Here is a 55253-nt window from a genome sequence, read left to right as displayed (position 1 = left end):
CAGGGCCGACTGCTCCAGCTGCGGCAGGATCATCGGCATCCAGCCCCAGCCCTTGCCGTTGGTGCCGAACCCGCCGGCGTAGGGGTAGGCGCCCACCACGTCCACGTAGTTGTGCATCGCCAGGTTGATCTGCTTCAGGTTGTTGACGCATTGCATCCGGCGGGCTGCCTCGCGCGCCGCCTGCACGGCCGGGAGGAGGAGCGCGATCAGCACGGCGATGATGGCGATCACCACCAGCAGCTCGATGAGCGTGAAGCCGGGGCGGCGCGACGGCGCGCCGATAGCGCGCGGAGCGGACGATGAAGGCAACATGACGAACCTCCGCTGACGACGATCGGAAATGAGGAGAGGGAAGCGGCGAGGCGTCCGGGAGAACCCCATCGCGCCGGACCGCCCCCCCGCGGGCGGCCAGCCGCGACCTGGGAGCGGCGGCAAGCGTCCGCGAGGAGCGATGCGTGGTTATTAGTATCCGACGACCCATGGACACGCAAGCGGCCGGTTCAGGGAATTTTTATGTCGCCGATCCGAACGACGACGCCGGCCCGCTCGCCGCGCCACGGGGGCGAGCCCGCGACGACGCGCAACCCCCCGGCCCCCGGGATATTGGGGTTGAACGCGGGGGGCGTCGTGGTATAGTGCGGATGAGTCGATGGAGCCGGATCGCGCGTCGCGCTCTTTCGCATCATGGCGGGTCGGGCTTCGGCCGGGCGACGAATAGGAATGGAAGACGCCTCAACTGGATGAGGACGCCATGGACCGACGCATCCTCGTCGTGGAAGACAGCGAACTCTACCGCCAGCAGCTCGAACAACTGCTGGCCGGCCCCGGGCGGGACGTGATCGTCGTCAACGACGCCACCGCCGCGCTCGAGCTGCTGGTCGAGCGCCCCTTCTCCCTGGTCGTCACCGACCTGAACCTGCCCCGCGTCGGCGGCCTGGACCTGATCCGGGAGATCCGCGCCCGCGACCTCCCCGTCTCGGTCATGGTCGTCGGCGGCGACCCCAGCGTCGAGGCGGCCGTCGAGGCCATCCAGCTCGGCGCGGTCGACTTCGTCCTCAAGCCGATCGAGCGCGACCTCTTCCGCCACCAGGTCGAAAAGGCGCTGAAGGACCGCACGCTGACCGACGAGATCGCGGCCCTGAACGCCAGGCTGCGCCGCCGCCACGCCTATCACGACATGCTGGGGCGCAGCCGCCGGATGTCGGAGGTGTTCGCCAGGGTGGAGCGGGTGGCGTCCTCCCCCTGCACGGTCCTCATCACGGGGGAGACCGGCACCGGCAAGGAGCTGATCGCCAGGGCGCTGCACCAGAGCGACGTGACCCGCAAGCCGGGGGGGAGGCTCGTCGCCGTCAACTGCGCCGCGCTCCCCGAGAACCTCCTGGAGAGCGAGCTGTTCGGCCACGAGCGCGGCGCGTTCACCGGGGCCGACCGCCAGCACATCGGCCGGTTCGAGACGGCGGCCGGCGGCACCCTGTTCCTCGACGAGATCGGCGAGATGCCGATGGGGATGCAGGCCAAGCTCCTCCGCGTCCTCCAGGACGGCCGCTTCGAGCGCGTCGGCGGCCTCGAACCGATCCAGTCCGACTGCCGCGTCCTCGCCGCGACCAACGTGGACCTGGCCGAGGCGGTCGCCGACGGGAGGTTCCGCGGCGACCTGTATTACCGGCTCAACGTCGTCTCGATCGAGGCGCCCCCGCTCCGCGACCGGCTCGACGACGTGCCGATCCTGGTCCACCACTTCCTCCACAAGATGGAGGAACGGGGGCTCCCGGCCCGGACGATGTCCCGGGCCACGCTCTCGCGGCTGCTGCGCTACGACTGGCCCGGCAACGTCCGCGAGCTGGAGCACGCCATCGAGCTGATGGTCCTCACCACCCCCGGCCCGACCATCGAGCCGGAGAACCTCCCCCCGGAGATCGTCCCCCGCCGCGACGAGCCGTTCAGCCTGGAATTCGACCACGAGCGCCCGCTCCAGGAGCTGACCGACGAGCTGACCCGCCGCGTCGAGAAGGTGTACCTGGCCCGCGTCCTGGAGAAGTACAACGGTCGGATCGACCAGTGCGCCGCGCACTGCGGGCTCTCGCGCCGGAGCATCAGCGAGAAGCTGCGCCGCTACCAGATCGACAAGGCCGACTTCAAGCCGGCCAACCGTCGCTCCCGCAAGGCGCCCGCCGACTCGCCCTATGTCGCGGCGTTCGACGTCGCCTGACGCCCCCCGGTTCCTCGCATGGGCCGACCCCGGCCGGTGTCTCCCTGTTGAGAGCCCGGCCCGAGTCGCGTCCGAGGAGCCCAAGATGACGTCGCTAGCCCATCCCGCCGAGATCCAGGACGACGAGACCCTGCTGCGTCGATTCGTCGCCAGGCGCGAGGCCGACGCCTTCGCCGAGCTGGCCCGTCGCCACGCGGGGCTCGTCTACGGGACGTGCCTGCGCGTCACGGGCGACCGCCACGACGCCGAGGAGCTGACGCAGGAGAGCTTCCTCCGCCTGGCGAGCCGCGCGACCACGATCCGCGCCTCGGTCGCCGGCTGGCTGCACGCGACGGCCACCCGGCTTTCGCTCAACGCCGTCCGGGCGCGGGGTCGGCGTCGCGCCCACGAGCGAAAGGCCGTCCGAGAGGAGTTCGACGCCGCCCCCGATCCTTCCCCGTGGCGCGAGGTCGAGCCGGTCCTCGACGAAGCGGTCGACTCCCTGCCGGACGAACTCCGCGAGGCGATCGTCCTGCATTTCCTCCGATCGCTGCCGCAAGCCAAGGTCGCCGCCCGGTTGGGGGTCCACCAGTCGACCGTCTCCCGGCGCGTCTCCGAGGGCCTGCGCCGGCTCCACGAGCGGCTGACGGCTTCCGGCGTCTCGCTCGCCTCCGTCCCCCTGGCCGACGTGCTCGCCGCGGCGGCGAATCCCTCGGGAGTCCCGGATGTCTCCGCGGGCGTCGCCCGCGCGGCCCTCGCGGGGGCCGCCGGGGGAGCGATCGGCGGGGCCGGCGCCGCCTGGGCGAAGCTGAAGGGATTGGCCTTCGCGGCCACGGCCGGGGCGTCCCCCGCGTTCGTTGAGACCGTCGCGGGCATCATCCCGGGGGCGCTGACCGCGGCGGCCTGGGTCGCGTTCCTCGCCTGGTACCAACCCCGCTGGATGGACGACCTGTTCCCCGCCCGCGACGGCCGGAGCCACTACCACGACCCGTTCTATCCCTTCCGACGCTGGACCTGGGAGGTCATGCCCGCCGGCTGGAAGCGGAGGATGGGGATGGGCTTCGCGATCGCCGCGATGTTCTGGATCCAGGCGTGGGCGCTCGGCCAGCCCCGGCCGGGCGGCGGGGGCTTGCCGTTCGTCGGGGTGTGGATCGTTTACGGGCTACTGTCGTTCAGCACGGCGATCCGGATCGCGTGGAAGGCGGTCGGGGCGACGTCGACGATGAAGGCGGAGCCGACCCGCGCGACGGCCCCTTTCGAACCGGGCGAGTTCGAGCAGTCGCTCGGCATGGCCCTCGCCTTGCCGCTGGTCGTGCCGTGCCTGTCGGCGGTGATGCTCCGCGGGGACGACCGGCCGGCGGTCCTCGCGACGATGTTGGTCCCTCTGGTCCTGGGATCGATCTGGGTCTGGGTCGAGTTCGCGCGCAATCTGCGACGGTTCCGACGCGATCGGACGGCACCGATGGCCATCGAATGCCCGCCGGCGCGAGGGACGTGGCCGCGACGGATCTTGCTCGCGGTCATGCTCGGCCTCTCCTTGCTCATGGCGGTCGGCCCGCTGGCCGCCGCGGCGATCGCGAGCGGGAATCCCCAGTACGCCGGGTCTCCGCAAGGCTCGCGGCACCTGGAAGGAGCGCGAGGGATGCAGCCGGCGATGGCCCTGCTGTTCCTGGCGGCGACGATCCGGCCGCTGATGCTGGCGCGATCGTCCATGCCGCGACGGGCCTGGCTGGGCGCGGTCGCGTTCGCGGCGCTCCTGGCGATGATCGACGTGGCGGCCTGCCTCGCCTACCTCGGGTCGCTGATGTTGTCGGGATGATCGCCCAACGCCGCCGCCCCGCGACGTTCCAGCAACCGGGCGAGCCGCTCGCCGACGGATTCCCCCCAGACGCGGCAGCCGAGGGGGGAGAAATGGCCGTCGCCGAGCCTGCCGTTGAACAGGGGGCTCGGCGTGGTCGGCTCGCCCCGGTCGCGGAGGGCGGCCGTCTCGCGGTCGTGGGCCGCGATGAAGTCCTCCATCGGGTCGAAGTAGACGGCAGACTCGGGGAGGATGTCGGGGATGCGGCCGGGGTAGTGGGCCGTCCGACGCGTTCCCTCGATGTGCGCCGCCCACGGGGCGGGGACGACCAGCAGCGGGACGTTCCGCCCGGCGCAGAATGCGGCGATCTTGCCGATCCAGTAGCGGTTCTCCTCCCAGTCCGCCCGGCCTTCGAGCACCTCGAACAGGTCGCCGAAATCGTTGGCGAACAGGCTCAGGACCACGAATCGCGGCGGGAAGCGGTCGGCGTATTCCAGCAGCGTGAAATACTCCTGCTCCGGCGAGTAGCCCAGGTGCCCCGTGTTGAGCACCTCGACCGTCGTCCCGAGGCGATCGGCGAGGTCTCGCTTGAGGCATTCGGCGGGCGTCTGGTCGTCGCCCACGAACAGGCCCTGCATGTAGGAATCGCCCAGGACGACCCCCTTGAGGTCGGCCGACAGGTCGGGCTCCCCCCCGCGCAGGCCCCAGGAGTTCGTCGTCTGGACCGACTCGCGGACGATCGACGCGCCGGCGGCCTCGGCGAGCGCCAGCACTCCCGGCTCGTCGGGGATCGGGAAGTAGGCCAGGACGCCCCCGCTCGCCTTGAGGTTGCGGACCCAGATGGAGCGGAAGTTGGGCCGGAAGCGGTACGATCGGCCCGAGTCGTCGGGCTCGAAGACCGTCGATGGGAGCAGGAGCGCCTTGTCGAAGTTCCCCCACCGCAACAGGGCGTGTTCCGGGTCGAGCCCCGCCGCGCGGACAAGTGCTCGCAGCTTCGCGTCGTAGCCGTCGTAGGCCGCGCGAAGCTTGATCCGCGCCTGCTCCATGTCGAACCGCCGACGCCGACGCCATTCCTCGTCGACCCACGCGCGATCGTCCCCCGACCCGGTCAGCCGCGCGATCCCGCGGCCGACCTTCCCATAAGCCCACGCCGCCGCGTATCGCCCCGGCGCCGTCCCCGCGAGCATCCCGGCCAGCAACAGCGCCGTGACGCCCAGGATGGCCGTCTTGAAGACGCGAGCCAGCCTCTGGGATCGCTCGGCGGATCGGGAGGATGGAGGAGGATTGTCCCGGGAAGATGGCACGGACGCGGCTCTCGGTGGTGGTGGCGCGGCACTCGCGGGGAGCAGGCCGGGGTCCCGTCTCCGGTGGAGGCGACGGCCCTCGTTGACGCTCAGAAGTAGTCGGCGGCGCCCGTCTCGATGTCGACGTGGACGACTACCGGTCCATCGATCATCACGCCGCCGGACGAGCGATCGAACGCGACGCTCCACTTGATGATGTTCTTGCGCTTCTTGTATCCCGGGGCCAGGACGTTGGGCGACGCGCCCAGGCAGGTCCAACCCGCGCCGCCGTCCGCGGCGACGAGCCTCTCGGCGAGGCGGATGGCCTCGCGCTCGGCTTCGACCTTGCTGAAACGCATCATCGGCCTCCGGGTGACATCCTCGCATCCGACGCCCGCGCCGTGCCAGTGGTTCGTCCGCTCATCCGACCTTCCCGCCCTCCCGCGGACGCGCGAACCTCGCTCGCTCCCGTGCTGTCCGAGCGCCTGGCCCCCTGCCCCATGGCCGAGGACTCCCCATGCCCCCGCTCGTCATCCCGACGCCCCGGCTCGACCTGGTCCTCCAGACCCCGGATGAAGTGTTCGCGTGGGTCGAATCGTTGCCGCCCGATGTCCGCGCCGAGGTTTCGCCCGCGTGGGTGGATCGGGTGCGTTCGACGCCGGAAGGCGACCCGTGGTCGCTCGGCTACACCGTGAAGGAGCGGGCCGGCCAGGCCTCGGTCGGCGGCTGTGCGTTCAAGGGGCCGCCGGACTCCGACGGAATGGTCGAGCTGGCCTACGGCATCGACGAGGAATACCAGGGGCGGGGATACGCCACCGAGGCGGCCGCGGCCCTGGCAGAGTTCGCCTTTGCCGACGAGCGGGTCCGGATCGTGAGGGCCCACACGAAGCCGGAGAACGGACCGTCGGCCCGCGTGCTGGAGAAGTGCGGATTCACCAAGCTGGGCGAGGTCGTCGATCCCGAGGATGGGCTGGTGTGGCGATGGGAGCGGAGGCCGGAGGTCGCCGGCGATCCGACGGACGGCCCCGGACGGTAGCAGCCGATGTCGCGGAGACGAAGCTCGAGATCGGCGAAGACACGCGGTTCGCGGCCGCCGAGCAGGTCGAACACCATGTCCCGGTGGACGGGTACCAGCAAGAAAACCTCGCCAGCGATGAGCAGGCATACCCAGACGACCCCGCGGGGCAGTTCGTCGGCCGTCGTCTTGCGTCCCCAGCCGGCCACTCGCTCCACCGCCTGTCCTCGGGCGGCCTGGTCGATCGGCCGAGGCTCCGATGCCCAATGAGGCGCGGCGATCAGCCCGCGCCGATCTCGCCGACGAGCGAGGTCAGTTCCGCGACCCGCGCCGGGTCGATGTCGCCGTCGCGTCGGCCGTTCACGCAGGCCGCGCCGCGCACGGCGACGATGTCGGGGCGGAACGGGGAGATCTCGGCCAGCCGGTCGACGGTCAGGCCGCCGGCCAGGGCGATCGTCGCGTCGCGATCGCGGAAGCCCGCCAGCACGTCGAGGAAGTCCGGCGGCCAGGCGGCGGGCTTCGACTTGTCCCACGTGTCAAACAGGACGCCTCGGAAGGGGAAGGCCGCGCGCAGCAGCGCCGTGGGCGAGGGCGCGCCGGCCGCCTCCCAGTCCGTATAGGCGACGGCGATCCAGCGGACTCGGCCGGCGTCCAGGCGATCGGCCAGCGCCCGCCACTCGTCCTCCCAGTCTGGGCCGACGCCGGCCAGGCCGACCTTAAGGTAGTCGAATTCCGCCAGCGCCCCCGGTGGGACGCCGGGGGGATCGTCGCCCCGCCATTCGGTCAGCTCGCCGAGCGCCGCGCTGAGTTTCACGTCGGCGGGGACGACCTCGCGGACTTGCGCCCAGGCCCCGGAGCAGGCGCGGCCGAGGGGGCCGTGGGCGGGCTCCTTCACGTCGATGATCGACGCCCCGCCGGCCAGGGCGAGGCGGGCCTCGTCGGCCGATCTCACGCTGACGAGCAGGCGGGCCATGCCGTCTCCCCGGGGTTGTCGACGACCTCATAGGCCCGGATGCGATCGAGCCGGAACGACTTCTCGACGGAATCCAGGTGGCACAGGGCGACGAGGTAGGCGATCCCCCCGCGATGGGCGAAGCGCCGGGGCGTGACGCAGCGCGGGGCGGCGCCGCGCGAGCCGCCGGCGTAGGCCATGCGGATCGGCCAGCGCGACTCGACCGCCTCGTCGAGCCGTTCCCATCCGGCGGGGCGGAGGACGGCGCGCGAGCCGTCGCGGATCGGATAGGCGACGGGGTCGCACTCGGCCCAGGCGGGGCCGCCCAGGCGGGGCCACAGATCCATTAAGACCTCCGCGTCCCCCATCGCGCGGTGCCGGGCGCGGGGCCGGATCGAGAGGTGCTCGATCAGGAGGTCCAGCCGATGGCTCCGCAGGTCCGGCAGGGCGGAACGGGCCAGGGCCAGCGTGTCGAGGATCAGGCGGCCGGGGATCGCGATCCCCGCGCGGGCCGCTTCCATCCCCAGGAAGCCCGCGTCGAAGGCCGCGTTGTGGGCGATCAGCGGGGCCGTCGGGAAACGGTCGAGGAAGGCGGCGAATTCGGGGAGGACCTCGGCCGCTCGGGGGGCGTGGGCGAGGTCGACGTCGCGGAGGCCGTTGACGGCGGTGGCCGTCGGCCGCATCGGGCGGTCGGGCCGGATCAGCCGTTCGAACCGCTCCAGCTCCGCGCCGCCGTCGAACGCGATCGCGCCGATCTCGACGACGCGATCGCTCGCGACGTCCAGGCCGGTCGTCTCCAGGTCGATCGCGATGAAGATAGTTTCGGGCATGGGCTCGGGGGGCGCTGGGGTCGGGGCGGCGGGCTCCTCGGGATATGATACGCTCGACGGGGGCGGATCGCATACGCCGGAATGCATCCGAGGGGCCGAGGGGCGAATCGACCATGTTCATCGTCACGACCCGTTCGACCGTCCGGGCCGTCCTGGCGCTGGCCTGCCTCGCGGCCGTCGCCGGCTGCGCGAACGTCGAGGTGTGGCGACGCCCCCTCACCGTGGCCGAGCCTCCCCAACCCTGGCCCCGCCCGGACATGCCCGGGGAACTTGAGGTCGACGAGATCCTGGACCAGCTCCTCGCGCTACACAACCGCGCGCGGAAGGAGAAGCGCCGGCCGAGGCTGTCCGAGAGCCGACGCCTGAGCGAGGCGGCGCAGGCCCACGCCGAGGACATGGCCGAGCGGCGGAAGATGACCCACGCCGGGGCCGACGGGTCGACGATCGCCAATCGGGTCGTCGCGCGGGGCTACAAGTACCGGCGGTGCGGCGAGAACGTCGCGGTGGGGCACTACTCGCCGGAGCTGGTGATGCGCGGATGGCTCACCAGCGCGCCGCACCGGAAGAACATCCTGGGCGGCTACAACCAGATCGGCCTGGGCTACGCGACCGACAAAGACGGCACGCCGTACTGGTGCGTCACATTCGGACTCCCCGCGACCCGCTGATCGGCCGCCGCGCCGGCGATCGTCGGCTATGCTTGCTCGACGACCGCGAAGGAACGCGGAACACAGACCCCGCGCGCGTCGAACCGACGTGAGGACCGAGGACCATGAGTACCCGGAAGGTTTTCGCGATTCTGACGCTGGCGACGCTCGCCCTGGCCGCGTCCGGCTGCCACGGCGCGGGGCGTCGTCGCGCCTCCGTGGTCGAGGACCCGGCCATCGCCGGGCTCGACGCCGAGGACAAGGCGTTCCTGGCCGCCCCGGCCGATCGTGGCGTCACGGTCGTCGACCGGCACCCGATCCTGTACACCCCGCGCGAGTACTGGGACAACGCCGGCGACAACCGCCTCGTGAAGGCCGCCGCCGCGACGTTCGTGGGCGTGCCGGTCGGGATCGTCGGCGAGGTGCGCCAGATCATCGTCGGCCGACCCGCGGCCGTCGTCTCCCCGGCGACCGACATCGAGTATTGACGCGGACGCCCGCGCCCCGGCCGCGCCGGGGCGCGGGCGCGGCGGCGATCAGCGGTCGGGGATGACCTTGATCGAGTTGAACTGCTTGCCTTCCAGCGACTCCAGGAAGGCGCCGCCGCCGGTGGAGACGTGGCTCACCTTGTCGGCGTGGCCGAACTTCTCGACGGCCTCGGCCGACTCGCCGCCGCCGACGGCGGTGACGCCCTGGCCGTCGGCCAGCGCCTGGGCGACGGCCTTGGTCCCGGCGGCGAACGCCTCGACCTCGAACATCCCCATCGGGCCGTTCCAGACGACGGTGCCCGCCTCGCGGACGATCTTCGCGTACTGCTCGATCGTCCTGGGGCCGATGTCCATCCCGAACCAGCCCTCGGGGATGGCCGTGCTTTCGGTGGTCCTGGTCTGGGCGCCGGCCTCGGGCTTGTCGGCGATCAGGTGGTCGACCGGCAGGACGATCTTGTCGCCGGCCTCGTCCAGCAGCTTCCGCGCGACGTCCAGCTTGTCCAGCTCGACGCGGCTCTTGCCGATCTCAACCCCCTGGGCCTTCAGGAAGGTGTAGGTCATTGCGCCGCCGATCAGCAGCTTGTCGACCTGCTTGAGCAGGCTCTCGATGACGAGGATCTTGTCGGACACCTTGGCCCCGCCCATCACCGCGACGTAGGGGTGCTTGGGGTTCTTCAGCAGGGTGTCCAGGATGTTCAGCTCCTTCTCGACGAGGAAGCCGATGGCGCGCCTGTCGGCCGGGAACTGCTCGGGGACGGCGACCATGCTGGCCTCGTCGCGGTGGCAGGTGCCGAAGGCGTCGTTGACGTAGGCGTCGCCGAGGGAGGCGAGGGCCTTGGCGAACTCGGGATCGCCCTTCTTCTCGCCCTTGTTGAAGCGGACGTTCTCCAGGACGAGGACGCCCCCGGGCTGGAGCTCGGAGGCGAGCTTCCGGGCCGAGGGCCCGACGGTGTCGTCGGCCTTGACGACGGGCCTGCCGAGCAGCTCGCCGAGCCTGGCGGCCACCTTGTCCAGCTTGAACGGGGCGTCGGCCTCCGGGTCGCCCCCCTTGGGGCGGCCGAGGTGGCTGATGAGGATCAGCGAGCCGCCGCGGTCGAGCACGTCGTTGAGAGTCGGCAGGGCCGAGCGGATCCGGCGGTCGTCGGCGATCTCCCCGTCCTTGGCCTGGGGCACGTTGAAGTCGACCCGGACGAGGACCTTCTTCCCCTTCACGTCGAGGTCGCGGACGATCTGCTTGGGCATGGGCGTTTCCTGATGGGGGGATAAGGAAAAGGCCCGCTCCGTCGCGGACCCGGCGGGCCGGGGGGCGTCGAAGCGGGCCGTGTGGTCGGGGGCCGGCCTGGCGGCGGGCCCCGTCGTGGGTCGGTCGGTCGGTCGGTCGGCCGGCCGCTCGGATCAGAGGGCGGCCATCTTGGCGATCAGCTCGGCGGTGCGGCTGGAGTAGCCCCACTCGTTGTCGTACCACGAGAGGACCTTGACGAAGTTCCCTTCGAGGACGGTCGTCTGGTCGGGGACGAAGATCGAGGAGTGGGAATTGCCGATGATGTCGCTGGAGACGATCGGGTCGGGGTTGTACTGGAGGATCCCCTTGAGCGGGCCGTCGGCGGCGGCCTTGACCGCGGCGTTCAGCTCGTCCTTGGTGACCGTCTTCTTGAGGATGGCGGTCAGGTCGACGACCGAGCCGTCGGGGACCGGGACCCGCATGGCGAAGCCGGTCAGCTTGCCGTTCAGCTCGGGGATGACCTCGCCGACGGCCTTGGCGGCGCCCGTCTTCGTCGGGATCATGTTGATCGCCGCGGCGCGGGAGCGGTACATGTCGCTGTGGATCTGGTCGGCCACGCGCTGGTCGTTGGTGTAGGCGTGGATCGTCGTCATCAGGCCCTTCTCGATGCCGAAGGCGTCATTGATGACCTTCGCGAGCGGGGCCAGGCAGTTCGTGGTGCAGGAGGCGTTGGAGACGATCCGCGAGTCCTTGTTCAGGACCTGGTCGTTGACGCCCAGGACGACGGTGGCGTCCAGCTTGTCCTTGGCCGGGGCGCTGAGGATGACGCGCTCGGCGCCGGCGTCGATGTGCTTGTGGAGCTGCTCGCGGCTGGTGAAGAAGCCGGTCGACTCCAGGACGATCTGGGCGCCGAGCGACTTCCACGGCAGGTTGGCCGGGTCCTTCTCGGAGGTGATCGCGACGGTCTTGCCGTTGACGACCAGGCCCTTCTCGGCGGCCTCGACGGTCCCGTCGAACCCGCCGTGGACGCTGTCGTACTTCAGCAGGTACGCCAGGTGCTTGGGGTCGGCCAGGTCGTTGATCGCGACGACCTCGAACTGCTCGGGCCGCTGGGCCAGGATGCGGAAGACGAGGCGGCCGATGCGGCCGAAGCCATTGATACCGACGCGGACAGCCATCAAAAATCACTCCTGTACGCCCCACGGGCCGCTCCACGAGGGCGGCTTCTTTCGGGCGTCACAATCGGGCCCATGGAAGGGCGCGGCGACCCGGCGCGCCGCGAGGCCGCCGGGATGGGAGGCCGGGCCCGGGCATGCCCCGGACCCCGGGGGGGCCGATTGGCATCCCCCGGGCCCCTGATTCGACTACTCAATTCGACAGCATTTCGCGGCCTTTGACAAGTTGCTATTCCGCCGCTTCGGCCGCGACGGCGCGGCGGGCCGCCCCGTCGCCGGCCGCCGGCTCGCGCGCCGTGCGGACCCAGTCGGCCGGCTTCCGGCGCGTCCCGATCGTCAGCTTCCACAGCCCGTAGGCCGGCACGTAGGCCAGCACGCCCAGGTATCGCCACGGCACTCCGAAGGCGACGAACGGGCTGAGGGCGTACAGCCCCACGGTCGCGACCGAGAGCGCGCAGGCGCCGATCAGGATCCAGCCGAGCGGCCCGGCCGTCGGGTCGCCCAGCGCGACGAGGGCGGCGACGTTCAGGCCCGTCAGCAGGCCCAGCAGCGTCAGCAGCTTCATCGTCGGCGGGGTCTTCAGCTGCACCAGCGCGACGAGCCGTTCCCGGAGCCCCATCTCGCGGTCGCGGAGGACCTCGCCGAAGAGCCGGCGCTTCACGTCCTTGCGGCCGGCCTCCCAGCGTTGGCGCTGGGCGGCGGCGGCCCGGCCCCCCTTCTCCAGCATGGTCGCCTTGACGGCGGCGTCGGGGACGAACGCCACGTGCTCGCCGGCGCGGTGGACGGTCCAGGAGAACTCGTAGTCCTCCACCAGCCCGTAGGCCCGCCACGGCACGCGCCTGAGGCCGCGGGTGGTGAGGCACATGCCGTTGCCGTTCAGCGGCGACGGCACCCCCAGACGGCCCAGCCCGTAGGGGACGACGCCGTTGACCAGGCTGAAGGCGTAGGTCATCAGCCGCGTGCGCCACGAGGCGTCCGGGTTGGCGACGGTGTCGTAGCACTGGGCCCAGTCGTTCCCCTCGCGGAGCTTGGCGTCGAACTTCCGCAGCAGGTCCGGCGTCGCGAACGTGTCGGCGTCGATGATGACGAGGGCGTCGATCGCGTCGAACCGGCCGGACTCCTGGAGCCGCTCGATCAGGTACTCGATCGCGTAGCCCTTGCTGCGACGGTCGGGCGTGTTCCGGACGAGGACCTCGGCGCCGGCGGCCTCGGCCAGCGCGGCGGTCTCGTCGGTGCAATTGTCGGCGATGACCAGGACGCCGAACAGGCCGGCGGGATACTCCTGGGCGCGGCAGCTCTCGACGGTCCGGGCGATCCCCTCGCGCTCGTCGTGCGCCGGGATGACGATCAGGAAGCGGGTCTCGGGCTCGGGGGGCACGGCGGTCCGCCTCGACCCGGTCATGGCCGAGACCGCGGCGACGAGCAGCAGCGCCAGGAACGGCAGCGCGAGGAGGTTCAGGCCGATGACCAGGATCGCGAACAGGCCGGCGAGCGACATCGAGCGGCGTTCCCCCTGCGAGGCGTGGCGTGGCGTGCGGATCGAGCCGGGAAAGACCGCCCAAGTCTAGCCCGCCGAGGCCCGCCCCGGGAAGACCGGAGCGGGCGGGGGGTTGGGTCAGGCGACGCCCGCGGTGATCTCCGTCAGCGCGTCGAGGACGGTCGCCACGTCGTCGGCCGTGGTGAACGGCGACGGGGAGAGCCGCAGCAGGCCGTCGGGGAACGAGCCCAGGTTGCGGTGGATGTACGGGGCGCAGTGCAGCCCGGGGCGGACGGCGATGTCGAACGACACGTCCAGGATCCCGGCCAGCTCCTGGGGCGAGATCCCCTCGGGCGTGAACAGCGAGAGCGCCCCCGCGTGCCGCGCCGGGTCCCACAGGCCGGCCACGCGCCAGCCCTCGGACCGCTCGGCCCAGTCGACGACCTGCTGGAGCAGGCCGACCTCGTGCTCGCGGAGCGCGTCGAGCCCGCGCTCGGCCACCCAGGCGATCCCCTTCCCCAGCCCGGCCACGCCCAGCACGTTGGGCGAGCCGGCCTCCAGGAAGTAGGGGCGGAGGGTCGGCTGGAACTCGCTGGAGGAGTCGCCGCCGGTCCCCCCCTCGCGCCAGGCGCGGATCACGCCGTCGGCGCGGGGGCCGGCGTAGAGGGCGCCGGTGCCGGTGGGGCCGTAGAGCCCCTTGTGGCCGGGGATCGCCAGGAAGTCGATGGGGGTCGCCTTCAGGTCGATCGGCACGACCCCCGCGGACTGCGCGGCGTCGACCAGGAGCAGAGGGCCGGCCTCGCGGACGGCCTTCGCGATCGCCTCGATCGGCTGGACGGTCCCCAGGACGTTGCTGGCGTGGGTCATGGCGACGAGCTTGGTCTTCGGCGTGATCGCGGCGGCGACGTCCTCGGCCGCGACGTAGCCGTCGCGCGAGACGACCCGCGTGGCCGTGATCTTGCCGGCCTGCTCCAACGCCCGGACGGGGCGGCTGATGGAGTTGTGCTCCAGGTCGGTGATGACGACGTGGTCCCCGTCGTTGACGACCCCCTTGATCGCCATGTTGAGGGCGTCGGTGCAGTTGAGGGTGAACGCCCAGCGCTCGGGGGACTCGCCCCGGAAGAACTGGTTGAGGGCGTGGCGGACCTCGTCCAGCGTCTTCTCGGCCTGCATCGCCATGCGGTGCCCGGCGCGGCCGGGGTTGGCCAGCGAGGTCCGGGCGAAGCGGTCCATCTCCCGATAGACGGCCTCGGGCTTGGGGAAGCTGGTGGCGGCGTTGTCCAGGTAGATCATGGCGGGCTCCGGGGCCCCGGGTCGGGGGGCGGGCGTTCGTGCTGGGAGGGGGAGCGGGGGTCAGGCGCCCACGAACTGGGCGTAGAGGGTCTTGGCCTTGGCGATGTCGTTGGTCCCCTTGATGATCGCCCGGCCGTCGGGGAAGACGGTGAACTCGTAGCCGTCGGCGGCGAACCGCAGCATGAAGGCGTTGTGGCGGACCTCGCCCAGGGGCCGCAGCCGCTCGGCCATCTCGGGGAACTTCAGCGGCTCGGGGCGTCGGCTGGCGACCTGCACGGCGTTACGGCCGCAGAGGGCCGTGGTGTGCGAGCCCGCCTCGCCCTCCAGCCACTCGAACTTGCGGTGCTTGCAGCAGGGGCAATCCACCTTGCCGAGCAGGCCCGAGATCTTGAGCTGGCGGAACGTCCAGTCCCACAGGTCGACCATGATCAGGTCGCGGTTCAGGGCCTCCTTCTTGCCCGCCAGGACCTTGATCGCCTCGACCGCCTCGAACGACGCGATCACGGCGACCGCCGGGCCGAGCACGCCGGCGGTCTCGCAGGTCGGCGTCATGCCCGGCGGCGGCGCGGTCTCGATCACGCAGCGGAGGCACGGGGTCTCGCCGGGGATGATGGTCATCGACTGGCCCTCGGCCCCGATCACACCGCCGAAGATCCAGGGCTTGCCCAGCTTCACCGCCGCGTCGTTGATGAGGTAGCGGGTCTCGAAGTTGTCGGTGCCGTCCAGGATCAGGTCGGCGTCGCCCATCAGGTCCAGCGCGTTGGTGTGGTCAATGTCCGTGACGACGGCCTCGATCTCGATCGCGCTGTTGATCTTGCGGAGCTTCCGCGCGGCGGCCTCGGCCTTGGGGAGGTTGTCGGCCACGTCCTGCTCGTCGAACAGGATCTGGCGCTGGAGGTTGTGGGTCTCGATGAAGTCGCGGTCGATGACCCGGATGAAGCCGACCCCCGCGCGGGCGAGGTGGTTGGCCAGCACGGTCCCCAGCGCGCCGCAGCCGCAGAGCGTGACCCGGCTGTTCATCAGGGCGCGCTGGCCGTCCTCGCCGAGGGCGGGGAAGCGGACCTGGCGCGAGTAGCGGTCGAGCGGGTCGGGCGCGGGCGTCGAGGCGGGGGCGGGCATGTGGGGCTCCGGGGCGTGCTCGGGGCGGCTCGGCTCGTCGGGCTTCGTGCGTGCGTGCGGCTCGGTCGCGGGGCTCAGCCCCCGGCGACGGCCGGGATGATGCTGACCTCGTCCTTCTCGCCGACCGGGGTGTCCAGGTCGTCGAGGTAGCGGACGTCCTCGTTGTTGACGTAGACGTTGACGAACCGCCGGATCTCGGCGCCGTCGAACAGGCGCTCCTGGATCGCCGGGTGCTGGCGGCCGAGGTCGGCCAGGACCTCGCCAACGGTCGCGCCGGCGGCCTCGATCTTGTCGAGCCCCCCGGCCTGGGGGCGGAGCGGGGTGGGGATGCGGACGACTGGCATGGGTGGGTTCCTGGCTGCTGCCTACATATAAAGGATGCGGAGGCCGGCGTTTCTCGCCGGGCCCCCGCCCGTCGCTCAGTTCCACGCGGCGGCGAACGGGGCCTGGTCGAACGCCTCGGCCCCCTGGTCGACTAGCGACTCGAAGTCCTCCAGGGTCGGCTTGATGACGACCGGCCGGGGGAGGCGTTCGACGAGGGCTTCCTGGGTCTTCAGGCCGTTGCCGGTGACGCAGAGGACGGTGGACCCGTCGCGGTCGATCTTGCCTTCCTCGATGAGCTTCCGGGCGACGGCCAGCGTGACGCCGCCGGCGGTCTCGGCCCAGATGCCCTCGGTCTCGGCGAGCAGCCGCATGGCGTCGACGATGGCCTCGTCGGACACGTCCTCGCTCCAGCCGCCGGTCTCGCGGATCAGCTTGGAGGCGAACCAGCCGTCGGCCGGGTCGCCGATGGCCAGGCTCTTGGCGATCGTGTCCGGCTCGCGGATCGGCCTGACCTTGGCCGCGCCGGTCTTCACCGCGTTGGCGATCGGGTTGCAGCCCGCGGCCTGGGCGCCGAACATCTTGGTCGCGACGGGGCCGTCCAGCAGGCCCAGCGATTCCAGCTCCCGGAACGACTTGTGGAGCTTGCCGATCAGGCTGCCGCCGGCCATCGGGGCGACGACGTGGTCGGGCGCGCGCCAGCCGAGGTCCTCGGCGATCTCGAAGCCCATCGTCTTGGAGCCCTCGGCGTAGAACGGCCGGAGGTTCACGTTGACGAAGCCCCAGCCGTAGCGGAAGGCGATCTGCGAGCAGAGCCGGTTGACGTGGTCGTAGTTGCCGCTCACGGCCACGACCTTCGCGCCGTAGATCGTGGCGCCGAGGACCTTCCCCTGCTCCAGGTTCTCCGGGATCAGGACGTAGGCCTCCAGGCCCGCCGCCGCCGCGTTGGCCGCCACGCTGCCCGCGAGGTTCCCGGTCGAAGCGCAGCCGACGGTCTCGAAGCCGAGTTCGACGGCCTTGGAGAGCGCCACGGCGACGACGCGATCCTTGAACGACAGGCTGGGATGGATCACCGCGTCGTTCTTGATGTACAGCTCCGCGACGCCGAGCGCCTTCGCCAGGCGGTCGGCCCGGACCAGCGGGGTGCAGCCGACGTGCCGGCCGACGGTCGGCTCGCCGTCGACGGGGAGCAGCTCGCGATACCGCCACATCGTCCGGGGCCGCGCGGTGATCGTCTCGCGGGAGAACGTCCGGGCGACGGCCTCGTAGTCGTAGGCCACCTCGAGCGGCCCGAAGTCATCGGTGCAGAAGTTGAGCGCCTGGTCCTTGCCGTACAGCTTGCCGCAGAGACGACACTTCAAGCCCGTCACGAGTTCGCCTGACACCGGATCCACCCCCGACCGTGAGTGACGCGACCGAACACGGCGACCCGCGCGACGCGGCGTCGGCCCGTTCCGGGGCGCATCAGTCCAGGGTGTTCGAAGGCGATGAAATGGGTCGGGGACGGGCCTAATGCCGGCGCCGCCGCCGATGACCATCTTATCTGTCCCGTGCGCGCCGTGATGGGCGCCGGGCAGGAGTTAGCACCAGCATCCGCCTCGACGGCGGACCGGTTGCTGTGGCGTCATAGGGCCTTTCCCTCAGCCACTCTGGATAAGATGCGCGCCGAATTGTGAGATGCCACTGTAAGCACCCGTGCCGCCCGTCGTCAAGGGGCCAGGCGGCCGAATCGCCGGGACGCCCGTCGGCCGCCGCTCTTGAGGACTCCCCCGTGGACGAGCCCGAACCTGGCTTCGTTCGTCATCTCGCTCGCCACCCAAAAACGACGCAAGCGTCTCACGCCGCACGAGTTTCGCGAAAATCTACTTGGCTTCGTTCGTCGTTTTTCGAAGTGGTTTTTTCGTGGTCCGCGAGGAGGAGCCAACAGGATGAGGTCGTCGCTATCTATCCCCTCTCGCCTCGGGCAGAGGCATGGCCACGACTTCTCGACCCCGAATTCGGAGAGGAGCCGGCGGGGCGAGATTCCGCAACTCCCGTTGTCTCTACCAGTCGACGATACTCGCTCGGGGGGCTGACGGCCCCACACTCCCTCATCGACGGCTCCACGGACGAGCCCCCCTTCTCCCCTCGTGGGAGAAGGTGCCCCGGAGGGGCGGATGAGGGGGCGCGCCACCGGAATCCTTTCGCGACGTCCCCCTCTCCGGCCTTCGGCCACCTTCTCCCACGAGGGGAGAAGGGCGTGTTCGAGCGGCCGTCGCGGATAAAGCGTCGGGCTGTCAGCCCGGGGAAGAGGGGCGGCGCAACCCACTCTCGGACGAGCGGTCTTCGTTCGGGGACGCCCCTTTGTCCCCAGCCACCGAGTCCGAGTTGTCAAGGAACATGGTCATCGATCAACCCTCATGGTCCGCGGCGGGTGGGGCGGGATTTCAGGTTTCTCGATTTTCTTCCGGACACCACGCGCGGGCGGGGGGCGTCGGCGGGGGGTCGTCCCTTGTCCGGAGGGGCGTCGTGGCTTAAGATCGGTCGCGTGGGCCGCGACGATCCCGCCGGCCCTGGCGCCGGTCCTACTACTTATAGATAGACGGGGCCCGGCCTCCCGCGCCTAGCGGCGCGAGCCGCCCTCGCGAGCGATTCCCCCACCATGATCCCGATCCCCCAGCCGAAATTCACGCCGGGCACGCAGGTTCGCGTGGTCCAGTTCGTCCGCGTCGGGCACCGCCGCTGGAAGACGCACTTCGAAGGCGTCGTCGAGAAGGAAGGCGTCCGGCCGGTCGGCGGCATCGAGATGGGCGGCAAGGCGTCGGCCATCCGCCAGGACACCATCCGGATCCGCAAGGCCGACGGCGAGATCACCGTCGTCGCCCTCGACGAGAACACCGACATCGAAGTCCTGGCCCCGGCCCCGACGGCCGGCTGAGCCCGCGGGCCGCGAGCGAGAGGCGGGGACGGCGATGGTCGCCTACAACTACGTCTTCGTCGGGCTCCTGCTGCTGCTGGCGATCGGCTTCGCGCTGGCGCCCCTGGCGCTCGTGGCGCTGGTCGCCCCGCGGAAGAAGTCGCCGACCAAGGCCGAGGTCTACGAGTGCGGCGTCCGCACCCACGGCGAGACCTGGGTCCGGTTCCGCGTCCAGTACTACATCTACGCGATCATGTTCGTCGTCTTCGACGTCGAGACGGTCTTCCTCTACCCGTGGGCCGCGGCCTACGGATCGCTGGGGTGGTTCGCCCTCGTGGAGATGACGGCCTTCCTCGCCCTCCTGTTCGCCGGCCTGGCCTACGCCTGGGCCAAGGGCGTCCTGCGGTGGGCCTGAGCTGAGCCGCCGTCGAGGCGCGGAGCGGAAAGGGGCGGAGCAAGGTGGACGTCGGGACGGCCCTGATCGCCCAGTCGCATCGCGTCGACCTGAGCCTCTCCACGGCGATCGTCTGGGCGCTCTGGCTGTTCGTCGGCTTCGCGGGTGTCTTCCCGGGCATCGTCGCGTACATGGTCTGGCTGGAGAGGAAGGTAGCCGCCCGGTTCCAGGACCGGATCGGCCCCAACCGGGTCGGGCCGTTCGGCCTGCTCCAGCCGATCGCCGACGCGATCAAGCTGATCATCAAGGAGAGCATCGTCCCGCGCCCGGCCGACGGCCTGATCCACCTGATCGCGCCGGTGCTGGTGCTGGTCTCGGCGTTCCTGTCGCTGGCGGTGGTGCCGTTCGCGGTGGGGCTCGCGCCGATCGACCCGCCGTCGGGGCTGGTCTACCTGATCGCCGTCTCCAGCGTCGGCCCGCTGGGGATCTTCCTGGCCGGGTGGTCCAGCCGCAACAAGTACTCGCTGCTCGGCGCCATGCGGGCGGTGGCGCAACTGGTCTCCTACGAGATCCCCCAGGTGCTGTCGACGATCCCGGTGGCCCTCTGGGCCGGGAGCCTCAGCCTGGTGACGATCTTCGACCATCAGGCGACGTTCGGCTGGAACGCCTTCAACCCGCCGGGGTTCCTGGCGTTCGTGATCTTCCTGATCGCCGGCGCGGCGGAGGTCAACCGGACGCCGTTCGACATCCCGGAGGCGGAGTCCGAGATCATCGCCGGCTATCACACCGAATACTCGGGGATGCGGTTCGGCCTGTTCTTCCTGGCGGAATACCTGAGCGTCTTCGTGGTCGGCTGCGTGGCGACCGTGCTGTTCCTCGGCGGGGGCGCGCCGTTGCCGTTCTCGGCGTTCCCGCGGAACCTGATCGACGGCTCGCTCGGCGGCCTGGTCGCGGCGAACGCGATCCTGCTGACGGTGTTCCTGCTGAAAGTGCTGCTGTTCATCTTCGTGATGTTCTGGGTGCGGGCGACGCTCCCCCGGATGCGGATCGACCGGCTGATGAACTTCGCGTGGAAGTACCTGGTGCCGCTCTGCCTGCTGAACATCCTGCTGGCGGCGGCGTGGTTCGAGGTCGTCGTGCGGCCGGGGCGAGTCGTGGCGTCGCGCTGGGCGACGGGGATGATCGTGCTCGGGATGCTGACGGCGGGGGCCGTGCAGCTCGTCTTCCGGGTCAACCGAAGGCTGGCCGCCGCGGCGCCGATCGACGCCGACTGGCCGACGGTCGGATCGCGGGCGGCGAGGGCGGGCCGCTGAGGCGGCCGTTGCGGCGCGCTCGCCGCGAGGGAGGTTCGACGACGTGGCCAGGTTCCTGTTCCTCGCGATCGCCGCGCTCGGCCTGCTCGCCGCGCTGGGGACGGTCCTCGCCCGCGACCTGGTCCGCGCCGGGCTCCACCTGGTCGCGTTCTTCTTCTGCGTCGCCTGCCTGTTCGTGGTGCTGGAGGCGGAGTTCCTGGCGGCCGCGCAGGTCTTGATCTACATCGGCGCCGTGGCCATCCTGCTGATGTTCGGCATCATGCTCACGCGCAACGCCGCCGGCGGCGAGGCCGACCTCTCCGGCGGCTGGCGCGTCCCCGCCATCCTCGCCGGGCTGGCCGTCTTCGCGGCGCTGGCCTTCGGGATCAACAACACCGTCTCCCCCGCCGGCGCCGGGCCGTGGGCGCGGGTCGTCGAGCGACCGGCGCTGGAGCCGGCCGACGCCGCGTGGAAGGCCGAGCGCTCCCGCGCCATCGACGACATGCCGCGCGTCGTGGGCGAGCAGTTCATGACCCGATACGCCCTGGCCTTCGAGCTGGCCGGCCTGCTCCTCACCGCCGCCCTGGTGGGCGCGGTGGCCCTGGCCCGCGAGGACGAGGCGGCCGACTCGGTCGCCGAGCCGGAGCCCGGCGCCGAGGCGCGTCCCCCCGTCGCCACCTCGCCGCGACCCTCGACCACCACCGCGCCATGAACAACGATATCCCGCTGAGCTGGTTCCTGTACTTCTCGGCCGCGAGCTTCGCGATCGGCCTGACGGGCGTGCTCCTGCGCCGGAACGCCGTGGCGGTACTGATGGCGATCGAGATCATGCTGAACGCGGCGAACGTCAACCTGGTGGCCTTCTGGCGGTACGGCACCCCCGCGGCCGGCTCGGGCCCGATGCCCGGCGTGATCCTGGCCCTGCTGGTCATCACGGTGGCCGCGGCCGAGGTCGCCGTGGGCCTCGGCCTGATCCTGCTCTGCTACCGCCGCTGGCGCGCGGTGGACGTCGACCGCTACGACACCCTGTCGGGCTGACGCCCGCGCGGAAGGACTCATGCCCCCCAACGTCGTCCCGCTGGATCTCCGCGACTTCATCGGCGTCGCCCCGGCCGTCATCCTGGCCGTCTGGGGGCTGGTCGTCATCGGCCTGGACCTGGCCAGGTTCCGACGGCTGGAGCCCGAGGCCCGGCGCGTGGCCTGCGGGCGCGCGACCCTGGCGGGGGTCGGGCTGGCCCTGGGCTCGGCCGTGTTCCTGGCGTGGGTCGACTCGCTCGCGCTTACCGACTCCGGGCGGCTCGTCGCGCTGTTCGGCGAGTCGATGGGCGGCTACCTCGGCCGGACCGACGGGCTGATCTTCCTCGGTACGCTGGCGCGCGGGCTGGCCGTGGACGTCGTGAACGTCCTGCTCCTGGCGCTGCTGGCGATGGTCGTCTGGATGTCGACGGCGTACCGCTTCACCGACGACCTGGGAGAGTACTTCGCGCTGCTGCTCTGGGCGACCGTCGGCATGATGCTGCTGGCGGCCTCCGAGGAGCTGGCGATGCTGTTCATCGCCCTGGAGACGACCACGATCTGCCTGTACATCGCGACGGCCTTCGAGCGGTCGCGGCGGCGCTCGGCCGAGGCGGGGCTCAAGTATTTCATCTACGGATCGGTATCCTCCGCCCTGTTCCTGTACGGCCTGAGCCTGGTCTACGGGCTGGCGGGGTCGACGTACTTCGACGCGATCGGCCGCATGCTCCGCGCCGGGGATCCCGGCCTGGCGGGGAACCTGGCGGGGGCGTCGGCCCTCTTGCTGCTACTCGTCGGGTTCGGCTTCAAGGTCGCCGCCGTCCCGTTCCAGCAGTGGGCGCCCGACGTTTATGAAGGCGCCCCCGCGCCGGTCGCGGCGTGGATCGCGACCGGGTCGAAGGTGGCGAGCTTCCTGGCGATGCTCAAGGTCTTCGTCCACGCGCTGGGGCCGTGGTCGCGGCCGTCGGAGAGCGTGATGGGGCCGGGCTGGCTGGCGGTGGTGGCCGTCGTCGCGGCGGTGACGATGACCTACGGCAACCTCGCCGCGCTGGCGCAGAAGAACTACAAGCGGATGCTCGCGTATTCGTCGATCGCCCACGCCGGCTACCTGCTGGTGGGGCTCGCCGCGGCGAGCGTCTCGACCGAGGGGCCGGCGGCGGCCGGGGGGGTGGTCTACTACCTCGTCGTCTACGCGCTGGCGAACGTGGGGGCCTTCGCCGTGGCCGCGTGGCTGGCGCGCGACAAGGGGGCCGACGCCATCTCCGACCTGGATGGGCTGGGGGCCCGGTCGCCGTTCCTGGCGGCCTGCGTCGTGGTCTTGATGCTGTCGCTGATCGGCGTGCCTCCGTTCGCCGGGTTCTTCGGCAAGCTCTACGTCTTCATGGAGGCGATGCGGCAGGGCCCGTCCGGGACCCGAATCGTCCTGACGTGGCTGGTGGCGCTGGGGCTGCTCAACTCGGTCCTCTCGGCGTTCTACTACGTCCGCGTCCTGAAGGCGATGTACCTCCGGGAGCCGTCGGGCCGGCCGATCGGGCCGGCGCGGCCGGCGCTGGCCCTGCCGATCGTCGCGACGGCCGCGCTGGTGACGGCGCTGGGGGTGTTTCCCGGGCCGCTGGTGGAGCTGTCGCGATCGGTCGCGGTGCCGATGCTCACCGCCAGGCGGCTGGAGGCCCCCGCCGCCGACGACCTCCCGGCCCCGGGCGCCGAGTCCCCGCCGGGGGTCGCGTGGCGCCCGGAAACCCCGACGACCGACTGACCGAGCGAGGCGAGACCGCGGCGATGGCCATCATCAACACGTTCGCGAAGTGCCTGGAGAGCCCGTATCTCCTGGAGGATCCCACGGCGGCCGACCGCGTCGCCGAGCTGCTCGCCAAGGCGGCCGACCGGCTCGAAGGGGCGGCGAACCTCCGGGCGGGCGAAGGCGACCCGACGGACCTCCTGCTCCTCTGCCACGAGGCCATGTTCTGCGGCCTCCGCGCCCTGGTCTATGCGCGCGGATACCGCGAGATGGGCCTGCGCTGCCTGATGCTGGCCTGCGAGGCCCTCTATGTGAAGACTGGCGAACTCGACGCCGAGCACCTCCGCCGGTTCGAGCTGGCCCAGCGCCTCAAGCTCGCGCCCGCCGAGGCGCTGGAGTCGGCCTCGGCGTTCTCCAGGCGGGTCCTCGAACTGCTGGCGTGAGACGCGGCGAGCCGGCTCAGAAGAAGAGCTGGACGCGGGCGATGAACAGGTCGTTGTCGTCGCTCCAGTGGCCGACGTTGGTGAAGACGGGGTTGTTGAACTGGGTGCGCTCCCAGTTGAACATGAACTTGAGATACTGGTTGATGTGCCAGTTGAAGCCGAGGTCGACGACGTTCAGCCGGTTCGCCCAGAGGTTGGGGTCGGAGAGGCCGTTGGAGAAGACCTCGCCGCCGATGTCGAGGAGCTGATAGCGCCCGGTCAGCTCCCAGGCGCCGAGGCCGAACTTCTCGCGGCTGAGGTTGAACGGCTTCAGGGGCCGGACGACGCCCAGGCCGCTGCGGGTCTCGCCGGTGAGCAGGTAGCCGGCCTGCACGTAGAACGACTGGACGGGGAGGCGCGTGCGATACGCCGGCCGGTCGTTCAGGGCGTAATCCTGGAAGCCGCTCCCCCACTCGCCGATGAGCGCCAGCTGGCGGTAGTACCAGGCGGCGTGGAGGTCCCAGAAGGTCATCGGGCCGATCTCGCGGACGTTGTTGTTGAACGCGAGGAACGGGACGCCGGCCACCGCGTTGCCCGCGATCGGCACCACGGTCCGCAAGGTCTGGGGGACGGGCACGGTGTCGTTGGTGCCGCCGAAGACCGAGCCGCCGACGTTGAGGTGCTGGAACGCCGAGTCCTCGGCGTTGTTGAACGGCTTCCAGTTCACGAACGCCGAGACGAACTTGGAGTCGGTGTTGGCGACGAAGCCGTTGCGGCTGCCGTTGAAGATGCCCGCCATGTAGTCGAGCCGGCCGTTGAACAGCCGGCCGAACGCCATGGCGCCGATGTCGCGGTTCTGGCCGAAGTTGTTGAAGAAGATCGACCGCTCGGGCTGGATCAGGCCCTGGATCGGGTCGACGAGGAACTCGTACGTGAACGGGGTCTTCACGCGGCCGGCGCGGATTCGGAACGCCGGGTTGACGTCGAAGTCGAGGAAGATGTCGAGCGGCGTGAGGGCGTCAAAGCCGTGCGCGAACGAGACGAAGTAGCCGACGGGCTTGGTGACGCGGCCGCTGAACATCCACCACTGCCGCGGGATCAGGAAGCTGTCGCGCGCGGTGGCGTGGGTGGGCCCCTCGTAGCCGCGGTATTCCATCTGCGTGAGGTTGTGGAACTGGAGGATGTACTCGTCGTCGTCGCTGCGAAGCTCGAAGCCGGGCCCGAACTTGGCGTTGACCTTCTTGTTCTCCAGGACCGCGGGGGAGTCGTACCGGTCGTTCGCCGCGGGGTTGGGGGGGAGCGACTGGCCCGGGGCCGAGACGCCGCCGGTCGCCGAAGGGGCCTCCACGGCCGCCGGCGTGCCCACGTCGGGCGCCGCCGTGCCGGGCTGATTGTCGGCCACGCCCGGCGGCGCGGTCGCGCCGGCGACGCCCATGGCGTTCGGGCTCTCGGGGCCGGTCACCGCGCCAGCCTCGGCGCCCGGCTCGACGCCCGCGCCAGTCGGCGCGACCGCGGCGGGCGCGGCTTGCATCTGGGTCGACAGGCGCTGGACCATCTCCTCGAGTTGGCGGACGCGCTCCTCCAGGGCCGCCTCGCGGGGCGTCGCCGGGGGGATCGGGTCCGGCAACCGTGGGGCCGCGACCGCCGCCTCGATCGGCTCGACGGGCGGGGCGTCCTGGGCGGACGCGGCCGCCCCCAGGAGCAACGCCGCCGCGGCGAATCCCGCCGAGAGCCAGCGCGAGTTCCCTGATGCCTGACGCCGGGACATTTCGCGAGGACCTCCGACCGCGGCCGCGCTCGACCGGCATCCTGATTCCAGGAACTCGCCGATGACGCCTACGAGTAGTAGATCGTCCCTGTCCCGGGCGGACTGTAGCGATTACCGCGATTGTCCGGGCATTATCGCGAGTCGCCTCGCGCCGGCGCGTGATCGGCGCGCCTGGCGTGCTCGTCGCGGACGCGGCCGCCTTCAACCAGGTCGACGCCCATGGACGGGGGCGTGGCCACCGCGCCGCGAGGGACGCGCCGGAGGTCGCGGCCGATCGTCGTCCCCTCGGCTTCCGGCAGCCGAGGCCCGCCCGGTCGCCTGAGCCCCTCCCTGCCGGCGCAGCCGATGAGCGACGCGAGGCACGCGATGATCATCGCGCGGGCGAGGGGCCCGCGGCCTGGGGCGCATGGTCGAGACATGATCGCCGGCTCGCAACGACATCCGAGGGATCCACGGGGCCCGTCCTTGGAGGATCGACGTCGCGGAGGCCGCGGCTTGAGCCGTCGTCGGCCGTCGGACGGGGTCAGCCGGCTTCCAGGGACGAGGCGGCGACCATCAGCAGGAAGCCGGCGACGAGGGCCCCGGAGAGCTTCAGGCGGTCGTGCTGGTGGAAATGCAGCTCGGGCAGGACGTCCGAGAGCGAGATGCAGAGGAACGTCCCCGCGGAGAACGCCAGCGCGGCGGCCGTCATCGGCTCGGCCGTGTCGGGGGCCAGCCGGCCGATCCCCACGAAGAAGAGCGCCGCGCCCAGCGGGATCATCAGGGCGAACCCCAGGTTCACCAGGTGGGCGAGCTTCGCGGGGGCGCCGGCGCGGAGCATGAGGGAGACGATCGTCATGGCGTCGGCCGGCTTGTGCATGACGGTGGCCAGGAAGACCCCCCAGGCCATCCCGCCGACGCGGCCCTCGCCGTTGGCGTCGGCGACGACCGCGCTGGCCAGGGCGACGCCGCCGACCAGCGAGTGGACCGCCAGGCCGAAGGCGGCGGTCCCCCAGGAGAGCGCCGGCGCGACGTGCTCGCCTTCGACGTCGTGGCGATGGTGGTGGTCGTGGCCGTGGTGGTGATCGTGGGCGATCGGGGCGGGCTCGTGCTGGTGATAGGCGAAGAACCGCTCCAGCAGGAAGAGGGCGAGGAGCCCCACGGCGGCCCACTTCACCGTGTCGGGGCCGCCCATCTCGACGGCCTCGGGGAGCATGTGGAAGAACGCCGCGCCGAGCATGGTGCCGGCGGCGAAGCTGAGGTAGACCTGGAGCCTGGTATGGGACAGGACGAGCGCCAGCGGCGCCATCCCCCCCAGCAGACTGACGGCGACGATCAGGGCGCAATACGCCGAGAGAATGGCGGGGATGACCATCGCGGTCCGGGGTCTCGCGGGCGGGCTCGAATTAAGCGAAATCCCCGACCAGGGGCCGGGGATCGCGGGAAGTCGCCGAGTGGAGGGGCGGCCGGCTCACTTGACGCCGGGGCGCTTCGGGCCGGTCTGGCCGGGGGCCAGGCGGCGCGACTTGGTCTTCGGCAGGTTGTAGACGCCCTTCTCCGGGGTCCACTTCTCGTCCTCCTGGAGGAGGGCCAGGCGCTCCGGACGGGTCAGGACGTTGCGCTGACGGCCCAGGCCGCCCGCCTTCTTGAGGCTCTTATCCATCGACATTCGATCGGCTCCAACACTTCTTGCCGTCCCGTGCTCGCGCTCCCCGGGATATTTGAATCGCCGATTCTACTCGCCACGCCCGCCGGAAACAAGGCCGCGCGAGGCGGAGGCCGAGTTGCATTTCGCCAGGGAATCGGGATAATAATCCTTTCGTCCCAGACCGCGCCGAGCGTTTGTATAGTCGGGAGATCCTGAACGTGGCCGTACCGAAGAGACGCAAATCCAAGTCCGCCAAGGGGCATCGACGGAGTCACGACGCCCTGACCCCGATCAACCTCACGGTCTGCCCGATGTGCAAGCAGTCGGTGCCGACCCACAAGGTCCACGAGGAATGCCTCGCGGAGCACCTCAAGAACGGCACCCCCGGGCGCATGGCCCTGGCCTGAGCCGACGAAAACCGGGCCGGCCTCGCCGCCCCCGGGCCGAACGTTCGACGCGGATCCGCCGAGCCATGTCCCGATGGTTCGGCGTCTTCGCGCGCCCGGGGCGCGCGACGCCTCGTCCCCTCCACTCGCTTCATCCTCGGCCGGCCGGGCGGGGCGCGTGAAAAAGCCTCGCGCCGAGGATTCGGGCGCGAGGCTCGCGAGATTCAAGCCGATGGATCGCCGGGGCGATCAGATCGGGTACAGGGTCTTCAGGTTGGCGCGGGCCTGGGCGCTCCCCTTGGCGGCCTTGATGAGCGGGAAGGTCTGGACCTTGCCGTCGACCTCGAGGGTGAGCTGGCCGCCGCGGATGACCGAGGTGGCGACGCGGACCTGGGTGGTCGTGCCGTTCGGCAGCCAGACGCGGATCCACTGCAAGTTGGGCTTGAAGGTGCGACGGCTGATGCCGGTCGTCTTCTTGCCGACGCCGCCGAGGTACTTCGCCTTGCCGCGCTCGGTCTTGTGGTTGCCGAACGAGGTCTTCTTCCCGCTGACTTGGCACACGCGGCTCATCGTTCCAACTCCTGCCCGACGACGTCCCTGGGGGCGTCGTCTTGTCATGCGATATCGTTCGTGAACTATGTGGCTGCCGTCGCGTGTCCCGGGTCGGGCTGGCGAGTCGTCGGGCTCGTCGCGAGGCCCGCGGGGCGATCCCGGCGGCGATGCGCGTGGGATGATCGCGGGAAGAGTACCATTATCGCGACATCGCCGCCACTTTCAAGCCCGACATTGCCGCCGATCCGCGCGGTCCGGCTGGATATCCGGCGGGGCGCCCTCGCGGCCTGATCCCGTCGCGAGTGGGAAGATCGTTCTCAAGGCCGAGGGGACGTCCGCCCGCCCCGCCTTCGGCTTGTCCGGCCCGGTCGATCGGGCGTATCCTGCCGGCCTCGGGAGGAGCCGAAACCCAGGGATCGAGGGCCGTTCCATGCCGTCGCGACGAAGGGAATGCGCCGCGTTCGGCCTGGCGCTGGCGGCCTGCGTGGGGGGCTTCCTGCACGAGGCCCTTTTTGCCGGGCGCGTCCTGAGCCCCGCCGACGTGCTGCTCGTCCAGGCGAGCTTCCGCGCCCCGGACGCCCCTCCCCACGAGCCGGCGAATCGCCTGTTGATGGACCCGGTGCTCCAGTTCCAGCCCTGGCTGGCGTTCGAGCGAGCGGAGATCCGGGCCGCTCGGCTCCCGGCCTGGAACCCGTTCGCCGGCTGCGGAGCGCCGCACATCGCGAACGGGCAGAGCGCCGTGTTCGACCCGCTCAACTGGATCGTGTTCCTGGGGCCGTGGCCGGCCTCGCTGGGATGGGTCGCCGCCGCGCGGCTGTGGTTCGCCGGGATGGGTGCGTTCCTGCTGGCCCGGTCGTGGGGGCTGGGGATCTGGGGGCGGTGGTTCGCCGGGCTTTGCTTCCCGTTCTGCGGCTTCCTGATCGTCTGGCTGCTTTACCCGGTCACGCCGGCGGCGGCCTGGCTCCCGTGGCTGCTGCTCGCCACCGACCGCGCGATCCGAACGCCGGGCGTCCGCTCGGCCTCGCTGCTGGCGCTGGCGACGGGGGGCGTGCTGGTCGCCGGTCACGTCCAGACGAGCGCCCACGTGTTGCTCGCCACGGGCCTGCTCGCGCTCTGGCGGCTGGCGACGGAGGGCGCGCGGGCCCGAGCGGTCGCGGCGTGGGGGGTCGGGATCGCCCTGGGGATCGCGATCGCCTCGGCGCAGTTGGTCCCGCTGGGGGAGTACCTGACCAAAAGCCCGGTCTGGGGCGAGCGTCACCGCGAGCATCCGCCGTTCTGGAAGCCGACCCGTCCGAGGGTCCTGGAAGCGGCGTGCACCGCCCTGCCCTACCTCTACGGCAGCCAACGGGTAGGCCATCCCAACCTGGCGCGGGGGCTGGGGATCAACAACCTGAACGAGTCGGCCGGCGGGTTCGCGGGGCTGGCGACGCTCGCCTGGCTGGCCCCGCTCGCCGCCGCGACGACGCGGCGGAAGTCGGAGACGCGGCTCCTCCTGGCGCTGCTGGGGGTCGGCTTCCTCGCCGCGTTCAAGCTGCCTCCGGTCGACAACCTGCTGCGGGCGCTGCCGGTCCTGGGCGTGACCGACAACCGCCGGCTGACGCTTTGGGTGGCGTTCGCGCTGACCTTCCTGGGGGCGATCGGGATCGACGCCGCGGCGAGGGGCGCGCGGCTCTCGCGGCGATGGTCGCTCGCCTGGGCCGCGGCCGGGCTGGCGCTGCTCGCGGGGGCCGTCGCGGCGCCGGCCGTCGCGCCGGCGATGCGCGATCGGGCCGAGCGCCACTACCGCGACGCGGCCGTCCCGATCGACCCGGCCGAGGCGTCGCGGCGCGTCGAGCGCCAGGTCCGGGCGATGCTGGACTTCACGCCGCGCTACCTCGCGACCTCCGGCCTGGCGTTGCTGGCGATGGCCGCGACGGCCGGGCTGGCCGGGCGTCGCGGCTCGGTCGCGCGAGCCGTCCCGCCCCTGCTGCTGGCCGCCACGCTGGCCGACCTGTTCGCGTTCGGCGTCGGGCTGAACCCGGCCGTCGATCGCTCGGTCCAGGAATACGAGCCGCCGACGATCGCCCGCCTGCGCGAGATCCTGACGGACGGTCGGCGGGCGATCGGGGTGGGCGAGGAGTTGCCGCCGAACACGCTGATGCGGTTCGGGCTCGCCGACGCGAGGAACTACGACTCGATCGAGCTGACGCGGAGCCTCGACTACTTCGAGCCGCTCTACGAGGCGACGGACGAGGCCCGGAGCAGCCGACGGACGATCTCGTGGGCGACGGTGGCGCGGGCGCTGCCGAGGCTCCGCGAGGCGGCCGTGGGGGCCGTCGTGGCCGCGACGCCCCCCCCCGACCCGTCGCAGTTCGCGGCCGTGGAGCGGGTCGGCGACGCCTGGATCGCCCTGCTGGATTCGCCCCCCAGGGTCGAGCTGGAGGGCCCCGGGCGGGCGACGATCTCGCCGGCGTCGACCCCCTCGGCGATCCGCGTGGAGGTCGTCGCCGAGGCCCCGGCGCGGCTGGTGGTCCGCGAGACTTGGGACGCCGGGTGGTCGGCGACGGCGGGCGGAGAGGCCATCGACGTGGAGACGCGCGATGGCGTGTTCATGTCCATGCGTATGCCCGCCGGGATGCGTATCGTCGAGCTGACTTATCGCCCCGCGGCCGCCCGCGCGGGGCTCGCGGCGTCGGCGTGCGCCCTGGCGGCGACGCTACTCGGCTTGACATGGCGTCCCCGCTCGGGATTGATGGAAGGGGGCTTGGACGGAACCGAGCCCGCCGGTTAAGATCGACCCTGATTGATCTTGGCCGGACCCCTTCCGGCGCGTGGCTCTTGAGGATGAATCGCTGATGGTCCACTTCACGTGCGATCTCTGCGGCAAGGACATCACCTCCTCCGGCGAGGACCGCTTCGTGGTCAAGATGGAAGCCTATCCCGGCTTCGACCCGAACGAGATCAAGGAAGAAGACCTGGACGACCCGATGGAGGCCGTCGCGGACCTCGTCCATCGGGCCGACGAGTTCGCCGGCGAGGCGGCCGACGACGACGCCTGCCGCCGCAAGTCGTTCCGCTTCGACCTCTGCCCCTCCTGCCATCGTCGGTTCGTCCGCAACCCGCTGGGCAAGACCGGCGCGAGCGTGCTGAAGTTCAGCAAGAATTGACCGCCGGGGCCGATCGGGCGGCGCCGCCGCCGGGCGTCAGCCGCCGACCGGGATCGTCAGCAAGGGGCCGCCGACGCGCCCCCCCTCGGAGTCTTCGAGCGTCACGAGGATCTCGATGATGGCGAGGATGGACCGGCTGTTGACGTCGTCTCGCGGGATGTAGAACCAGTGGCCGCGATAGCGGACGGCGACCTCGGCGTCTCGCGGCTTGTGCCTGGAAGAGCGGACGAAGAAGTTGCCCGCGGTGACGCGCGTCCAGTCGAACGGCCGGCCGTCCGGCCCCGGGACGCCGGGGGCGATCCCGCCCTCGACGTGCTCGACGGGGACGCATACCCCCTTCGAGAGGAAGGTGAGGATCTGGAGGATCGACCGCATGTGGAGGTAGATCGTATCCTCCCCCTCGTCCAGCGGCCTGGGCGCTTCGAGGACGTTCTCCTTCAGGTCGGATTTCACGCGATAACCGCTCAACCCCGGGCGGAGGCGGAAGATCCTCGCGAATTCCAGGATCTCCGGGGAGTTCTCGAAGCCCGGCCGGAGCTTCAGCACCAGCCCCAGCTCGCGCTTCAGCAGCGTGAGTTGGCCGGCCCCCTGGTGGCGGAAGACGTAGCCCGCCTTGGCGGCCTCGAGCAGGTCGGCGCCGCCGAGGTCGGTCGCGGTGATGGGGTCGGAGGCGTTGGTCTCGTCCAGCTGGCCGCCGATCCTCAACTCCGCCCCCCCGCGCTGGAACAGGTCGGCCAGGATACGGATACCCCGGACGTACTCGTCGTTCGCGTCGGGGCCGCGGGGGACCATGACGGTCGCCTGCGGGGCGTTGGGGACGTCGTTAATCTCGTCGACGGTGGTCAGCAGCAATTGTTCGGGGTTCGCCCCGGCGTTCACCACGCTGAACAGATCCGCCGAGATCGGCGTGAGCAGGATCCGGGAGACGTCCTTCCCCTCGCGCGGCCGGAAGCTGAGGGTGGGGCTGTCGCGGGCGACCAGCTCGCCGTTGCCGAGGTTGGCGAAGCCCGGGAACTGGTTCCCCCGGCCGCCGAGAAATCCGGCCGTCCCGGCGATCTCGAACTGGCTGGTGATGCTGGGCAGGTCGATGAACACCGGGGAGTCGGCGTAGCGCAGCCGCACGATGTTCATCAGGAGCTGTTCGTCGTTGGTGGCGCGGATGGCCTCGTTGTACTTCATGCGCGTCGAGCGGAGCGCGTTGGGCCCCAGGCAGCCGGCCGACGGCAGCACCACGGCCAGGGCCGCCGCCAGCCCCAGCCATCCGCGCAGGCGCTCGATCCGTCGTCGCTCCCGCATCGAGCCCTCTTCTCCGGACCGGGCATGGACGTGGCGGCGCCACCGGTCGCGCCGCGAAACCCCCGACGATCCTTATCGTCGCCCGGGCCGCGATTCTCGACCGAATCCTCAAACTCGCCGCGGTGAATCGCCCCTCGCGCCGCGCCCCCGGGAGGAAAAGCGCCAGCCCGGCGTGACCATCGCGCTTCGCCTCGGTACTCTAGAGGGGGTTGGGACGCGGGTGCCGCGGCCTGGTCCGCGAGCGCGCCCCGTGGGGTCGCCCCGAGGTCGGCGGGCGTCCGACCCGAGTACGAGGGAGAGTCATGCCGCGCCTGCTTGTCGTCGAGGACCAGCCCAAGCTGCTCCAGAGCCTGGAGCGCGGGCTCCGCGAGGAGGGGTACGAGATCCTCACGGCCTCCGACGGCGAGACCGCCTACGAGCTGGCCGGGTCGAGCCTGATCGACGCGATGGTCCTGGACCTGATGATCCCCCGTCGCGACGGGATGGACGTCCTGCGGTCGCTCCGCGCCGACGGGTTCAACAAGCCGGTCCTGATCCTCACCGCGCGCGACGACGTCGACGCGCGGGTGGCGGGGCTCGACGCGGGCGCGGACGACTACCTCGTCAAGCCGTTCGCCTTCGCCGAGCTGGTCGCGCGCCTCCGCGCCCTGATCCGCCGCGACGTCGTCAGCCGCGAGCTGTCGTTCCGGGCCGACGACCTGGAGATGAACCTGCTGGAGCGGACCGTCTCCCGCGGCGGCGTCGACATCGACCTCACCCGCCGCGAGTTCGAACTCCTGGAATTCCTCCTCCGCCACAAGAACACCCCCGTCACCCGCGACATGATCGGCCGGCGGGTGTGGAAGGAGGGGTCCGGGCCCCCGACGAACACGATCGACGTCTACATCACCCTGCTGCGGAAGAAGATCGAGCGGCCCGACCGCCCGGCGCTGATCCACACGGTGCGGGGCGTCGGATACATGCTGAAGGACGAGGGATGACGGCCCGGCTGCCGATCCGGTGGCGGCTGACGCTGTGGTACGGCGCCGTGCTCGCCGCCGTGCTGATCATCTTCGCCGGGGCCGTCGACCTGCTGATGGCCCGCGTGCTCCAGCGGCGGACCGACCACAACCTGGAGCACCAGGTCGCCGTGATCGAGGAGCAGATCGAGCGGATGCGGGACGCGGCGACGCTGCGCGAGCACCTCGCCTCGTTCTTCCGCAGCCACCCCGCGTTCGAGATGCAGGTGAGCGAGGCCGGCGACCGGGCCTGGCTCCGCTCCGAACGGATCGCGGAGGTGGGCCTCCCCCGCCCCTCGTCCCCGCCGAAGGCGCCAGGCGAGGAGGTCTACGAGGACGTCGTCGTCGCGGGGATCGGCCGCGCCCGCATGTGCAGCAAGTGGATCGAGACGCCCCACGCCTCGCTGCTGGTCCAGGCGACGATGGGGACGGACATCAACCGGGAGCACCTGGGCGAGTTGCGGAGCGTCTTCGCGGCCACCGGCCCCGTCCTCCTGCTCGCCGCGCTGGGGTGCGGATACTTGCTGGCGAGCAAGGCGCTGGCGCCCGTCGAACGGCTGGCCGCCGAGGCCGACCAGATCACCGTCTCGCGCCTCGACCACCGCCTGGCCACCCCCAACCCCGACGACGAGCTGGGCCGGCTGGCGCGGACCCTCAACGGCATGATCGCGCGGCTGGAGCGCTCCTTCGAGAAGATCCAGCGCTTCACCGCCGACGCCGCCCACGAGCTGCGCACGCCCCTGGCCGCCATGCGGAGCGAGGCCGAGGTCACGCTGCTGGCCGATCGCGACCCGGCCGAGTACCGCCGGACCCTGGAGAGCATGCTGGAGGAGATCGAGCACCTCACCCAGCTGACGGACGACCTGCTGACCCTCTGCCGCGAGGACGCCCAGGTCCGGCCCTCGTTCGAGGACACCCGGCTCGACGAGGTCGTCCTGGAGGCCCTCGCGACGATGGCGCCCGTCGCGGACAAGCTCGGCCCGCGGCTCGTCGCCGAGGACTTGACGCCGTGCGTCGTCCACGGCGACCACGACCAGCTACACCGCGTCGCGGTCAACCTGATCGACAACGCGGTGAAGTACAACGCGGCCGGGGGCCGCGTCGAGGTCTCGCTCGCGCTCGAGGACGGGCAGGCCCGCCTCACGGTCGCGGACGACGGGATCGGGATCCCGTCGGAGCACCTGCCCAAGCTCTTCAAGCGCTTCTACCGCGTGGACGCCGCCCGGCCCCGACGGTTCACCTCGACCGGCCTGGGCCTCCCCATCTGCCGGTCGATCGTCCAGTCGCACGGCGGCTCGATCGAGATCCGCAGCGAGCCGGGCGAGGGGACGCGGGTGGTCGTCTCCCTCGCCGCGCGGCCGGCTCACCTGGGCAACGGATAGAGCCCCAGGTGCTCCATCATGTCCTGGATCCAGGGATGGGTCCACGGCATCCGCATCGCGTAGCCCACCGACATCACCGAGATGAACAGGGCCAGCGTCGCCAGCCGCCGGGGCCACGGCCGCGACGCGATGGCGTCGAGCGCCGGCGGGAGCATCAGCAGCCAGAACGGGATCAGCCAGAAGAGCCACCTCAAGCCCTGGGCCGACCCGCCGTAGTTCCGCGCCTTGGGGTTCCAGGTGTAGAACGCCAGCAGGATGATCGTGAGCGCCAGGTTCATCCAGGCCACCGCCGAGAGCGCCCCGCGACGCCGCAGGAGGCCGACCAGCCCGAAGGCCGCGACGAGGAAAATCGGCGAGAGCGACCAGAAGCCGTGATGCCCCAGCGTCATGTGGAACAGGTACGTCGCGTACGACTCCCCGACGATCCCGCGCCGCTCCGCCTCCGCCGGGTCGGTCCACGGCAGGTTCAGGGCGTCCAGCTCCATCGGCGTCCGCCAGAGGCTCCCCTCGAACATGTAGGCGTCGGTGCCGAACTCCTCGTACGCCAGCTTGAACGCGCCGAACGCCGCGTACTGGCAGGCCATCAGCGCGACCAGCGGCGCGATCGCCGCGGGCGTGAACCAGGCCAGCGTGGGCCGCGGGAACCGGACGATCAGCAGCAGGCCGAGGATCGCCAGGAACGCCAGCGCGGGGAGTTCGCACGTCGCGGTGAACCCCGCCAGCAGGCCGAGCAGCGCGAACCGCCAGGGGCGTCCCGCCCCGTCGTCCCAGATCCTTATGAAGAGGTAGAGCGCGAAGAACGCCGAGAACGCCGCGATGGTGTGGTTGTTGAGCGTCTGGGTGTACGGCAGCAGGAAGGTGCCGAACGCCGCGGCGAACAGCGTGTAGGCCCACGACCAATCGGTCCGCGCGTGGCGGTCGAGCAGCCGCGAGAGCAGGAGCAGGAAGCCCCAGAACGGGACGATGTTCAGCAGGATGAGGATCGGCTTGAAATAGAATATGTAGACCGGCCACTTCGCCGGCTGGTCCGGGGTGGTGAGCACCCCCTTCACCTTGCCCGGGTTGTCGGGGTCGGGGACCTGCGACCATCGCGGCTCGCGCTGCTGGAGCGTCACGCGGTCGAGCGGCACGCCGGTCGCGGCGCGGACGGGATAGAGGATGCCCGCCATGAGCGTGGGGAGGAGGGCCGGCTTGCTGGAGTAGTAGTGCTTGACCGGCTCGCCGTCGGGGCCGATTCGCTCGGGAATCGCGGGGATCTGGACCTTGTCCTGGGTCTCGGCGTGCCAGGGGCATTCGTCGATGACGTAGGTGCCGCGTTCCAGGAGGCTCCAGACGGTGCACCAGCGGGAGATGTCGTTGGCGCCCATCATGGTCGGCTGGCGGAGCAGGCAGCCCAGCGCCAGGGCCGTGGCCGAGGCGATGAGCAGCATCCCGAGGAGGCGTCGGGCCTCGCGGCCGGGGGGGGGGACGTCCTTCGGCGTGGCCTCGGGGTCGTGGTCGGGCGGGGTCATGGCGCCTCGGAGGTGGGGGGTGGGGCGGGCGGGGCGGCGACGTCGCGGCCCTCGGCGCCGATCGTCTCGGCGACGCTGTAGGTGTCCGAGGCGCGGAGGCCGTAGGACGTGACCAGCTCGGCCAGGAAGCCCAGGCTGAAGAGCTGCGCGCCGACGATCAGCAACGACATCGAGTAGGAGAGCAGCGGCCGGACGCCGATCGGCTGGGTGGGCTCGCCGATGGAGTGCTCGAAGGCCCAGAGCAGGGCGAGGTAGACCATCCCCAGCACGCCGAGCGCCGAGAGCGCCAGCCCCGTCCCGCCGATGACGTGCAGCGGGCGCTGGCGGAACCGCGTGAGGAAGACCACGGTCAGCAGGTCGAGGAAGCCCTTGAGGAAGCGGCTGAAGCCGTACTTGGACCGGCCGTGCTCGCGGCGGCGGTGGTTGACCTCGATCTCGCCGACGCGGAACCCCCTGGCGTGGGCCAGGGCCGGGACGAAGCGGTGCAGCTCGCCGTAGATGCCCACCTCGCGGATGACCTCGGCGCGGTAGGCCTTGAAGCCGCAGTTGTGGTCGTGGAGCCGGCAGCCGGTCAGGCGGCTGACCATCGCGTTGAAGACCCGGCTGGGGTAGACCTTGTGCCAGGGGTCGTGGCGGGTGCGCTTCCAGCCGCTCACGACGTCCAGGCCGGAGTCGATCCGCTCCAGGAACCGGGGGATCTCCGCCGGGTCGTCCTGCAGGTCGGCGTCGAGGGTGAAGACGCGGTCGCCCCGGGCGCGCTGGAAGCCGGCCGTCAGGGCCGACGCCTTGCCGAAGTTGCGGCGGAAGCGGATCGCGCCGACGCGGGGGTCGCGGGCGGCGATCTCGGCGATGGCGCGCCAGGAACCGTCGCGGCTGCCGTCGTCCACGAAGATGAACTCGACCTCGGCGCCCAGGCGGGCGAAGGCGGCGTCCAGCTCGCCGTGGAGGATCGGCAGGCTCTCCTCCTCGTTATAGACCGGGATGACGACGCTGATCATGGGGCTTCCGATAACGGGACCGCCTCCTGGATGGCCTCGGCGGCGGGGACGGTCTTCGCCGCGGCGGCCCCCATCGGGACCAGGATCAGGGCCGCGAGCAACTCCGCCGCGACCCAGGACAACCTCAACGCCAGGGCCGAGGCCGTCGCCAGGGCCGGGCCGAACGCCGGCCCCAGCGCGTACATCAGGATCCCCTCGCGCACGCCGAGCCCCCCGGGCGCGACCGCCACGGCGAAGCCCGCCACCATCGCCAGGGCGACGCTCGCCGTCGCGACCGGGACGGCGTCCAGGCCGATCGTCGCGGCGTCCGGCCCGGCCAGCCCCCGCGCCGCGGCCACCTGGCTGAGCCCCAGGAACAGCCAGGAGACCCCCGTGAGGACCAGTCCCCGCGCGAGCAGCCGGCCGTCGATCGCGGGCGCGGCGTCCGAGCCCACCCCGGGGACCTTGCGCAGCAGCATCCCGGTCGCCTTGCGGAACGACGGCGGCCAGACGATCGCCAGCAGCGTCACGCCCAGGCCGAACGACACGATGGCGAACAGCGGGAACGAGCGGATCTCCGTCATCCCCAGGATCGGCCGACTCAGCGGGACGACCGGCGAATCCCCCCCGGCGGCGAACAGCGCGGCCGCGACGAGCGACCCGGAGGCCATCATCGCCAGCGTCTCGTAGAACGTCGCGACCGCCGACGTCGAGGCCCGCGCCCCGTATGGTTTCGAGAGCGCGGCGCGCATCACGACCACCATGGCCTTGCCGGGGACGTACTTCCCCAGGTGGCTGACCAGGTAGGCCCGCTGGGCCCCGAACCGCGAGATGGGCGTCGGCCCGCGGTTCACGACGTCGCGGTAGAACTCGCCGCAGAGCAGCAGGCCGACGACGTAGGACAGCGCCGAGAGCGTCAGCCAGCCGGGGCGGAACGTCAGTTCGGCCTGGTCGCGGCCCAGCTCGTCCCAGGTGCGGAGGACGTGGCGGATCACGAACGCGAGGATGGCGAGGCCCACCGCCCCCTTGAGCGCGCGGACCATCGGCCTTCGCCAGCCGACCGGGCTCGGGGTTGGGGGGTTCACGGAGGGGACTCGACGCGGATGGGGGAGGGCGCGGGCCCCACGGTCGGGCCCGCGGTCGGCTATCAAGGTAACGGCCCCCCCCGAACCGGGCAAGGTCGGCCCCCGCGCGTCGAGGGGGTCAGGCGAGGACCTCGGGGATGACCTCGGCGTCGGGGACCAGGGTCATCGGGCGGCCGAGGCGGTCGTGGAGCATCGTCTCGGGGTCGATGCCCAGCAGGTGGTACATCGTGGCGAGGACGTCCTTGGGCGAGACGCGGCGGTCGACCACGTCGCCGCCGATCCTGTCGGACTTGCCCACGACGTTCCCCCTCGCCACCCCCGCGCCGGCCATGACGATCGAGTAGCAGCGCGACCAGTGGTCACGCCCGCCCCCCTGCACGTTGCCGATCTGCGGCGTGCGGCCGTGCTCGCTCAGCAGGACCACCAGGGTCTCGTCAAGCTGGCCGCGACGGTCGAGGTCAAGCAGCAGGCCGGAGAGGGTCATGTCCAGCCCCGGGAGGAGTTCGTACTTCATCCGCGGGAAGTGGTCCCAGTGCGTGTCCCAGCCGGTGCCGGCCAGGCCGTATTCATCCCAGAAGACCGAGACGAACCGGCCGCCGGCCTCGACGAGCCGACGGGCCGTGAGGGTGGCCTGGCCGAACAGGTTCATCCCATAGAGGTTCCTGGTGTCCCAGGATTCCTCGTCCAGGTCGAACGCGCGACGGAACGATTCCGACTGGAGGAGGCGATGGGCCATGTCGCGATGGCGATCCAGGCCGGGGTCCGGCGCGCCGCGACGGACGTCCTCCAGCTGCTGGAGCAGCGTCTTGCGGCGGTCGAGCTGGTCGATGACCACGTTGCCCCCGCCGAGGCCGCCGAGGCGGAACCGGCTCTCCGGGGTAATCCCGCGGTAAAGCTCGTAGTCGTCCCAGGAGAGCGAGGCCAGCGTCTTCTTGGCCTTCTTGGTCCCCTGCCCCACGAACTCGGTGCAGATCGGGTCGTAGGACTGGCCGAGGAAGCCGCCGAACGGCCCCGCGCGGGCGACCTCGCCGATGCGCTGGCTGCTGAACGCGAACGGCAGTTGCAGGTTGCGCGGCACCTCGGACTGGCGGCCGGCCGGCCGGGCCGCCTGGCCGTCGAGGTAATCGACCACCGATCCGATGTACGGCCAGTGAGCCGGGTCGCGCGGCGACAGCTCCATCGCCAGCGGTATCGACGGGTTCCCCGTCGTGGCGTAGGCGACGCCGTGGACCGGGAACGGGTGCGAGACCGACCGCACCACCGTCACCTTGTCCATCACCGTGGCCAGGCGAGGCAGGCCCTCGCAGAGGTCGAGCCCCGGAACGTTGGATGGGATCGAGCCGAACTCGCCGCGGATCTGCTCCGGGGCGTCGGGCTTGGGGTCGAAGGTCTCGATCTGGCTGTGCGCGCCATATAAGAAGAGGAGGATGCACGACTTCGCCTTGCCGAAGCTCGGCAGCGCGGTCGAGGCCGCCGCCGGTTTCGCCCGGCCCGCCAGGCTCGCGCCGAGGAAGCTCGCGCCGCCGACCTGCAACAGGTCGCGACGGGTCAGGCCGTCGCAGAGCCGCTTGGGACCGCCCAGCACGCGGATCATCGCCCGTCCCCCTTCGCCACGATTCATCGGCGACGGGCGCGCGCCTGTCGTCGGTTCTCGGAACCATACCCGGCCGCGGCGGCCGATTCAACAACGATCCAACCGAATCCCCGGGCGATCGTCCGCGACAGCGGGCGCGGAGGGGCCGTCGGGCGAGACGCGACGCCCGGTCTACGGGGCGATCAGGCGACGGGACGCGACCGCGTCGAGGCTGGCGACCGTCCGCGCGCCATCGCGAGGGGGAAGACCACCATTAACAAACATTCAGGCTCGAAAGCCTCCCCCGCCCCGACCGCCGCCTTGGCACGGTCGCCATCAAATGTTAAACTTCGGCGATCCAGGCCAGGTTCCATTCAGGACATCCGCGCTTACCGATCGGTGGGGGGGACGGCGATGAATCGACGTGACACGTCGGAGGCCCCGGGATTGAGGCTGACCCGGCGCGGTTTCGTGCAGGCGGGTTCGGGGCTGCTGGGGATGTCCCTGCCCGGGCTGCTGGCGGCGCGGAAGGCGTCTGCCGCGGCGGGGACGACGGGGAGGGCGCGGTCTGTGATCGTGATCCTCCTCAGCGGAGGGCTGGGGCAGCACGACTCGTTCGACATGAAGCCCGACGCCCCGGACGGCATCCGGGGCGAGTTCAACCCCATCCAGACGGCGGTCCCCGGCGTCCACTTCTGCGAGCACCTGCCGCGGCTCGCGGCGCGGGCCCGGGACCTCGCGGTGGTGCGGTCCATGTCGCACCGCGAGGGGAACCACCTGGTCGCCGTGCATCACGTGCTGACCGGGATGCCCTCGTTCCCGCGCGGGGCGAGCGACCTAGACCGCGTCGCCTCGCGCGACGACTTCCCCAACTACGCCTCGGTCGTCGACTACGTCCGCGGCAAGGGGGATGGCGTCCCCAACGGCGTGGCGCTCCCCCTGAAGCTGATCGAGGGCCCGCTGACCTGGCCGGGGCAGGACGCCGGCTTCCTCGGCCCCCGGCACGACCCCTGGCAGCTCCGGATCGACCCCAGCAATCCCGACGCCGGCGACGGCAGCCTGAGCCTCCCCGACGGGCTGGACGCCGAGCGTCTGCATCGGCGACGGCACCTGCTGTCGCAGGCCGCCGCCCCCGCGGTCGCGGGGGACGCCTTCCTCGACCAGCAGGACGCCGCGCTGGCGATGTTGTGCGACGGCAAGGTCGCCGCGGCGGTGGACGTGGACCGCGAGGACCCGGCGCTGATCGACCGCTACGGGCGGCACATCTTCGGACGGTCGCTGCTGACGGCGAGGCGGCTGGTGGAGGTCGGCGTGCCCGTGATCCAGGCGACGATGGGGATCGTCCAGACCTGGGACACGCACGTCGCCAACTTCCCTAGCCTCAAGGACAGGCTCCTCCCCGCCCTCGATCGCGCCGTCTCCGCCCTGCTGGACGACCTCAAGGCGCGAGGGCTGCTGGAGGAGACGCTGGTGGTGATGCTGGGCGAGTTCGGCCGCACGCCCCGGATCTCCCAGCTCACCCCCGGCGCGGTCCCGGGGCGCGACCACTGGCCGGCGGTCTTCCCGGCGGTCTTCGCCGGCGCGGGGGTGGTCGGCGGCCAGGTGATCGGCAAGTCCGACAAGCTGGGCGCCTACGCCGTGACCAAGACGTTCGGCCCGCCGGACCTCGCCGCGACGGTCTACCAGGCCCTCGGCGTCGACCCCGCGACCGAGCTTCGCGACCGCCTCGGCCGCCCGCTGCGGCTCTGCGCCGGCGACGTCATGGAGCCGCTCTACACCACGGCGGAGGTCTGACCGCGGGGCGTCAGAAGTCCGTCAGCCACTGGAGCTGGAACAGCGTGCCGGTCTCGCCGGCGCGGTAGCCGGTGATGAAGTTCTGGGCGGGGGAGCCCTCGATCCGCAGGACCTCCGCGGTGGTGCGCCAGGCGCGGGTGCCGCGGGGGTACCAGTTGACGCCCCCGCCGTACTCCACGCCCCCGCCGAACCGGCCGGTCACGAACGACGTCCGGGCGAACGCCTCCAGCTTGTGTCGCTTCAGGAAGTACCCGGCCTGGAGAAGGCCGCCGGTGTCGAACAGCGACCCGTAAGGGGACCGGCCCCCCACGGTGTTGATGTCGTTCAGCCAGCGGAAGAAGTACTCGCCGGAGATCCCCAGGCCGCGATACTTCATCGCCGCGTCGACCGTCCATAGCTGGAGGTGCGTCGACTCGACCTCCAGCCCGGGGCCGAGCACGCCCGGCCGGAACAGCGGCGTGCCGTCGGAGAGCCGGATCAGCGTGTCCTCGGGGTTGCGGATCGCCGCCAGGGTGAAGCCCTGGTTCGACTCGCGGGCGACGTTCAGGCTGGTCCCGAATCGGAAGCTGCGGCCCTCGTGGTACTCGACGTCCGAGACCCCCACGCCGTAGTCGTCGGTCGGCTCGTACCAGGCGGTCCCGCCGAACGCCAGCGACGACCCGACCCGCGTGGCGACCCCCTGCGTGAACCGGCTGTTCGAGTTCGCCAGCATCGCGACGTAGTTCAGCCCGTCGATCGGCTCCCCCTGGATCCAGACGCCCGGGCTGATGTTGGGCCGGAAGAAGGTGGTGGCCATCAGCCGCTCGGCGCCCAGCGTCCATCGGTAGGACTCGTACCACTCGCGCGTGCCGGGGATCAGCCAGTTCCCCACCCGCAGGTCGAGCGCCCGGCTGAAGCGATAGTTGATCCAGCCCAGATATACCGTGTCGTTGATCGGCGTGGACGAGAAGACGATGGCGGTGTACTGGAGCCTGGGGTCGATGCCGAAGCCGCTGAAGGTCACGAAATTGCGCGCGATCTCGATGGAATCGAAGCTCCGGATCGGCTGACTCGCCCCCCCGGCGTCGACCCACGATTCCCGGCTTCGCGAGAAGTTCTGGAACCGGGCCTGGGTGATGAGGTTGAAGCGCAGCTCGAACGGCACGCGCTGGGCGTCGTGGGGCCGGACCAGGACGAATTCCCCCGAGGCGTCGTCGTAGTCGCCGACGCGGAACCGCGATCCCGGTGGGGCCTCGTCGACGAACCTCGACGCCCCGGGGGCCGCGGCCGGCTCGGCCACTCCGGCCTCGGCGTCCAGCTCGTCCTCGGGCGAGAACGGCGCGAATGGCGAGGGGGAAGGCGCCGGCGGCGGCGGGATCGGGTCGGGCGCCGCGGGGGGCGCGTCGAGCCGGCGCGACAGCTCGTCCACCTTCTCCGACAGCGAGCGGTTGCGCTCGGCCAGCTCGGCGTTGCGCCGCTCCAACTCCTCCAGCCGCCGCGCCAACGCGTCCACGGCGGCCGTGACGTCGGCGGCGGGCTGCTGGGCCGTGGCCGTCGCGGCGAGGGTCGCGATCAGGAGAAGGGTGAACGACGCGCGGGCCATCCTGGACCTCGGGGGGGCGAGGCGGCGGGCCCGAAATCGGCCGCGTCCGCCCCATCCCCCTTCATCGGTCGTCCCGGCGTGATCGGTCCAGCGCGTCTCGAAAATGCCTCAAGACGCCGGGCCCTGACGGGCCGTCGTCAGCGGACGACGGCCTGGAACGAGACGTAGCCCTGGGCGCCGGGGGGGATGATCTCCTTGAGATCCCAGCGCAGCTCGGTGGATCCGGCCTGGTTCTCGTCGACGCGGAACTGGGCGCCGGCGGGGCCCTTGGCCGAGCCGGGGACGTACTCCAGCCGCGGGAGCAGGCTGTCGACGATGGCGACCGAGCGGATCGGCGTGTTGCCCATGTTGCGGTAGGCGATCGCGTAGGTCACCACGTCGCCGGGCTCGGCCTCGGAGACGTCCACGCGCTTCACGACGGCCAGGCCGGGGCGGTTCGGCGGGGTCTCGACGCCCGTCATCTCCAGCGTCGGGCGGCTGACGACGGCCTCGGCCGTCCCCTGCACCAGGTCCGCCACCACCGGCGCCTCGACCGTCTTGATCCCCGTCAGCTTCACGCGCTCGCGGGCGATCATCGGCGCCTGCCGGCGGGTCTCGACCTGGGCCGACTGGGTCAGCTCGCCGACCTTCAAGGCCTGGGAGTTGTCGTAGCCCATCGCGGCGCGGACTTCGGCGCCGACGCCTGGGAAGACCCGGCCCCGTTCGAGCTGCGCCCGGCGGCGGTCGCGGGCGAGCTGGGCGCCCTGGTTCTGGACCAGGCGGCGGACGTCGTCGGTCTTCTCGGCCTGGGCGGGGCTCTGGGCCAGGGTATTCAGGCGGATGCCGCGGACCTCGACGTTCTCGACGGTCCCGGTCGCGACCCGGATCTCGGCGAACCTCGGCGCGTAGATGCAGACGCGGTTGGTCGGCAGGATCTTGGGGTCGGGGTGGGCGTCGATGCCGACGTCGAACCGGATCACGGCGTCGCGGGGGTCGATGCCGGCGAGCGAGCCGGCGGGGCCGACGGCCGCCTTGTCGCCGCGGTCGCCGCCGTCGCAGAGGTATTCGTCGCGGGGGAGGGTCGGCCGGGCGCCGGGCTCCAGCGGCGGGCAGGCCGGGCCGCTCGGCAGCGGGCAGGGATCCATGCCGCGTGCGAACGCGCAGCGCCCGCCGGACATGGCGACGATGCCGTCGAGGGCGAAGTCGCCGGTGGCCCCGGCGTGGATCTCCTCCATGGTCGGCCGACGGCCGCCGACGCGGACGATCGCCACCACGCGCCCCAGCGCCGCCGCCACGCGGACGGGGTCCTCCGCCGGGCCGATCTCGACCGACGGGACGTGGTCCTTGGGCAGCTTGAGCGGCAACGCCTGGTCGGGGTCTTCCAGGTAGATCACCTTCGTGAGGAGCCGACCGCTGTCGACGACGTCCCACAGCTCCTCGTCGGTGAAGGCGACGCGGATCGGGTACTTGCCCGGGTCGATCTCGGCGGGGCGATGCAGGTGCCCGACGACCTGGACGACCGGGAACAGCTCGGCCTCGGGGCGGTTCGGGATGTTGGACAGGCGGAGCCGGTAGCCGACGCCGCGATTGAGGCCGACGGTCAGCAGGCCGCCGCCGTCACCGACGTTCGCGGGGGCCGGGCGCGGGGCCAGGACCTCCACCGCGAGCCCCTCCGACCCCTGGAAGCGGACCGGCTGGACGTTCGGGTCGGGGATCGGGCGGCCGGGGGCCTCGGCCTGGTCGGGGGAATGCGCGGGAGCGACGGCCGGGGGGGCCGGGTCGGTCGCGGCGGGCGCCTCGACGGGCGTCGGCGACGGCGCGGGCCCCTGGGCGATCGCGGTCGTCCCCACCGAGCAGGCGGCCAGGCCCAGGGCGATGGCGACGATCCCACCTCGGATCCACCGGTGGGCGAGTGGTGCGGCGAATCGGCTCATCGGCCTCGATCCTTGCTCGTGCTTGGGATTGGATGGGGACGGGGGGCGCGGGGCGGCCCGTCCCGCCGAAGGCCCCGCCGCGAGTCGTCGTCGAGACGATCGCGCCAGGGCCTTGGCGTCGCGGGCCTCCTGGTTCAGCCGGGGGGCCGGGTCAGAATTCCGGCGCCTCGGGTTCCAGGTCCAGGCTGTCGACGCCCGGGGCCGGGGGGACCGGCGCGTCGGCCGGCTCGGGCGCGACGTCGAGCGGCACGGTCTCGGCGGCCGGCGGGGCGGTCACGCCCGGCGGGAGGTCGCCCGGCGGCAGCTCGGTGACCGGCGGGACGACACCCGTGGTGGGCGAGGAGATCACCGGGGCCGGCGTGACGTTCCCGTCGATCGGCTCGCCGATGACGGCCGAGCTCCCCCCCTCCAGGTCGATGGCGCCGAGGCGGACGATCAGCAGGATCGTGCCCCGCTTGTCGGCCTCGATGATCGGGTCGACGCCCGGCTCCAGCCGGGTGGAGACCAGCGTCTCGACGCCCGCGACCGCCACTTCCTGGTACTTCGGATCCGGCAGGTAGATCACCTTGGTCACGAAGTTGCCGCCGTCGACGACCTGGTCGAAGTCCTCGGCCGTGAACTGGACCGGGATCGCGTTGTGCGCCAGGTAGGCGTCGGTGGCGGGGGTGGTCGGGGCGACCTCGATCGTGGGATAGAGCGCGACGTTGGGCCGGCCCGCGATCGAGGTGAGCTTCAGGCGGTAGATGTACCCCTGGTTGAAGTTGTACCGGCCGGGGACGACCAGCGGGGCGCCGTAGGCGCGCTCGCCGGTGGGGGCGGCGCCGGTCTGCCAGGAGATCGTCATGCCGTCCGGGTCGAGGAAGTAGACCTGGCTCTTGGTGTTGACGAAGCGGCGGCCGGCCGCGGCCGGGCCGGCTCCGCCGGGGCCGCCCCCCATGGTGGCGGCGTTGAACTGCGGGCCGCCCGGGGGCGGCGTGTGCGAACTCTGCACGACGTGGGGGCGCAGCCATTTCTTCAGGCCGACGCCCGCGTCTCCGTAGCCGAAGCCGTCGCCGGTGGCGGCCGCCGCCAGCAGCAGCACTCCGATGGTTTGCATGGAAATCCTCTCCAACTCCCGCGCCCCGCGGCCTGTTCGCGACCGCCCGCGACGGGGAGAATGTGTGTCTTCCTGACCCTTGCGACCGACTCGGCCCGGGGGCGGCGGACCCGCCGCCTCGATCAGGGCCGCGTCGCCGCGGCGCCTGCCGGACTTGCGTCTCCGGACGCCCAGGATTATGATCGGGCGTCGCCCCCATACCCTTGAGAAATAGCGTACATCCCGACCATGCGCATCAACCGGATCGCCCTTCAGCTCGTGCTCGCCGCGGCCCTCGCCGGCCCCCTGGCCGTCCCCTCGGCCCGCGCCCAGGCCACGGGCGGTCCGACGCAACCCCAGGCGCCGCAAGCCCCCGCGACGCCCGCCCCGGCCCCGCCGGGCGCCGCGCCGGCCCCCCAGCCGGACGAGCCCCCCACCGAGGCCGAGATCCTCATCGACCAGGCGATCAAGAAGGTCGCCGCCGTCAAGGCCGTTTCCGCGGAGCTGACCCAGGAAGTCAAGATGCTGGGGGAGAAGTTCCGGATCAAGGGCCGCTACCTCAAGGCCCCCGACGCCCGCGTGTACCTCCGGCTCGACGTCGAGGGCCTGCCGGGCTCGTCCGGGACCATGCTCCAGGTCTCCGACGGCGAGGTCCTCTGGGATTACTCGAAGGTCCTCGACGGCCAGTCGTACCGCAAGATCTCCGTGAAGCCCATCCTGGAACGCCTGGAGGCCCCCGAGCTGGACCCCACGCTCAAGGAGCAGATCCTCGCCAGCCTGGGCTTCGCCGGGCCCGACGCACTCCTCTCCGGCGTCCGCAAGGCCGTCCGGTTCGACCAGCACGACGAGGGGGAGTACGACGGCAGGCCCGTCCACATCTTCCACGGCGCCTGGCGGAGCCGCGAGGGGCTCACCGGGCCGGACCAGCGCCCCGTCCCGCCGCTGGGACGCCTGCCGTCCTACATCCCCAGCCACGCCACCCTCACCGTCGACAAGGAGACCGGCTGGCCCTACAAGCTGGACCTCTACGGCCTGAAGGACTCGATCGTCGCCGTCGACACCCGCAAGGTCGGCCTCGACGGCACCAAGATCGGCTCCAAGGCCAGCATCGAGAAGCAGGAGCCCAGCGAGCTGAGCCTCGTCTACTCCAACGTCCAGTTCGCCCCCGCCTTCACCGACGCCGACTTCGCCTTCCAGGCCCCCCCCAACGCCGAGGTCGAGGACAACACCGAGGTCATCCTCGGCGGCCTCAACCGCGCCATCGAGCAGATGGCCCTCCAGAAGCGCATGGAAGCCGCCAACGCCGGCTCCTCCCTCCCCACGACCATCGAAGTCCCCGCGCCCCCGCCGGCCGCCGAAATCCCCAAGTAAGCAAGGGGACACCCCCGCCCGCCGGGCCTGTCTCGGCGGGTGCCTTACGCCCCTGGCGGATACGTGACCAAATTCGCTATGATAGTGAAGATTCCCCGGAGTCTTCACGAGGTGCGACGATGACGACCGACGCCAGCGGCGCGACGCCGAAGTTGAGCAAGAACGAAGCCCTGAAGGCCGCCAGCGCCTACCTCCGCGGGATGATCGCCGACGAGCTGGTCGACGACGAACCGGCCTTCTCGGAGGACTCCGGCCAGATCCTCAAGTTCCACGGCACCTACGCCCAGGACGATCGCGACCAGCGATTGAGGCTGAAGAAGGAGAAGAAGGACAAGGCGCACATGATGATGGTCCGGCTCCGCATGGTCGGCGGCCGGATGACGGCGCATCAGTATCTCATCTGCGACGAGCTGGCGCGGCTGGCCGGCAACGGTACCCTCAGGATCACGACGCGGCAGGAATTCCAGTTCCACGGCGTCGACAAGCGGCACCTCGGCGTGGTGATCCGGCACCTCAACGAGCACTACCTCTCCACCCTCGCGGCCTGCGGCGACGTGGAGCGCAACGTCCTGGCCTGCCCCGCCCCGATCAAGGATCGCAAGCATGAGCAGTTGAACGAGGACGCCCAGGCCTGGGCGTCGCACGCCGCCCCCCGGTCCACCGCGTACTGGGACATCTGGCTCGACGGCGAGAAGATCGACAGCCTCCCCCCGGCCGGCCCCCCCCTGCTCCCCGAGCCCGGCGACGACCCCGTCGAGCCGATCCTGGGCAAGTCCTACCTGCCGCGCAAGTTCAAGACGGCCTTCGCCTTCCCGGACGACAACTGCGCCGACGTTCTCGCCAACGACCTCGCCTACCTGGCCGTCGTCGAGGGCGATTCGATCGTCGGCTACAATGTCCTCGCGGGGGGGAGCCTGGGGACCTCCCCCAGTGCGTCGAAGACCTTCGCGGCGCTCGCGGAGCCGCTGGGCTACGTCGCGCGTGACGGGGTGCTGGCGGTCGGCGAGGCGGTCGTCCGCGCCTTCCGGGATCTGGGCGACCGCTCGGATCGCAAGCGGGCCCGGCTCAAGTACGTCATCCACGACATGGGCATGCCGGCCTTCCGCGCCAGGGTCGAGGAGTACCTCGGCCGCGCGCTGGAGCCTTACCGCGAGGACGTCGTCGTCACGGACGTGGACGACCACATGGGCTGGCACGACCAGGGGGACGGCAAGCTGTTCCTCGGCATCCCCATCGAGAACGGCCGGATCAAGGACGAGGGGCCGTCGCGGATGCTCGCCGGTCTGCGGGCCTTCTTCGAGAAGTACCAGACCCCCTGCCGAATGACCTGCCAGCAGAACATCCTGCTCATGGACCTGGAGCCCGCCTGGCGCGACGAGATCGACGCCTGGATGCGGGAATACGGGATCGCGGGGGTCGACGACGTGTCGACCGTCCGCCGCTGGTCGATGGCGTGCCCCGCCCTCCCAACCTGCGGCCTGGCGGTGACCGACGCCGAGCGGGCCCTCCCCTCGGTGATCGACATGCTGGAGGCCGAGTTGGACCGCCAGGGCCTGGCCGACCTGCGGCTGACCGTCCGCATGACCGGCTGCCCCAACGGCTGCGCCCGGCCTTATAACGCCGATATCGGCCTGGTCGGTCGATCGGCCCGGATCGGCGAGGACGGCATCCCGGAGCCCGGGAAGTACACGATCTTCCTCGGCGGCCGGACCACCGGCGAGCGGCTCAACGTGGTCTTCAAGGACTACGTCCCGCACGACCAGATCGCCGCGGAGCTGGCTCCCGTCCTGACCCGCTTCAAGTCGGAGGGGCGCGACGGCGAGACCTTCGGCGACTTCTGCCATCGGGTCGTCGCGGTCGAGCCCGCCGACGTCGACGCGGTCGCCGCGACTTGAGACCCCGCCGGACGCCGACGGCCCGCCCCGGAGATCGGGGACGGGCCTCGGTCGGCCGCGGGATCTCAGACGCGGTTGCCCATCGTGGCGCGCGAGCTCATGTCGTATCCCTCGTTCGCCCGCAGGATGGCGAGCGCCTCGTCGCTTCGCTCGGCGGCGTTGACCGTCACGATGGCCCGCCCGGCCTCGAACTCGCTGTGGTAGTACTTGGCCTCCTCCTCCGGGATGCCGTAGCCGATCAGGACGCCGGCCAGGCCCGCGACGGCCGCCCCGGCCGCGGCGTTGGAGAGGATGACCCCCAGGGTGCCGGCCGCGATGGCCGGGCCGATGACGGGGACGACCCCGGAAAGGACCCCCAGGCCGGCGAGGGCGCCCAGCCCCAGGCCCGTCAGGACGCCGGCGACGCCCCCTTCCTCGGCATAGGTATCGCCCGTGTCGGCGGTCGCCGCGACGTCCGCCAGCTCTTCCGTGTGACGCATGGTCACGCCGATCTGGTCGTCTCGGAACCCCGCGCGCCTGAGTTCGGCCACGGCCCGATCGGCCGCCAGGCGGTCCTCGAAGACCCCGACCACGGTGGAACGCTGAGTGTGTGCCATGGATGCCTCCCGGTGCGTATTCGTCCTGGAATCCGGCGACCGCGGATTGCCTCCGCTCGCCTCCCGACGCTAATTGACTGAAAGCAAACGCCGCGCCCGAAGCGGGGATCGCGGCTTGCGTCCCGGAGATTCCGAAGTATGTTCATTCAGCCCGACGACCGCCGACGCCTCCTGGAGGCCGCCAAGCTCGCGGCCACCCGCGCGTACTGCCCATACAGCCGGTTCCCCGTCGGGGCGGCGGCGCTCTCCGGGTCGGGGAACGTCCACGCCGGCTGCAACGTGGAGAACGCCTCCTCCGGCCTGACCATCTGTGCCGAGCGGAACGCCATGGCCCAGTTGGTCGCCTCCGGGGAGTCCCCCCCCCGTCCCGTCGCCGTGCTGGTCTACACGCCGACCCCCACGCCGACCGCCCCCTGCGGCGCGTGCCGGCAGGTGCTCCACGAGTTCAACCCCGACTGCCTCGTCGTGCTCGCCTGCGACGGGCCGGACGCGATCGAGACGACGCTCGACCGCCTCCTGCCGGCCGCCTTCGGGCCGGCGGATCGCGACCGGGGCCGCCTCGCTTGAATCATTCCCGGGGGGGGCTAGAATAGGGTGGATCGATCCCCCGGGCCGGAAGGTCGTAAAGCGTTATGCCTGATCGAGATTACTACGAAGTCCTCGGAGTCGGGCGCGACGCCGCCCCGGACGCCGTGAAGAAGGCGTACCGGAAGCTGGCGCGGCAGTACCACCCGGACGTCAACCCGGGCGACAAGTCGGCCGAGAAGAAGTTCAAGGAGGTCCAGCAGGCCTACGACGTCCTCTCCGACCAGGAGAAGCGGGCGATGTACGACCGCTACGGCGCCGCCGGCTTCGAGGGGATGGGCGCGGCCGGCCCCAGGACCAGCGCCTCGGAGTGGTCGGCCCGGTTCGGCGACGCCGGCCAGCAAAACGTCGATTTCTCCGAGTTCTTCGGCGGCTTCGGCGGGGGCGCCGGCCCCGGCGTCGGTGGGGCCGAAGGGGGCGCGGGGCTGTTCGAGGACCTCATCGGCCGGATGCGCGGCGGCCGCGCCGCCGGCAGGCCCCGCCAGGGCCAGAACGTCGAGGCCCACCTGGCCATCCCCTTCCTCACCGCCGTCCGCGGCGGCCAGACCTCCATCACCGTCCAGCGCGGCGACGGCAAGGTCGAAAACCTGACCGTCAAGATCCCCCCCGGCGTGGACGAGGGCTCCAAGCTCCGCCTCAAGGGCCAGGGGGAGCCCGGCCCCAAGGGGGCGCCGGCCGGCGACATGACGATCATCCTCTCGATCGAGCCCCACCCGTACTACCGGCGCGAGGGCCGCGACCTCCTGGTGGAGGTGCCGCTGACGATCGCCGAGGCCGTGCTGGGGGCGAGGGTCGAGGTGCCGACGCTCGACGGCATGAAGCCGGTCCCGATCCCCGCGGGCACGTCCAGCGGCCAGAAGCTCCGGCTGAAGGGCCAGGGCGTCCCGGGGTCCGGCGGCAAGCCCGACGGCGACCTGTTCGTCGTCGTGAAGGTCGTCGCCCCCCGGAACGTCGACGAGGAGAGCCAGCGGCTCATCCGCCGATTCGCCGAGCTGAACGAGCAACGTCCGCGTGAGGGCCTTTGGTGAGCGTCGTCCTCGGCGAGTCGAGGCGCGTCCCCCCGCCACTTTCCCCGAGCCGGCCATGAACGAACGGATCATCGACCGAGAGAGCGTCGCCCGGCACCTGTCGATCTCGACCGAGATCCTCGTCCGCTACGAGCGGCTCGGACTCGTCCGATCCGTCCGCGAGGGGGAGGTCGAGGGTTACGAGCCCGCCGAGATCCGGCGGATCTGGTCGATCCTCAGCTACCAGCGCGACCTGGGGGTGAACCTCGCGGGCGTCGAGGTCATCCTCCGGCTGCGAGACCGGATGTCCCACCTGCACCGCCACCTGACCCACCTGGCCGAGGACCTCTCCTCCCTGGCCGAGACGCGGGACGCCGACGAACCCTCTTGAACGGGCCCCCCATGCCGCAAGCCCCCGACCCCGGGCCCCCGCCCAAGACCCGGCTGGGCAAGCTCCTCCGCGACCATCCCGAGGCCCGCGAGCCCCTGCGTCGCGCCGTGGGCTGGCTGCTGGGGGCCGTCCTGGCCACGATCGGCGCCATTTGCGTCCTGGCCATCTGGCACCTGCGCCGGCGGGCCGACCGACATCGCGCGGGGCCCGGCTCGCCCGGCGGCTGCGACCTGAACCCGCCCGACCCCCGGATCATGATCGACGAGGACCATCTCGCGTGACGACCCCGCCGCGGACCCTGACCTTCCGCCCCCACGAGCGCATCAAGGATCCGGCCGATTTCCGCCGCGCCTTCGACCGCAAGCGCTCCGTCTCCGACGCCCACCTCATCATCTATGGCGCGGAGAACGGCCTGGAGCACGCGCGCCTGGGGGTCTCGGTGTCCAAGAAGAAGGTCCGCAAGGCGACCGCCCGCAACCGGATCAAGCGGCTGATCCGCGAGGCGTTCCGGCTGGCGAAGGCCGACATCCCGCCGGGCGTCGACCTCGTGGTCCTCCCCCGGGGCCCGAAGCTCGACTTCGACGCCGCCCGCGCCTCGATGGCCGTCCTGGCGCGCGACGCCGCGCGTCGCCTCCGCGCCCCTCGCCGAGACAAGCCCAAGCCCCCGACCTCGCCGTGAGCCCCGCGCGACCCATCGTCGCGATGCTGGTCCTCGCCATCCGCGCCTACCAGAAGACCCTGAGCCCCCTGCTGGGCAACGTCTGTCGCTTCCACCCCAGTTGCAGCAACTACATGATCGAGTCGCTGCGCAAGCACGGCCTCGCCCGGGGCCTCGCCCGCGGCCTGCGACGCCTCTCCCGCTGCCACCCCTGGAACCCCGGCGGCTACGACCCACCGTGACTCGGCCCGCTCGCGAAGTTGGCTTCGTTCGCGCGCGCCCGCATCCTCAGTTTATGGTGTTAGTACCAATGTATTATGGCGTTGCGGCGATATCGAGTTGGCTCTGTTCGTCATTTCGAAGCGTCGCGCGGGCCGCATTCGCGGCGCCGCGAGAGCTATAAGCTAGTCGACGAGCGGAGGGCAAGCGACGCAAACGCACGCATGCACTCACCCGGCATTCTAGTGTCAGGGATGCCCCGTGACTCCGTGTATCTTCCGAATTGTCAAGGAGCGACGGACCGTCTCAACTCCTGGCATGCTCCGCGGACGGTTCGGCCAGATTTCAAGATTTTGGGAAATCACGGAGATCCGTTCCGAGGGCGGGAAGCGAATCGGTCAGTCGAGGCTGATTCCGCCCTTCCTCGCCCCGACGCTAGACGCCACGCGCGGAATGCCATCCTCCTCCACTCGTGGTGAGTCTGTCCGAAACGACCCCGCGAAGAAGTTAGCCCCCTTCTCCTACGAAGGGAGAAGGCATGCTTGTACTCGCCCATTCCCAGGGCTCTCGGAAGCGCGTCCACGCTTGACGCGTGGATCGCGGATCAGGCGCGCGGATTCAGTCGAGGGACCAGCGACGGGGCGAGGTGACTTCGAAGCGGCCCTTGGGGGGGGAGAAGCGGACGCCGAGTTGGTGGAGCATCTCGGGCTGGTGCTTGGCGAGGAGGTATTTCATCACCACCTCGTCCGAGGGGGGCATGCCGGGGTCCTGGAAGACGACGCAGAGGCGGCAGATGGCCTGCTTGGTCTTCGCGTCCCAGACCTCGATCAGCCCGTGCGTCTTGCGCGGGATGCGGTAGTACTTGTCGCCGTTGAGGATGGTGATGCAGTCGAACTGGCAGAACTCGTGGAACTCCTTCGGCTCCACGACGTCGCGGACCAGCTCGGCGGCGACGAGTTCCGGGACGCCCTGCTGGTAGTCGGCGGCGTCGACCCGGACGGGCTCGTCGGAGGTGGCCTGGGGCTGGCTCTTGCCCTCGATGACCCGGAAGATCTCGCTCTCCACGAGCTTCGCGTAGCCCGACCTCAGGGCCTGGCTGGCGATGACAAGCTGCGTGAACGAGGAGGCGACGGCGACGACTTCGAAGGCGAAGGCCGACGCCTCGCGCTGGAGCTTGTCCATCCAGTACCGGAGCATCTTCGTCCGGTCGGACTCGGAGTAGCGGAACCGGCGGGGTCCGACGTCGGGGATGGTCAGGTCGACCTCGCTCCGGCGGCCGTCGAGGGTCTGGAGGACGCTGTCATAGGACGCCTCGCCGCGGACGAAGCGCGCGGCGGCGTCGGCGTGGCGCGTGGTGCGGACGCGGACGACGCGATGGGTGGGCCGGGCGAGGAAGACGACCTCGCGGGAGTAGGGGTCGGTCGCGCAGCGTTCGTCGGCGACCTCGATCTCCCAGCGCAGGTATCCGGTGCGGATCATGCGCCGGCCCTCAGCCGCCCTGGACGGCCGGGACGATCAGGATCTCCGGGGCCGTGGCGTCGAACTGCTTGATGAGGCGGGTCTGGCCCGGCCCGTCGAGCCGGAAGGCCATGCGGCCGGGGGTGGCGTGCTCGGCGAACTGGGCCGCCGCGGCCTCGATGGTCTCGGGGAGGCGCTTGTCCCATTCGGCGAGCGTGAGGTCGCCGTGCCCGGTCTTCAGGAGGCGCAACTTGGCCATGTGCGTTGGATCCTCGCTCCGTCCGTCCCTACGATCGTCCGTCCTTTCGGCCCCGGCATCCCCGCGATCCCGTCGGGAGATCGCGGGCCGCGTTCAAGTCGGGTCGGCGCGGCGGGGCGAGGCGGCGCCCCGCCCCCGCGATCGGAAGGGCCTCAGCCCTGGGCCGCGGCCGGGGCCTCGGCGGCCTTCGCGGCGGCCGCCTTGGCCTTGCGAAGCGTCGACGCCTTGGGGCGGCTCTTGCCGAAGGTCCCACGAGCCACCTTGCCCCGCTTGCTCCGCCTGTCACCCTTGCCCATCGTAGCCGTCCCCTCTGTGAATCGTCCGTTCGTTCGACCGGTCGTCGCGTCGACGTCGCGGGCGGGGGATCGCCCCCGATGCCCCGCCGTCGCATCGACTCCATGATAGCGAGCGGACGGCCGCCCGCCCACCTCGGTTGTAGAGGAGTTCACGATAGCGAGGGGATGCTCCGGTTTGCAACTCCTGGCGCGTGAGATGGCGGGCAGGCGGGGGGCGACCGCGATCGATCGCGGGCCCCTCGCGGCCGCGAATGGTCGCGCGCCCGCCGCCGATCGGGCGGCCGGGCGC

At 71.2% G+C, this 55253-nt stretch carries 55 protein-coding genes and 1 riboswitch (1 of these 56 running past the window's edge); of the genes, 26 read left to right on the top strand and 29 right to left on the bottom strand.

Annotated features, from left to right (window positions below):
• A protein-coding gene (locus tag WG209_RS04390; protein ID WP_337173792.1) for a DUF1559 domain-containing protein crosses the window boundary here: on the bottom strand, positions 1 to 312 show its 5' end (the start). The gene continues 762 nt to the left of window position 1, outside the view; 312 of the gene's 1074 nt are visible here — the first part of the coding sequence; the start codon lies at positions 310 to 312; its stop codon lies beyond the left edge, outside the window.
• A 439-nt stretch (positions 313 to 751) separates the two neighbouring features.
• Between WG209_RS04390 and WG209_RS04385 the strand changes: the two genes are divergently transcribed.
• Together WG209_RS04385 and WG209_RS04380 are read left to right on the top strand one after the other, a co-directional pair.
• Positions 752 to 2209, top strand: a complete 1458-nt coding sequence (locus WG209_RS04385; RefSeq protein WP_337173791.1) for a sigma-54 dependent transcriptional regulator — start codon at positions 752 to 754, stop codon at positions 2207 to 2209.
• Positions 2210 to 2294: 85 nt separating this feature from the next.
• A complete protein-coding gene (locus tag WG209_RS04380; RefSeq protein ID WP_337173790.1) occupies positions 2295 to 4007 on the top strand; it encodes a sigma-70 family RNA polymerase sigma factor in 1713 nt (570 codons plus the stop codon).
• Here the strand turns inward: WG209_RS04380 and WG209_RS04375 are convergent.
• Entirely contained in the window at positions 3977 to 5290 is a 1314-nt protein-coding gene (locus WG209_RS04375; RefSeq protein ID WP_337173789.1) for an SGNH/GDSL hydrolase family protein, read from the bottom strand. The genes WG209_RS04380 and WG209_RS04375 overlap by 31 nt on opposite strands.
• A gap of 89 nt (positions 5291 to 5379) precedes the next feature.
• On the bottom strand, positions 5380 to 5628 hold the full coding sequence (locus tag WG209_RS04370; protein ID WP_337173788.1) for a hypothetical protein: 249 nt from the start codon (positions 5626 to 5628) through the stop codon (positions 5380 to 5382).
• Positions 5629 to 5786: 158 nt separating this feature from the next.
• Here WG209_RS04370 and WG209_RS04365 point away from each other — a divergent pair, with 158 nt between their 5' ends.
• Positions 5787 to 6305 carry a GNAT family N-acetyltransferase gene (locus WG209_RS04365; protein WP_337173787.1) on the top strand — a complete coding sequence of 173 codons (519 nt, stop codon included), beginning with the start codon at positions 5787 to 5789 and terminating at the stop codon, positions 6303 to 6305.
• Between the two features lie 259 nt (positions 6306 to 6564).
• Here the strand turns inward: WG209_RS04365 and WG209_RS04360 are convergent, their stop codons facing one another.
• Both WG209_RS04360 and WG209_RS04355 read right to left on the bottom strand, forming a co-directional pair.
• A complete protein-coding gene (locus WG209_RS04360) occupies positions 6565 to 7257 on the bottom strand; it encodes a (5-formylfuran-3-yl)methyl phosphate synthase (RefSeq protein ID WP_337173786.1) in 693 nt (230 codons plus the stop codon).
• The gene (locus tag WG209_RS04355; RefSeq protein ID WP_337173785.1) at positions 7233 to 8066 is read right to left on the bottom strand and encodes an exonuclease domain-containing protein; all 834 of its coding nucleotides are present in this window, start codon (positions 8064 to 8066) and stop codon (positions 7233 to 7235) included. Before WG209_RS04355 ends, WG209_RS04360 begins: the two co-directional genes overlap by 25 nt.
• Before the next feature lie 113 nt (positions 8067 to 8179).
• On the opposite strand from WG209_RS04355, the gene WG209_RS04350 reads away from it, so the two are divergent.
• Both WG209_RS04350 and WG209_RS04345 read left to right on the top strand, forming a co-directional pair.
• Positions 8180 to 8734 carry a CAP domain-containing protein gene (locus WG209_RS04350; RefSeq protein WP_337173784.1) on the top strand — a complete coding sequence of 185 codons (555 nt, stop codon included), beginning with the start codon at positions 8180 to 8182 and terminating at the stop codon, positions 8732 to 8734.
• A gap of 104 nt (positions 8735 to 8838) precedes the next feature.
• A complete protein-coding gene (locus WG209_RS04345; RefSeq protein ID WP_337173783.1) occupies positions 8839 to 9201 on the top strand; it encodes a hypothetical protein in 363 nt (120 codons plus the stop codon).
• 48 nt (positions 9202 to 9249) lie between these two features.
• On the opposite strand, the gene WG209_RS04340 is transcribed toward WG209_RS04345, so the two are convergent.
• The 7 genes from WG209_RS04340 to thrC form a co-directional block, all read right to left on the bottom strand.
• The gene (locus tag WG209_RS04340) at positions 9250 to 10443 is read right to left on the bottom strand and encodes a phosphoglycerate kinase (protein WP_337173782.1); all 1194 of its coding nucleotides are present in this window, start codon (positions 10441 to 10443) and stop codon (positions 9250 to 9252) included.
• A gap of 153 nt (positions 10444 to 10596) precedes the next feature.
• Positions 10597 to 11601 (bottom strand): type I glyceraldehyde-3-phosphate dehydrogenase, encoded by a 1005-nt coding sequence (gap, locus tag WG209_RS04335; protein ID WP_337173781.1) that lies wholly within the window; start codon positions 11599 to 11601, stop codon positions 10597 to 10599.
• 226 nt (positions 11602 to 11827) lie between these two features.
• Positions 11828 to 13096 (bottom strand): glycosyltransferase family 2 protein, encoded by a 1269-nt coding sequence (locus WG209_RS04330; RefSeq protein ID WP_337173780.1) that lies wholly within the window; start codon positions 13094 to 13096, stop codon positions 11828 to 11830.
• Positions 13097 to 13213: 117 nt separating this feature from the next.
• Entirely contained in the window at positions 13214 to 14368 is a 1155-nt protein-coding gene (locus tag WG209_RS04325; RefSeq protein WP_337173779.1) for an aminotransferase class V-fold PLP-dependent enzyme, read from the bottom strand.
• Positions 14369 to 14428: 60 nt separating this feature from the next.
• A complete protein-coding gene (locus WG209_RS04320) occupies positions 14429 to 15487 on the bottom strand; it encodes a ThiF family adenylyltransferase (protein ID WP_337173778.1) in 1059 nt (352 codons plus the stop codon).
• A gap of 74 nt (positions 15488 to 15561) precedes the next feature.
• Positions 15562 to 15831, bottom strand: coding sequence for a ubiquitin-like small modifier protein 1 (locus WG209_RS04315; RefSeq protein ID WP_337173777.1), 270 nt, complete (start codon positions 15829 to 15831; stop codon positions 15562 to 15564).
• Between the two features lie 75 nt (positions 15832 to 15906).
• Positions 15907 to 17178 (bottom strand): threonine synthase, encoded by a 1272-nt coding sequence (gene thrC / locus WG209_RS04310; RefSeq protein ID WP_337173924.1) that lies wholly within the window; start codon positions 17176 to 17178, stop codon positions 15907 to 15909.
• Between the two features lie 166 nt (positions 17179 to 17344).
• A riboswitch (SAM riboswitch) is annotated at positions 17345 to 17468 on the bottom strand.
• Between the two features lie 981 nt (positions 17469 to 18449).
• On the opposite strand from thrC, the gene WG209_RS04305 reads away from it, so the two are divergent.
• Genes WG209_RS04305 through WG209_RS04275 form a run of 7 tightly spaced genes read left to right on the top strand, consistent with a single transcriptional unit; the run spans position 18450 to position 23585 of the window.
• On the top strand, positions 18450 to 18725 hold the full coding sequence (locus WG209_RS04305) for a hypothetical protein (protein ID WP_337173776.1): 276 nt from the start codon (positions 18450 to 18452) through the stop codon (positions 18723 to 18725).
• A gap of 34 nt (positions 18726 to 18759) precedes the next feature.
• A complete protein-coding gene (locus WG209_RS04300) occupies positions 18760 to 19119 on the top strand; it encodes an NADH-quinone oxidoreductase subunit A (RefSeq protein WP_337173775.1) in 360 nt (119 codons plus the stop codon).
• A gap of 44 nt (positions 19120 to 19163) precedes the next feature.
• Complete coding sequence (gene nuoH, locus WG209_RS04295; RefSeq protein WP_337173774.1) at positions 19164 to 20411, top strand: NADH-quinone oxidoreductase subunit NuoH; 1248 nt, start codon at positions 19164 to 19166, stop codon at positions 20409 to 20411.
• A 43-nt stretch (positions 20412 to 20454) separates the two neighbouring features.
• A complete protein-coding gene (locus WG209_RS04290) occupies positions 20455 to 21102 on the top strand; it encodes an NADH-quinone oxidoreductase subunit J (protein ID WP_337173773.1) in 648 nt (215 codons plus the stop codon).
• Positions 21099 to 21428: an NADH-quinone oxidoreductase subunit NuoK gene (gene nuoK / locus WG209_RS04285; protein WP_337173772.1), complete on the top strand. Its 330-nt coding sequence runs from the start codon at positions 21099 to 21101 to the stop codon at positions 21426 to 21428. Before WG209_RS04290 ends, nuoK begins: the two co-directional genes overlap by 4 nt.
• 19 nt (positions 21429 to 21447) lie before the next feature.
• The gene (locus WG209_RS04280; protein ID WP_337173771.1) at positions 21448 to 23160 is read left to right on the top strand and encodes an NADH-quinone oxidoreductase subunit N; all 1713 of its coding nucleotides are present in this window, start codon (positions 21448 to 21450) and stop codon (positions 23158 to 23160) included.
• Between the two features lie 23 nt (positions 23161 to 23183).
• Positions 23184 to 23585, top strand: coding sequence for a hypothetical protein (locus tag WG209_RS04275; RefSeq protein ID WP_337173770.1), 402 nt, complete (start codon positions 23184 to 23186; stop codon positions 23583 to 23585).
• A gap of 16 nt (positions 23586 to 23601) precedes the next feature.
• On the opposite strand, the gene WG209_RS04270 is transcribed toward WG209_RS04275, so the two are convergent.
• The 4 genes from WG209_RS04270 to WG209_RS04255 all read right to left on the bottom strand — a co-directional run bounded on the left by WG209_RS04270 (position 23602) and on the right by WG209_RS04255 (position 26980).
• Positions 23602 to 25332, bottom strand: coding sequence for a porin (locus WG209_RS04270; protein WP_337173769.1), 1731 nt, complete (start codon positions 25330 to 25332; stop codon positions 23602 to 23604).
• Positions 25333 to 25463: 131 nt separating this feature from the next.
• The gene (locus WG209_RS04265) at positions 25464 to 25751 is read right to left on the bottom strand and encodes a hypothetical protein (RefSeq protein ID WP_337173768.1); all 288 of its coding nucleotides are present in this window, start codon (positions 25749 to 25751) and stop codon (positions 25464 to 25466) included.
• A 104-nt stretch (positions 25752 to 25855) separates the two neighbouring features.
• Positions 25856 to 26686, bottom strand: coding sequence for a ZIP family metal transporter (locus tag WG209_RS04260; protein ID WP_337173767.1), 831 nt, complete (start codon positions 26684 to 26686; stop codon positions 25856 to 25858).
• 96 nt (positions 26687 to 26782) lie between these two features.
• Positions 26783 to 26980, bottom strand: a complete 198-nt coding sequence (locus tag WG209_RS04255) for a small basic protein (protein WP_337173766.1) — start codon at positions 26978 to 26980, stop codon at positions 26783 to 26785.
• A gap of 197 nt (positions 26981 to 27177) precedes the next feature.
• On the opposite strand from WG209_RS04255, the gene rpmF reads away from it, so the two are divergent.
• Positions 27178 to 27366 carry a 50S ribosomal protein L32 gene (rpmF, locus tag WG209_RS04250; RefSeq protein WP_337173765.1) on the top strand — a complete coding sequence of 63 codons (189 nt, stop codon included), beginning with the start codon at positions 27178 to 27180 and terminating at the stop codon, positions 27364 to 27366.
• A 228-nt stretch (positions 27367 to 27594) separates the two neighbouring features.
• Here the strand turns inward: rpmF and rpmB are convergent, their stop codons facing one another.
• A complete protein-coding gene (gene rpmB / locus WG209_RS04245) occupies positions 27595 to 27915 on the bottom strand; it encodes a 50S ribosomal protein L28 (RefSeq protein ID WP_337173764.1) in 321 nt (106 codons plus the stop codon).
• 412 nt (positions 27916 to 28327) lie between these two features.
• Here rpmB and WG209_RS04240 point away from each other — a divergent pair, with 412 nt between their 5' ends.
• Both WG209_RS04240 and WG209_RS04235 read left to right on the top strand, forming a co-directional pair.
• On the top strand, positions 28328 to 30667 hold the full coding sequence (locus WG209_RS04240) for a hypothetical protein (protein WP_337173763.1): 2340 nt from the start codon (positions 28328 to 28330) through the stop codon (positions 30665 to 30667).
• Positions 30668 to 30731: 64 nt separating this feature from the next.
• Positions 30732 to 31043 carry a hypothetical protein gene (locus WG209_RS04235; protein ID WP_337173762.1) on the top strand — a complete coding sequence of 104 codons (312 nt, stop codon included), beginning with the start codon at positions 30732 to 30734 and terminating at the stop codon, positions 31041 to 31043.
• A 36-nt stretch (positions 31044 to 31079) separates the two neighbouring features.
• Here the strand turns inward: WG209_RS04235 and WG209_RS04230 are convergent, their stop codons facing one another.
• Complete coding sequence (locus WG209_RS04230) at positions 31080 to 32339, bottom strand: hypothetical protein (RefSeq protein WP_337173761.1); 1260 nt, start codon at positions 32337 to 32339, stop codon at positions 31080 to 31082.
• Positions 32340 to 32641: 302 nt separating this feature from the next.
• Here WG209_RS04230 and WG209_RS04225 point away from each other — a divergent pair, with 302 nt between their 5' ends.
• Positions 32642 to 33319: a response regulator transcription factor gene (locus WG209_RS04225; protein ID WP_337173760.1), complete on the top strand. Its 678-nt coding sequence runs from the start codon at positions 32642 to 32644 to the stop codon at positions 33317 to 33319.
• Complete coding sequence (locus WG209_RS04220) at positions 33316 to 34719, top strand: ATP-binding protein (protein WP_337173759.1); 1404 nt, start codon at positions 33316 to 33318, stop codon at positions 34717 to 34719. Before WG209_RS04225 ends, WG209_RS04220 begins: the two co-directional genes overlap by 4 nt.
• Here the strand turns inward: WG209_RS04220 and WG209_RS04215 are convergent.
• The 4 genes from WG209_RS04215 to WG209_RS04200 form a co-directional block, all read right to left on the bottom strand.
• Positions 34701 to 36230 carry a hypothetical protein gene (locus WG209_RS04215; RefSeq protein WP_337173758.1) on the bottom strand — a complete coding sequence of 510 codons (1530 nt, stop codon included), beginning with the start codon at positions 36228 to 36230 and terminating at the stop codon, positions 34701 to 34703. The genes WG209_RS04220 and WG209_RS04215 overlap by 19 nt on opposite strands.
• Entirely contained in the window at positions 36227 to 37228 is a 1002-nt protein-coding gene (locus tag WG209_RS04210) for a glycosyltransferase family 2 protein (RefSeq protein WP_337173757.1), read from the bottom strand. Before WG209_RS04210 ends, WG209_RS04215 begins: the two co-directional genes overlap by 4 nt.
• Positions 37225 to 38292: a lysylphosphatidylglycerol synthase domain-containing protein gene (locus WG209_RS04205; RefSeq protein ID WP_337173756.1), complete on the bottom strand. Its 1068-nt coding sequence runs from the start codon at positions 38290 to 38292 to the stop codon at positions 37225 to 37227. Before WG209_RS04205 ends, WG209_RS04210 begins: the two co-directional genes overlap by 4 nt.
• Positions 38293 to 38410: 118 nt before the next feature.
• On the bottom strand, positions 38411 to 39886 hold the full coding sequence (locus WG209_RS04200) for a DUF1501 domain-containing protein (protein WP_337173755.1): 1476 nt from the start codon (positions 39884 to 39886) through the stop codon (positions 38411 to 38413).
• A 393-nt stretch (positions 39887 to 40279) separates the two neighbouring features.
• Between WG209_RS04200 and WG209_RS04195 the strand changes: the two genes are divergently transcribed.
• Positions 40280 to 41659, top strand: coding sequence for a DUF1501 domain-containing protein (locus WG209_RS04195; RefSeq protein WP_337173754.1), 1380 nt, complete (start codon positions 40280 to 40282; stop codon positions 41657 to 41659).
• Positions 41660 to 41669: 10 nt separating this feature from the next.
• Here WG209_RS04195 and WG209_RS04190 read toward each other — a convergent pair whose 3' ends face one another.
• The 3 genes from WG209_RS04190 to WG209_RS04180 all read right to left on the bottom strand — a co-directional run bounded on the left by WG209_RS04190 (position 41670) and on the right by WG209_RS04180 (position 46250).
• Positions 41670 to 43241, bottom strand: coding sequence for a bZIP transcription factor (locus tag WG209_RS04190; RefSeq protein ID WP_337173753.1), 1572 nt, complete (start codon positions 43239 to 43241; stop codon positions 41670 to 41672).
• 137 nt (positions 43242 to 43378) lie between these two features.
• A complete protein-coding gene (locus tag WG209_RS04185) occupies positions 43379 to 45154 on the bottom strand; it encodes a DUF11 domain-containing protein (protein WP_337173752.1) in 1776 nt (591 codons plus the stop codon).
• Between the two features lie 151 nt (positions 45155 to 45305).
• Positions 45306 to 46250, bottom strand: coding sequence for a hypothetical protein (locus WG209_RS04180; protein ID WP_337173751.1), 945 nt, complete (start codon positions 46248 to 46250; stop codon positions 45306 to 45308).
• A gap of 228 nt (positions 46251 to 46478) precedes the next feature.
• On the opposite strand from WG209_RS04180, the gene WG209_RS04175 reads away from it, so the two are divergent.
• Both WG209_RS04175 and WG209_RS04170 read left to right on the top strand, forming a co-directional pair.
• A complete protein-coding gene (locus tag WG209_RS04175; protein ID WP_337173750.1) occupies positions 46479 to 47600 on the top strand; it encodes a hypothetical protein in 1122 nt (373 codons plus the stop codon).
• A gap of 119 nt (positions 47601 to 47719) precedes the next feature.
• On the top strand, positions 47720 to 49495 hold the full coding sequence (locus WG209_RS04170; protein WP_337173749.1) for an NADPH-dependent assimilatory sulfite reductase hemoprotein subunit: 1776 nt from the start codon (positions 47720 to 47722) through the stop codon (positions 49493 to 49495).
• Positions 49496 to 49560: 65 nt separating this feature from the next.
• Here WG209_RS04170 and WG209_RS04165 read toward each other — a convergent pair whose 3' ends face one another.
• Positions 49561 to 50091, bottom strand: coding sequence for a general stress protein (locus WG209_RS04165; RefSeq protein ID WP_337173748.1), 531 nt, complete (start codon positions 50089 to 50091; stop codon positions 49561 to 49563).
• A 138-nt stretch (positions 50092 to 50229) separates the two neighbouring features.
• Here WG209_RS04165 and WG209_RS04160 point away from each other — a divergent pair, with 138 nt between their 5' ends.
• The 6 genes from WG209_RS04160 (at position 50230) to yidD (ending at position 52974) form a co-directional block, all read left to right on the top strand.
• Positions 50230 to 50658: a cytidine deaminase gene (locus tag WG209_RS04160; protein ID WP_337173747.1), complete on the top strand. Its 429-nt coding sequence runs from the start codon at positions 50230 to 50232 to the stop codon at positions 50656 to 50658.
• A 65-nt stretch (positions 50659 to 50723) separates the two neighbouring features.
• Positions 50724 to 51704 carry a DnaJ C-terminal domain-containing protein gene (locus tag WG209_RS04155; protein WP_337173746.1) on the top strand — a complete coding sequence of 327 codons (981 nt, stop codon included), beginning with the start codon at positions 50724 to 50726 and terminating at the stop codon, positions 51702 to 51704.
• Between the two features lie 55 nt (positions 51705 to 51759).
• Positions 51760 to 52074 carry a chaperone modulator CbpM gene (locus WG209_RS04150; RefSeq protein WP_337173745.1) on the top strand — a complete coding sequence of 105 codons (315 nt, stop codon included), beginning with the start codon at positions 51760 to 51762 and terminating at the stop codon, positions 52072 to 52074.
• An 11-nt stretch (positions 52075 to 52085) separates the two neighbouring features.
• Positions 52086 to 52355 carry a hypothetical protein gene (locus tag WG209_RS04145; RefSeq protein WP_337173744.1) on the top strand — a complete coding sequence of 90 codons (270 nt, stop codon included), beginning with the start codon at positions 52086 to 52088 and terminating at the stop codon, positions 52353 to 52355.
• Positions 52352 to 52753, top strand: coding sequence for a ribonuclease P protein component (gene rnpA, locus WG209_RS04140; protein ID WP_337173743.1), 402 nt, complete (start codon positions 52352 to 52354; stop codon positions 52751 to 52753). Before WG209_RS04145 ends, rnpA begins: the two co-directional genes overlap by 4 nt.
• Entirely contained in the window at positions 52750 to 52974 is a 225-nt protein-coding gene (gene yidD / locus WG209_RS04135) for a membrane protein insertion efficiency factor YidD (protein WP_337173742.1), read from the top strand. The genes rnpA and yidD overlap by 4 nt, the downstream gene beginning before the upstream one ends.
• Before the next feature lie 595 nt (positions 52975 to 53569).
• On the opposite strand, the gene WG209_RS04130 is transcribed toward yidD, so the two are convergent.
• The 3 genes from WG209_RS04130 to WG209_RS04120 all read right to left on the bottom strand — a co-directional run bounded on the left by WG209_RS04130 (position 53570) and on the right by WG209_RS04120 (position 54964).
• On the bottom strand, positions 53570 to 54430 hold the full coding sequence (locus tag WG209_RS04130; RefSeq protein WP_337173741.1) for a hypothetical protein: 861 nt from the start codon (positions 54428 to 54430) through the stop codon (positions 53570 to 53572).
• 10 nt (positions 54431 to 54440) lie between these two features.
• Entirely contained in the window at positions 54441 to 54668 is a 228-nt protein-coding gene (locus WG209_RS04125) for a hypothetical protein (RefSeq protein WP_337173740.1), read from the bottom strand.
• A gap of 152 nt (positions 54669 to 54820) precedes the next feature.
• Positions 54821 to 54964, bottom strand: a complete 144-nt coding sequence (locus WG209_RS04120) for a 30S ribosomal protein THX (RefSeq protein ID WP_337173739.1) — start codon at positions 54962 to 54964, stop codon at positions 54821 to 54823.
• Positions 54965 to 55253: the final 289 nt, after the last annotated feature.

This window comes from Paludisphaera sp., assembly GCF_037189885.1.
Classification (GTDB): domain Bacteria; phylum Planctomycetota; class Planctomycetia; order Isosphaerales; family Isosphaeraceae; genus Paludisphaera.
This window is presented reverse-complemented; position numbering and strand designations above follow the sequence as displayed.

Coding starts and splice junctions, on each gene's coding strand:
- WG209_RS04385 (WP_337173791.1), top strand. CDS start 752: ATGGACCGACGCATCCTCGTCGTGGAAGACAGCGAACTCTACCGCCAG.
- WG209_RS04380 (WP_337173790.1), top strand. CDS start 2,295: ATGACGTCGCTAGCCCATCCCGCCGAGATCCAGGACGACGAGACCCTG.
- WG209_RS04370 (WP_337173788.1), bottom strand. CDS start 5,628: ATGCGTTTCAGCAAGGTCGAAGCCGAGCGCGAGGCCATCCGCCTCGCC.
- WG209_RS04365 (WP_337173787.1), top strand. CDS start 5,787: ATGCCCCCGCTCGTCATCCCGACGCCCCGGCTCGACCTGGTCCTCCAG.
- WG209_RS04360 (WP_337173786.1), bottom strand. CDS start 7,257: ATGGCCCGCCTGCTCGTCAGCGTGAGATCGGCCGACGAGGCCCGCCTC.
- WG209_RS04355 (WP_337173785.1), bottom strand. CDS start 8,066: ATGCCCGAAACTATCTTCATCGCGATCGACCTGGAGACGACCGGCCTG.
- WG209_RS04350 (WP_337173784.1), top strand. CDS start 8,180: ATGTTCATCGTCACGACCCGTTCGACCGTCCGGGCCGTCCTGGCGCTG.
- WG209_RS04345 (WP_337173783.1), top strand. CDS start 8,839: ATGAGTACCCGGAAGGTTTTCGCGATTCTGACGCTGGCGACGCTCGCC.
- WG209_RS04340 (WP_337173782.1), bottom strand. CDS start 10,443: ATGCCCAAGCAGATCGTCCGCGACCTCGACGTGAAGGGGAAGAAGGTC.
- gap (WP_337173781.1), bottom strand. CDS start 11,601: ATGGCTGTCCGCGTCGGTATCAATGGCTTCGGCCGCATCGGCCGCCTC.
- WG209_RS04330 (WP_337173780.1), bottom strand. CDS start 13,096: ATGTCGCTCGCCGGCCTGTTCGCGATCCTGGTCATCGGCCTGAACCTC.
- WG209_RS04325 (WP_337173779.1), bottom strand. CDS start 14,368: ATGATCTACCTGGACAACGCCGCCACCAGCTTCCCCAAGCCCGAGGCC.
- WG209_RS04320 (WP_337173778.1), bottom strand. CDS start 15,487: ATGCCCGCCCCCGCCTCGACGCCCGCGCCCGACCCGCTCGACCGCTAC.
- WG209_RS04315 (WP_337173777.1), bottom strand. CDS start 15,831: ATGCCAGTCGTCCGCATCCCCACCCCGCTCCGCCCCCAGGCCGGGGGG.
- WG209_RS04305 (WP_337173776.1), top strand. CDS start 18,450: ATGATCCCGATCCCCCAGCCGAAATTCACGCCGGGCACGCAGGTTCGC.
- WG209_RS04300 (WP_337173775.1), top strand. CDS start 18,760: ATGGTCGCCTACAACTACGTCTTCGTCGGGCTCCTGCTGCTGCTGGCG.
- nuoK (WP_337173772.1), top strand. CDS start 21,099: ATGAACAACGATATCCCGCTGAGCTGGTTCCTGTACTTCTCGGCCGCG.
- WG209_RS04280 (WP_337173771.1), top strand. CDS start 21,448: ATGCCCCCCAACGTCGTCCCGCTGGATCTCCGCGACTTCATCGGCGTC.
- WG209_RS04275 (WP_337173770.1), top strand. CDS start 23,184: ATGGCCATCATCAACACGTTCGCGAAGTGCCTGGAGAGCCCGTATCTC.
- WG209_RS04270 (WP_337173769.1), bottom strand. CDS start 25,332: ATGTCCCGGCGTCAGGCATCAGGGAACTCGCGCTGGCTCTCGGCGGGA.
- WG209_RS04265 (WP_337173768.1), bottom strand. CDS start 25,751: ATGTCTCGACCATGCGCCCCAGGCCGCGGGCCCCTCGCCCGCGCGATG.
- WG209_RS04260 (WP_337173767.1), bottom strand. CDS start 26,686: ATGGTCATCCCCGCCATTCTCTCGGCGTATTGCGCCCTGATCGTCGCC.
- WG209_RS04255 (WP_337173766.1), bottom strand. CDS start 26,980: ATGTCGATGGATAAGAGCCTCAAGAAGGCGGGCGGCCTGGGCCGTCAG.
- rpmB (WP_337173764.1), bottom strand. CDS start 27,915: ATGAGCCGCGTGTGCCAAGTCAGCGGGAAGAAGACCTCGTTCGGCAAC.
- WG209_RS04240 (WP_337173763.1), top strand. CDS start 28,328: ATGCCGTCGCGACGAAGGGAATGCGCCGCGTTCGGCCTGGCGCTGGCG.
- WG209_RS04235 (WP_337173762.1), top strand. CDS start 30,732: ATGGTCCACTTCACGTGCGATCTCTGCGGCAAGGACATCACCTCCTCC.
- WG209_RS04230 (WP_337173761.1), bottom strand. CDS start 32,339: ATGCGGGAGCGACGACGGATCGAGCGCCTGCGCGGATGGCTGGGGCTG.
- WG209_RS04225 (WP_337173760.1), top strand. CDS start 32,642: ATGCCGCGCCTGCTTGTCGTCGAGGACCAGCCCAAGCTGCTCCAGAGC.
- WG209_RS04220 (WP_337173759.1), top strand. CDS start 33,316: ATGACGGCCCGGCTGCCGATCCGGTGGCGGCTGACGCTGTGGTACGGC.
- WG209_RS04215 (WP_337173758.1), bottom strand. CDS start 36,230: ATGACCCCGCCCGACCACGACCCCGAGGCCACGCCGAAGGACGTCCCC.
- WG209_RS04210 (WP_337173757.1), bottom strand. CDS start 37,228: ATGATCAGCGTCGTCATCCCGGTCTATAACGAGGAGGAGAGCCTGCCG.
- WG209_RS04200 (WP_337173755.1), bottom strand. CDS start 39,886: ATGATCCGCGTGCTGGGCGGTCCCAAGCGGCTCTGCGACGGCCTGACC.
- WG209_RS04195 (WP_337173754.1), top strand. CDS start 40,280: ATGAATCGACGTGACACGTCGGAGGCCCCGGGATTGAGGCTGACCCGG.
- WG209_RS04190 (WP_337173753.1), bottom strand. CDS start 43,241: ATGGCCCGCGCGTCGTTCACCCTTCTCCTGATCGCGACCCTCGCCGCG.
- WG209_RS04185 (WP_337173752.1), bottom strand. CDS start 45,154: ATGAGCCGATTCGCCGCACCACTCGCCCACCGGTGGATCCGAGGTGGG.
- WG209_RS04180 (WP_337173751.1), bottom strand. CDS start 46,250: ATGCAAACCATCGGAGTGCTGCTGCTGGCGGCGGCCGCCACCGGCGAC.
- WG209_RS04175 (WP_337173750.1), top strand. CDS start 46,479: ATGCGCATCAACCGGATCGCCCTTCAGCTCGTGCTCGCCGCGGCCCTC.
- WG209_RS04170 (WP_337173749.1), top strand. CDS start 47,720: ATGACGACCGACGCCAGCGGCGCGACGCCGAAGTTGAGCAAGAACGAA.
- WG209_RS04165 (WP_337173748.1), bottom strand. CDS start 50,091: ATGGCACACACTCAGCGTTCCACCGTGGTCGGGGTCTTCGAGGACCGC.
- WG209_RS04160 (WP_337173747.1), top strand. CDS start 50,230: ATGTTCATTCAGCCCGACGACCGCCGACGCCTCCTGGAGGCCGCCAAG.
- WG209_RS04155 (WP_337173746.1), top strand. CDS start 50,724: ATGCCTGATCGAGATTACTACGAAGTCCTCGGAGTCGGGCGCGACGCC.
- WG209_RS04150 (WP_337173745.1), top strand. CDS start 51,760: ATGAACGAACGGATCATCGACCGAGAGAGCGTCGCCCGGCACCTGTCG.
- WG209_RS04145 (WP_337173744.1), top strand. CDS start 52,086: ATGCCGCAAGCCCCCGACCCCGGGCCCCCGCCCAAGACCCGGCTGGGC.
- WG209_RS04130 (WP_337173741.1), bottom strand. CDS start 54,430: ATGATCCGCACCGGATACCTGCGCTGGGAGATCGAGGTCGCCGACGAA.
- WG209_RS04125 (WP_337173740.1), bottom strand. CDS start 54,668: ATGGCCAAGTTGCGCCTCCTGAAGACCGGGCACGGCGACCTCACGCTC.
- WG209_RS04120 (WP_337173739.1), bottom strand. CDS start 54,964: ATGGGCAAGGGTGACAGGCGGAGCAAGCGGGGCAAGGTGGCTCGTGGG.